Source organism: Paucisalibacillus algeriensis, assembly GCF_000577245.1.
In the GTDB taxonomy this organism is placed as follows: Bacteria; Bacillota; Bacilli; order Bacillales; family Amphibacillaceae; genus Ornithinibacillus.
The window spans coordinates 1-57,671 of record NZ_CBYO010000016.1 but is presented as its reverse complement, the minus strand read 5'-3'; the positions used below and the strand labels follow the sequence as shown (position 1 = coordinate 57,671).

Below are 57,671 nucleotides of genomic sequence, written 5' to 3'. Positions count from 1 at the left end.
AATATTGCACTGCATATGTAATCTTCGCAGTTCTTCTACTGCAAATAATACGGTTTTATGATTAGAAAAGTAAATGATCATATTTAGCACCCCCTATTGTGGAGGGTTTTAAACGTCCTCCAGTAATGTACATTGATTGTGAACCCCTATTATGTACTCCCCCCCTTTCAACAGGTACCTATATTAAATGTACCTAGTAACAAAAGTCTTTTAAATGTCTTTAAGGACTAAAGTGGTGCCTGCGGAACAAAGATGCCTGTCACTACCCGAATTTTGAGTTATTTTGTCGAAAAGAAAATCTATTCCAATAGAAGCATTGAAATGGATTTTAGATTCCCGGTAGCTTTGCTAAGTAAGAGAGAACATATTCCTACTCAATATTACAAATAACATAATATTTCCCCGGAAATATTCGACATAAATGACTATCTAAAACTAAAACATATTAACACTAATTTTCTCCTTTTCTTCTTTTTCACCATAAATCCCCTATACATCCTAGGCTTTTCCACATCATCACCTGGGAAATAAGCTAATATTTCATCCAGCCAACATCTCATTTCCTAACCTATTCATACCGGTAATTACTCCAAGGGATTGCTCTGGTCTTTCTAACACCTTTGCTTTAACTGGATTTAGGTGTCTGTATCTGCTGACTTTTAACATTCCTATACCGGACTCGACTATTTAATCCTAATACCTTCTTATGACCACTAAATTTGTAATTTGTATTATAATAATCCTCGTATCTTTATTCATAAGTGACATCACCATGGAAATTGGTTGATCCTTGAACAGTTATGGTAAGTGAAAGTGATTGCTCATAGGACAATATGAAGCAAGTTTACAAGGGGGTTTCTGGGGATTGTTCGGAGTAAGTATAAAAAGGTTTTATAATCACCCTCATCCATAAAGAGGGCATCTCGTCTATTTCCTCTGCAAACAATGTGATAGAACGCGTTTGGCATCCATATTCTTTTCTTTCTTGGCAATGTAGAACTCCTCCTTTTGATTATTCATTCTTAAAATAGCCTATTTGCGTAAGGGCGTCAAAACTATAAAATTATGAATTAAGTCACCAAATACAGACATTTTCATAAAAAGTGCAATCACAAAATCAAATAATCGTTACGTATTTAGAATTTTAACCATGAAATTATCCCTAAAATTACATTTCGCAAAAGTAAAAAGCTATATGACTCAAATCAGTATGAAGTCCTTCACACGTAATGAATCAAATAGCTTTATTTATTCGACATGAATCGAGTTATATCGAGGAGTGACAGGCACCCTACCCTACATTGCTAACGAAATAAACATTTTTCCAATGTTTAATATTGCTCGTTCATCGATATTAAATTTCGGATGATGGTGTGGGTAAACAGCATTTATTTCTTCGTTTCTGCCCCCTATAGTAAAGTAAACACTAGGGACTTCCTTAGTATAATAAGCAAAATCTTCGCTTCCCATCATCGGGGCATCTGTTATTACATTTTCCTCATTAAATAATCCTATTGCTACTTCCATTACTCTCTTTGTTTCCTCAGGATTATTATAAATGGATGGACAATCTTTAATATATTCCAATTCAACTCCTGCCCCATTCGCAGCACAAGTGGATTGTGTTACACTTTTCAAGGCTTCTTCAATAACAGTACGTGCTTCCTCATCAAATGTACGAACGGTTCCCTTAATTACAGCAGTATCTGGAATAATATTATTGCCTTCACCACTATGAAACGATCCAACCGTTAAAGCAGCTCCTTGTAATGGGTTGACACGGCGACTTATGATTTGCTGCAGATTGACTACTAATTGACTTCCAGTTACAAGTGGGTCAATCGTTAAATGTGGTTGGTTCCCATGACCACCTTTGCCATATATCGTGATGTTAAAATCATCCTGTGCAGCAGAAAAATATCCCTCTTTAATACTAACCGTACCGAAATCTTCCGTTGACATAACATGAGCACCATACATGACTTCCACACCATCTAAGGCTCCATCTTTAATCATCGGTTCTGCACCTCCCGGAGTAACTTCCTCGGCAAATTGGTGAATAAATTTAACCGTACCAGGAACTTCATCTTGAAACTCCGTTAGGACTTTGGCAACCCCTAATAATGATGCAGTGTGCAGGTCATGACCACATGCGTGCATAACCCCAGGAACACGAGATTTAAATGGGACATCTGTCTCCTCTTGAATTGGTAACGCGTCAAAGTCTGCACGAAAGGCAACAGTTTTTCCTGGCTTGCCACCTCGCAGTGTAGCAACAACACCCCTTCCACCTACTTCAGTCCGTACTTCTAATCCAAGCCCTTCCAAGTACGCCGCAATCTTTTTCGGTGTATCTACTTCCGTATTAGAAAGTTCTGGATACATATGAAAATCACGACGAATTTCCACTAACTCAGGATAAATATCTTCTAATCTATTAAACATTTTAGCTAACATACTACATTACCTCCTGGGACAGAGGGTCAGTTTTCCTGTCCCATTACATATTTTACTGGGACACCTTTTCTGACCCCATGTCCCTACCAAATAAACAAGTGTGCTACCATTACAAATATTGCTCCTAATGCATATTGAATTAATATTAATGGAAATATCCATTTCATCCATTTAATCCATGGAATTTTGGCAAGGGCTAGGGAGGCCATTAGTACTCCAGCTGTTGGTGTGAAAGCATTAGAGATTCCATCGCCATATTGAAATGCAAGTACTGCTGTTTGGCGGCTAACGCCCACTAAATCACCAAGTGGTGCCATAATTGGCATACTTATTGCTGCTTGTCCGCTTCCAGATGGAACGATAAAGTTTAATAGACTTTGAACACCGAACATACCGATTGCAGCTAATGCAGTCGGTAGATCAGCAACGGCATTGGAGACATGGTATAGTACAGTGTCAATCGTATTGGAGTCTTGTAAAATCCGTAACACACCATAGGCAAAACCCACAATTAATGCGCCCTGTACCATTTCTTCACAGCCTTTTAAAAATGCACCGGCCATTTCATTCATTTTAAATTTCGCAATAATTCCAACCACTATCCCCATAATTATGAAAAGAGCAGCAATTTCTGTAATATACCAACCTTCTAATATAACACCCAATGCTAACCCAACTAAGGTAAGTCCTAGCACTAGTAATATAGTAATCTGTCTTTTGGTTAAAGTTTGCTGTTCAACACCACCACTTACTTCACGCTTTTGATCAGCAGCATACATGATGCTTCTCGCTGGATCCTTTTTAACTTTTCTAGCATAAAGCATGACATAAGCAATGGTTACCCCAACAAAAATCAACCAAAATACAAATCGAACACCCATTCCAGAGAATGTCGGTAACCCAGCAATTCCTTGTGCAACTCCTACAGTAAAAGGATTCATAAACGCAGCACCAAAGCCGGCATAAACCCCGACAATGATCATCGCTGTACCTGTAATGGAATCAAAACCTAATCTTATTGCTAGCGGCACGGCAATTAGAATAAATGGGATTACTTCCTCTGCCATTCCCCATGTGCCGCCACAAATTGCCAAGAATATCATAATAAAGGGGATAATTAAGATTTCTTTTCCATTCAATTTATTGGTAAGCGTCCCAAAGGCAGCTTCAATTGTTTTTGTAGCTGTTAAGATACCAAAAGCCCCACCAACAATAAATATAAAGAAAATAATACCTGCTGCATCTACCATTCCAAGATGTAACGATTCAAATAATTGCATAAACCCAGTTGGGCTAGCTTCCATTGTTTGATAGGTTCCATCTAAAACGATGGAACGGCCATGGTCATCAACAGTTCGTTCATATTGTCCCGCCGGAATAATATACGTCAGAACAGCGGTAATCACCATTAATCCAAATAAAATAATAAAACTATGTGGAAATTCAAATTTTTTCCGTGATTTTTCTTTTTGTGTACTCATGATGCACATCCCTTTCTGTGTTTAACTTTCTGGGTGTGCATAGAAAACTTGGAGAAGTATGTATGTTGAAGATCTCTTGTTTCTACAGGTGAATCCAATACCCGGGCCCGATGTATTAGAACTCCTAAAAAAACAAAAAAAGACAACGATAGGAAAATAACCTAACATAGTCTCTAGATACAATACGTTATCCTCCATCCTGATCAGTAGTTCTCCATGCACTTGTTAAATTGCATGACAGTATGCTCCTTTTTCAGAAAGCATCCCAGCAGTAAAGAATTTGACCTTCATTACGCTTCGGCAAATAATCCTTTCGGCAATCCTCATCGATGTCATACTCCGATTGCTTACTCATACTACTCGCACCTCTACCTCATCGAATGACAAGGTTCAATATGAAATTGAAATACAATAATAAATATTATCAGAATCTATCAATTTGTCAAGAGATACTGTAAAAATAAAATATGTAACTTGTCTTGCCCAATCCCAAAGCTATATGTATAGTTTACATATACCATACTAGATAATGAGTGATTCCTATGAATTCTTACCATAAAACTATTAAAGTTTCAGAAAACCCAGATTATCGATATCTGAAAATAGTTTACGGAATAGCTATTATAATAACCATCCTATTTGGCTTGGCCAGTAGAAAATATGGCTATCACCTCCCCGAGTTTATCGCGAATCATTCCGGTGATGCACTCTGGGCCATGATGGTCTATTTTGGATTCCGTTTATTTCTTGTTCGTGGAAATATGATAAAGGTTGTTATCCTTAGCTTCCTATTTAGCTACGGAATTGAATTCAGTCAATTATACCAGGAAGAATGGATTAATCAGATTCGTAGTCATTCACTTGGCGCATTAATTCTAGGTAGGGGTTTTCTTTTTATTGACCTCGTACGGTATTCAATAGGGATTCTTATTGCTGTCATCATAGATAAGGTCGTACTGATTTGGTCCAGTAAATTATTTTCTAGTTAGGAAATTAAAACTCCCAATACTAGGTGGCTCAGAGCCAGTTAAGATTGGGAGCTTTAATAAATTGGTATTATTTAACAGATATTCCACGTTACCCATTTGACAAAAAGGAACAAACTTCGGGGTATGACAGGCACCAAAAAAGCCTTGGGACAGTCACTTATAAGGCATCTAATACTTCCCCAGTTTCTCCGTCCTCGATTTTTCCTTCTATCATATTCCCATTCCTTGCATTAATCTTTAATATAGCCTTGTCCGCTTCTTTGTTCTCTAATTGAATGTGCCAGATATCTCCGCCAAATTCTGTTTCATTCATTGGAATGAACTCAATAAATTCAACTTTTGTATATTCATCTGGCGCTAATTCCTTTGCGATTTCAATTGCTTCATCTTTAGATATCGGTTGAGTCGCTAGTAGACCAATAACTAGAATAGCAGTTAAAACAAGAATAATGATCCATGGCGTTTTGCTAGATTTAGTTCCCAAAATGTATCCCTCAATTTTTCTGCATTTTAATCCATTTTAACATAGTATGAAAATGCGTAAAAACAATAAGAAGAAGCCATTTGCAACTGTATTGAATTTTCACATAAAACTTCTTATCACACCCAATATCTTTCGATAATTTCCGAGCATATTCGGAGGAGTGACAGGCACTACTATGCAGATACACCCTACAAACTAGTAATCATGAAACAAGCTACCCACACATAAAATAAATACTACTAATTTTTCAGTGGGTAAGCATTAGTTCATGTAATAGAACAAAAATATAGAGAGAATGAATAAATATACTGTTAAGGGATTTAGCCCACGATCTTTTACGGAGGGGAAAACGATGTGTGTTCAAAGCTTGCAAAGTAGAAAAGCAATTCAAATTTGCCGTTCAGTGTACAGTAGGGAAGAATTACAAGAAATTGAATCCTATGCAGAGCGTGGAGGGGCTAGAATCATCAAAACTTCTACATCAAACAATGGTGGCAGAATGTCAGTTTGGATGGAATTAGATTTTAAGAAAAGACAATTTTGACATCAAATAGGAGGTCAACTATGCATGAGCATGGATGAACTCCTTCATTTTTTTATATTAACCTTAAATTCGGAAAAAGTTTTTGCATAAAACCAACTTTTTCTAGAGCTTCAAACCATGGTACAGCATACGCTTCTGTAATTTTATCCGGTACTTCGGACAGATACAATCTTTAAATAGCATGAAATAATAGGAGTGTAAGAATTTATGGATAAATTTCATAAAAACACTTCCATTCTATGGACAAGGAATCGTACAGAGTTATTTGCACGGTAGCCTTACTAGCATAGCTTTATTAAGCCCCAATATCTTGCATCTCTTCTTTTTAGATGAGTTTGTTTTTTTGTATAATTATTTTGTCTTACTACTTACTATTGTATGGATACAAATTGACCAGACTATATTGTCGTTTGTAAGTCAGGTTTAAATTTGAATATTTATGTATTCTAGTGAACAGGTGGCAGACGCTCGGCAACCTATCAAATTCGCACCACCTGTTCCTATTCTCGCGAGAACATGGCTGTAACTCGCGCGTAAAAAGTAGATTCGCGTGCCACAGAGCTCCCGCCTCGCGACTTTTCGGATTCCGTGCGCGACTCTAACTCTATCACGCGTGATTTTCCCTAGCTCCCGCGTGACTCTGGTTCTATCTCGCGCACATTCTAAAAGTTTCCATAGTGACCAAAACTAGTCCATCAAATATACGACATAATAAAAGGGAGTTGCGCTTCAAGCAACTCCCTTCTCTTCATAACAACCTTATTCTAATGTAATCAGAAGTCTCATGTACTCCTATCTAGGTGTTCTACAACTAGGACATACTTTTTCCGTTGATTCATATTGATTGCCACAGTTACGACAAAACACCACTCCTACTTCAATAGCTGATTGCTGTGGGTACATTTTGGTAGCCTTCGGTGCAGGAACATGTTTTTCTTTCTTTTTTACATTTGATTGATAACTTAACACGACAAGTAAGGTGATGACATTCACGATTAAACTTGCCAAAATTAGAAGATTTGTAAGTGATGTTAATTCTTCAAACAAATGTCTTCCTCCTTACCCTGCCTTTTCTTCCATTTCTACTTCATTCGAAACATTGTTTTTCTTTCTATAAAGGAAGAATGCAGCTAAAGCCACGCCGATGACACCAACACCTCCAAGAGAACCGATAAATAATGGAGTATTATTATACCAACGAACTAACAGGTTGGTTGTGACAAGAAAATCCTTCACTTCGGTTGTTATTTCGTTTCCAGCAGCATCAGTTGCTAGGATAGTTACTTCCTGGGTCGAATTGGAGTTCGGAATGACAAATGTATAATTTTCCCCATCTTCCACAAAGTTGATTTCTTCGTTATTTAGGTTAATCTTTACTTGATCTAAAACAAGATTGTCCTTGATAGAAATCGTTGCTGTTTTACTATCTACTGCATATTGCTCCCCATCTTCAATATCAATCGGAACAACTACTGGATTTGTCTTATCAATTCCAAATGAGATTTCTGCTTTTTTAGTTTCATCAATATTCTCATTGGTATTCCCAGCAGCGTCTTCTGAGTAGAAAGCAATCGTATATCGACCATCACCAGTAAAAAGCTCTTTGTGGATCGTATACGTGTATTGACTCCACTTATCTTCTCCACCTGTCTCACTAATCGTATAATCTTCTCCAACTACTAAGTCAGTAGGTGAACCATTGTGCGTCATTTTTAAGGAAATAGAATCCTTATCTAGACTGTTTACATTGGTTTCAGTTACGATAATATCCTGTTCTTTTTGAACATATTTACCTACAAGGGCATCTAACGAATCATCAAAGGCATAAACAGAACCAAAACGGTTTACGGAAAATCGAATTTCTTCGGTAGTTTCGTTTCCAGCTAGGTCAACCAGTGTTGCCGTTAAGGTGTAAAGATCATCATTCTCCTTTGTTCTTGCGAAATCATCAAAGATAAACACCTGGCCATTGTTTCGGCCTGAATATTCTCCTTCAATTTTAACTTCCCCACGATTGGAGCCGGTTAGCTCAATCTTAACTGAATCTGGGTCAAAGTTGGTATCAGAATATCTAATAATCGGAGCGACTTCACCATTATTAGCTGACATATCCTCAACACCTATAATAGTTAATTCCGGTTCCGTTTGATCAACATGGAATTCCTGTGGTGAAAAATCATCCGCAACATTTCCTGCCATATCCGTATAGTCAATATCAAATCTATACAAGGCGTCATTACTGTATACAATGGATGCTGTATGAACATCTCCATTTCTAGTCCAACCACTTAAGCTTGGAAAATTCACTACTTCTCCGTCATGGAATGCTGTTCCAATAACTTCAATACGACTTGGATCAAAGTTATGCTCTGTTACGGATATAGTTGCGGTTCTTGCTGTATTATAGTAATTTTCGTTCATCGCATCATCCGTATCATAAGACACATTAATCACAGGTTTCGTTTTATCAATCGTAAAGGAATCCTGTGCAACAGGTGCCGCCTTATTCCCTGCATTATCCGTATATTGAATATCGAATGTATAGTCCCCATCTGCACTATACGTAATTGTTGCAGTATGCGTCGTTAAGTCTGGATTATTACTATTTTTACGACTGGACCAACCATTTAGTGTTGGAATGACATTATCTGTGTTTGTAATTACATGTATAACATCTTCCGGTTTAAAGTTTCGTTCTGTTATAGTAATGGTTGCCGTTCGATTTTCTTTATAATAATCTTGGTGCTGTGGATCTGGCGAATTATTATCATACGTAACATCTATCGAAGGAGATGTCTTATCAATACTAAATGTAATTTCCTCTTCAGACGTATGACCCGCTCTATCTGTCATTTTCACTCTAACCTTAATATCATTACTATTGTGATCGACCGCTATTGTTTTCTTCATTTCTGTTACCAGGTTTAATTGAGTTCTAGTCTGTTTCCAGCCTTGTGTATTACTACCATCTGCGTACGTTTTATCATTATTCAGCTTTAGCTTACCACTTTGGTTGTTACCTGTATCGTAAGGGGCAACGACAGTCCATTCAATTTCCTCAATTCCAGAATAAGTATCGGTTACCGTTAATTCGACATTTACATTGTTCGAATAGAGATCTACCCCATTATTATCTTTAAATGGTGCTTTCGCTCGATCAAGTTTGATATGTGTCTCTTTGTTATGCTGAGCATTATTTTCTACAACCATACCGTTCGGTGCGATATAAGGACTTATATTATGGACGTAGTCGGTAGCCTGTGCAAAAATTTGTCCCTTAAATGCTTTCGGTACATTAACGGTTACACTGTTTTTGGTTGGGATAGGAGTAATACTAGTAATCTCTGATTCTTTGATTTCCTTTAGGGAACCATCTTTTAGAGCTGCATAGTATTTTCCATTTTCATGGTCTCTTAAATAAACCGTTATAGTCTTCAGATTACTAGTAAACTGTTTATCTACTTTCGGATCTTTCCCACTGATTTTCACCTGGGTTGGCTCTTTAAAGTAATAACCATACTCTGTTAATTCAAGGGACTTCTTAAATTGATCGGTTTCATCAACTTTAACAAAACCGTTCTTACCTTTTACAGAGAATGCATAGTTCGTGATGATTGGTTTGGTTTTGTCGATATAGATTTTGGTTTCCGCTTCATTCTCATTTCCGGCATTATCCACTACAGATACCGATACCAGATAGGAACCATCTTCATTCCCTACAATATCTTTGTGATTCGTATTGATCCGATAAGCATCTGGCTTTTGCTGCATTTCATCTAAATCCGAGTAGTCATACTCATATTTCTTTCCATTGACATCAATGATGACGGTGTTGATACCAGAATCTACATCCTCTGCAGTAATTTCAAATGTTACGTCACCATTGTATTGGTTCTTATAGGATTTAACTCCTTTATCTGGTTTAACATCGATTGATACCTTAGGTTTTTTCTTTTCAACTACAATGTTAGAGTTTGTATTAGAAACTATATTAGAATTTCCCTCTGTAACAGGATAAGTGCCTACGTTATGTGCTAAGTCTGTAATATCTACTTCAAAAGCAGCATCAAAATTATCTACATCTAGAACGAAAACTGCTTCCCCTGTCAATTCATCTTCACTAATAGAAATATCATCTTGATTAACTGGCTGACCTTCCGTTGTTTTAAGCTCTATTTCTTCAATACCAGATGTTTCATCTTGGGTCTGAACAGTAATATGGACTTCCTTGTTAAAGAAGGTACCAAAGGTTAGGAAGTTTAATACCTTTGCAATGTTACCATCATTTTTCTGTTCAAACGTTACTGCCTCACCATCGATCAATTTAGCGTTCGTTTTATCAATATAAAACTCCTCCGCTTCAAAGTCTTCGGATGTATTCCCAGCCGTATCGCTAACCACAAAATCATAATGATACAGTGCATCTTCTTCAAAGACGATAGTGGCTTGGTGAACATCTCCGTCTGAACTCCATTCACTTAAAGGTGGAAGGGCTTCTATAGACTCACCAATAATCGTAGTAGATCCACTAATCTCTACACGGTTTGGATCAAAATTATGTTCCGTCACGGTAATCGTTGCAATTCTTTTTTCATTATAGTAGTTACCATTTGCAACATCATTATTGTCATAAGTTACACTTACCTCAGGGGCACTTTGGTCAATGGTAAATGTTTGGTCTTCCACCTCTGGAGCAGGATTACTCGCACTGTCTGTATAAGAAATACTAAAGTTATAATCCCCGTCGCCAGTAAATGCAATGGTTGCAATATGTTTTGTTTTATCAGGATGTTCTCCTTCTTCAGGTTCCACTTTTGTCCATTCACTAAATACTGGAATATCTCCACCAGTATTAGTAATTTCGTATTGGACATCTTCCGGGTTAAAGTTACGCTCTGTAATGGTAATGGTAGCAGTTCGGCTTTGATCATAAATGTCCCCATTTTCTTCATCAGGCGTATTATTATCATACTCAATCTCTAATTCTGGAGCTGTCTTATCAATACTTAACTTGAGTTCTTCCTCCGAAGTATTCCCCGCTCTATCTGTCATTTTGACGCGGACCACAATGTCATTACTATTATGGTTTACGTTTATTGTTTTCTTCATTTCGGTTACAAGGTTATGGTCGATTTGGGATTGTACCCATCCGGATGAATTACTTCCATTTCCATAGGATTTATCATTATTAATCGTTAAACTGCCATATTGATTTTTATCTGTGTCATGTGGGGCTTCTACCGACCATTCGATCTTCGCAATCCCTGAATACGTATCTGTTACCGTTAATTCGACAGGTTGATCTTCATTATAGAGATCAACACCTTGGTTATCTTTGTACGTTGTTCCAGCCTTTGAAAAGGCAATATGTTCTTCTTGACTATGTTGTTCAGGACTTTCCACGATGGTACCTTGTGCCGATTCGAAAGCACCTGTATTCCCGACAGGATCGGTAGCCTTTGCTACGATTTCCCCTTTAAATGAAGCAGGTACTTCAAAAGAGACTTCACTTTCAGTTGGTATTGGAGTAATTTGATATATTGCTCCACTATCTCCAAGTAGTTCTATCGAGCCATCTTCTAACACAGCATAATATTTTCCTTCTGCGTCTTTTAGATACACTACCATAGACTCAACACCACTAGTATGCTCACCAGAAACTACTTGATCTTCTGCAACAACGGTAACCACAAGGTCCTTTTTAAAGTAGTAGCCATATTCCGTTTGTTCTACATAATCTTCTAGGATATCTTCCTCATCAATAACTTTCCGTTCGTTACCGTCAGTAGTTTCTAAGTAAATCCCCTTAATAACCGGGCTTGATTTATCCACATAAACGGTCTTTTCTGTTGTTGATGTATTTCCAGCATTATCAATCACATAGACCGATACGGTAAACTTCCCATTATCACTATCCATGGCATCTGTGGAAATTGTATACGTTGCCTGGTTGGTTTGCTCCGAATGATAAGTATGAGAATCAATTTCCTCACCATTCACCGATATAACAACCTCGTTTAACCCCGAATCCGTATCTTCTGCATCTATATTTAATGAAACATCTTGATTAAACTCCTGCCCATCTTCCAACTCAGCCCCCGTAGTTCCTGAAGTCAGATAAATATCAGCTGTAGGATCTACTTTTTCAATCATAATAATTCCGTTATTATCCGCATCAATATTGGAATTATCTTTAGTTATCAGGTATGGTTCGGATGTATTGTTCGTTCGATCAGTTAACACAACAGATAAAGAACCAGTGAATTCCTCCTTATCAATCGTAAATATCTGTGTGGCAGTCGATCCTTTCCTAGTAAACTCGCCTTTTTCAATATCTACTGTCTCTTCACTTCCAGTTGCCTTTAAATCGATGGATTCAATTCCAGCACCCTTATCCTCTGCTCGAACAGTAATTTCAACTTCTTTATTAAAGAATGTTCCGAATGAAAGGAAGTTAATAAATTCTGACATATTATTACTATTCACTTGTTCGAATGTTACGGCTTCCCCATTGATTAATGACGGTACTGTTTTATCAATATTTACATCTACTGGTTGTACGGTTACATTTCCGGCTTCGTCTTCTGCCCAAATACTATAAATTCCGCTGTACTCTTCTTCTGGGATCATAAATTCAAACGTATTGGTTGTTTTATCAAATGTTGCTTCTGTTCCATTATCAGGAGAGTACTCTCCCTTGGCATAATAAACATTTACAATTTCAGGAGAATAAGTAAAATCATTCTCTTCGAAAGTTTGCTCAACATCTTTAGCTTTACCTGTTACCGTTACCCCACCACTGAACCAAACAGTATTATCAATGGTAACTTCATGTGAACCAGCTAGTGAAACTTCACTTATTTCAGGCTGTTGTTCATCGAAATGAATTAGAAAATTAGGATCGAAGGATATCTTTTCCTTTCTCATCCCCTTACCTATTTCTATTTCCTTGATGGTTGTATTCTCATCAATTATTACTTCTTTCTTCCAATTCCAGAAACCCCATTGACCATTGAGCTTTATCATTGCCTTAGAATCCAATGGTTTAATCCTTACCCGGGCATCATTTGAATAAATATATATATTTTTACTAGCATCAAAGTCTATTAGTTTCCCTGTAGAATCGATTACTTCAATCGATACATATTCCTCCCAAGGTTGCTTAGCGGGAGTAATTTCTTCAAATTCAACCACAATATTGTGGTTTTCAACAATACCAACTATTTCATAGAAGTAAGTCCCATCTTCTTGTAGAACAGCATCTACTACAGAAACAGTATTATCTGTTAGAGACTTAATTTGGTAGTCTTCATCCGGTGTAATTTCGATTGTGACTTCACCATTTTCATCATGTTCAACTTCTAAAAGTTCCGGATTTATGGTACCATTTTCACCATTCACACTAGTAGTAATCTGGTATTTATTAATAGCGAATGAGATTTCAACCGAATGGTCTTTATCTATATTAGGAAAACTATGTTCAAAACTACCATCATCCAAAAGTTTATCTAAAAAGTCAAACTCTTCCCCATCAATTATAATCTCATCTATATGAAACCCTGTATTTGGAATGACGGTAAATGATGGATTAGTTCCATGGCTTGCCGTAATTTTGCCTTCAGCTGCATCGATAACATTACCAATTTCATCTTCGACTGTTCCATTTTCATAACTAGAAAAACTTATAGAGTAAATCTTTTTCGCAAAGTTCACGTCAATTAATGTATCTGCAGTAACCTGGATAGTTTCTTCAAAACTTCCCTCATCGGGTATATCTTTTTCTACTCCACCAATTATTATCGATTCAATCTCAGAGTTGTCATGTGGTGTTATATTAACTACGATACTGTCACCATCTTTAATTTTAAGCGGATTCACGTATTCCTCATCACCAATTGTTACAATACCAGAACCTGAACTTGAAGAAGTATCTACAGTTACTTCAAAAGTCGTTTCAGGTTCTGGATTTGGTTCAGGGTCTGAACCAGGATCTGGACCTATTTCCACAATTTCATGCTGCCCTGAAGTCCAATTGTATTTGTAGTACTCCGTGGAACTATCCTTAACAACTATACTAAAGGTCTTCTCTTCCCCATTTTGAGTTACAACAAAATCAAACGTATTATTCCCTTGTAAGTCCGCATTAGTAATTTTCGAAAACTTAACGATACCGTTATCGTCTGTTACACCAGAATCCTTTACTATTCCATCCGTATTGCTGGCCTCAACAGTGGCACCTGCTATAGCAACAGTTTCACCCTCAACCTCACCGTTTTCTACAATCTCCAAAGTAAACACACCAGGTTCCTCAGTATTTTCCGCAGTCCCCTCAGCCGTTGCAACCAACAATCCTATCGGTACATAGTAAGAAAGTAGCATAAAGACTAGAATAATAGACATCACACGATTTAACCTTAGCTTATTCTTCGCTTTCATTTATTTCCCCTCCTCATTCTTACTCTCGTGACAACAAACATAATTTAACCCCATTGTTCTAATCCCTTAATCTCTTACATCATCACTAATTGTTTCGTCTGTATGCGTAATCTTCATATCCTTCACCATAGTAAAACTAATTTCTCTTCTCTTAGGACGATCTTCTGGGTACAACTCATCTGTGTTCCCTAACAACACCGTCTCATCGTCATCTACTAATATTTGTGTACCATCATTTAACAACTGAGTCTCATCCGCTAAAACTTGAGTTTCGTCTACCAACAGCTCTGTTTCATCTAGTAGAAGTTCCGTCTCGTCAATTAGCAACTCGGTTTCGTCCAACTGCTTCTTAGTTACCATATATGTTGATGGAACTGGGGTTGCCCCTACTTTCATACGTTCTAATTTCCTAGATGTGGCGATGTTTCCAGTTTGTCTACTTCCATCTATACCTTCACTCTTCATGGGGCCAGTTTTTCTCATCTTCCCAGTTTTCCATAGTCTTTTAGATTTCGGTATTGGCTCGGTTAATTCTCCGCGATCTAAATTATATGGACTAGGTTCATAGCGTCTATATACTTTTTTACCAGATTGTTCCCTGATTGCCTGGATATGTTTTTTGGCATTTTTCCCACTCAAATCCCCGTAAACCGCTCGAATATTCATTTTGAAAAACATAATAATGACTATAATAAATAGTATTCCTGAAAGGGAATAGCCAACTATAGAAACAATCTGCCATGCTGCTGCATCCATCCATATCCCTCCCACTTAACTTTCAAATGCATTATCAATTGCCTTTTCAGTTGTTAGAATCCGGTTCATAATATCTTCTTTCATCGCTTCTGTCTTATCGGTTGTAACGGAAACTTGTTTTGTTCCTTCTGTTATCGTTTCAAAAACAGAACGAATATCTGCTTCCTCTACCCCATCCGCTTTAAACTTTCTAGCATACGTTTCAATAGAATTCATGGCCATTCGGTAGAGTTCTAGTTTTACAATTTCATTTTCATCTGGGTTATCTGAAATTTTTATGACTAACGCTTTCAATGGCTTCCAGTATTCTTGATATTTTCCTTTATCGGAAGCTTCTTCTATATGGAGATTAATATCCTTGTTGAATTCTCCAATTTCTCGATAAATAGTTGCCATTTGAAGGTCAACATTTTTAATATCATTTGTCCAATATTCTTCTACATCTTCAAACCACCGGATAGAGTTTGTCATTCTAGTAATTTGATTGTCCGTTGTTTCAGATTTACCATAATCGTAATAATACCAGTAGTTTTTCCCTAATTCGAATGCTAGTTCGGCGAAATTGTCTTGTTCTCTGAGAGCAGCTAAATTAGGATTTACTTTCTTCATTAACTTTGCTTCCTCTTCTGTAGTGAAAGATGTATCACTTCTCAAGGTTTTAATTAATTCTATGTAAGCTCTTGTATCTTCTGGTTTAATGTCAATCGCGTTCAGATAATAATCTACTTTACTTAAATCATTTGTCGCTGTGCCGGCCGATTGCATATTAAACTCGTAATCCGAGTTATCCGTACGAACTTTCATTCCCTGGCCAAATATCCCAACAAATAAACATAAAAAAGCTAAGCCTGTAACCACACTAAATTTCCGTAGCTGGGATTTCTGTTTTGCCCTGTAAGCATCATCTATTTCTTCATAATGATTTAGTGCATATAACAGTTCTGCACAGGATTGATACCGATCATCTGGATTTAGCTGCGTACATTTTAAGATAATTTTTTCCAGACCACCAGATAAGTTAGAATTCCACTTTCTAATTGGATAAAGCTCGTATGGTGGTTCACTTGGATTATGTCCTGTAACAAGGTGGTACATCGTAACACCGAGACAGTAGACATCAGTACGAGGATCTGTTTGCCCCTTACCCCCAAATTGTTCTGGTGCAGCATATCCTTTCGTACCGAGACTTACCGTATCATCTAAATTCTGTTCCTTAAATTCTCTTGCAATCCCGAAGTCAATAAGTTTCAGACTTCCATCCGGCCTAAGCATGACATTAGCAGGCTTCATATCACGGTAAATAATCGGTGGGTCACATGTATGTAAGTAATCAAGCACATCACATAATTGCATCGCCCAATCTATCACAACGTCTTGAGGTTGTGCCCCATACTCATCAATTACCTTACTTAGTGGCTCCCCTTCGATATAGTCCATAATGACATAAATTACATCACCATTATCAATAATATCTACAATCCGGGGTAGTGCTGGATGGTCTAGTCTTTTTATTAAGTTTGCTTCCGCAATGGCACTTTGAATAACCACTTCATTATTCGTCTTGTCTCTTGCACTCTTGTCAATCTCTTTAACTGCCCATTGTTTATTAAGACGTTTATCCATGGCAAGATATACTTTGGACATACCGCCCTTACCAATCATCTTTAATATTTCATATTTACCATCTATTACTGAACCGATATCTGCCAAAACAAATTCCCCATCCTTACAGTATTTTGACAATTACAACAGAAATATTATCTGTTTCTTGTCGTTCTTTGTTTAACTCAACCAGCCTTTTTGCTTTTTTCTCCATCTCTATTTCATCCTGTAGGGTTTCTGGTAAGAAGGCGGTATACATTTCTTCTTCTGTAATCATATGACGAAAACCATCGGAACAAAGCACATATACCTCACCAGCCTTTACCCTACCTTGAATAAAGTCAGGTTCTACAAGCCTTGAAGCCCCAATACATTGTAAGAGGACATTTCTTCGTGAATCTCTCTTTGCTTCTTCTGGCGTTAATCGACCATGTCTGATTTCTCTAGCAACTAATGTCTGGTCCTCTGTTAATTGATGGATTCCTGAATCCAAGCGATATAATCTTGTATCGCCTACATGAGCGATGAGCATAAACTTCGAATCAACTACTAACATTGCCGTTAATGTTGTTCCTAGATTACTCCTTATCTTTCTACCATAAGTGCCAATTCGTTGGTTCTGCTCCTTAATGATTCGGTCCCAGCGGTACTGTATATCACTCCAATTTTCTCGGGAAAGCTGTTCAGGTAATTCTTGTTCAAACCAATCCGAGAAAGCATTAATAACAATGCTGCTCGCAACCTCTCCCTTGGAAAGACCACCCATACCATCACATATGACAGCTAATACAACCTTTCCAATCGATGTATCGGCAACCTTTAAACATATGCTATCTTCATTGTTTTTTTTCCTTAAGCCTGTATCGGTATGTACGGCCGTTAAAATATCCATACAAAAACCCCCTTGCTATATGTAAAATACGAAATCTTCATTTGCTAGTCTTATTTTTGTCCCTGAGAATATCTCTATCTCTTTGAGTACCGGGATAACCCGCTGATCCACGAATGTCTTATTCGTAGAATTATTATCGATAATATAGTAGCGTTCATCACGTGTAATAATATCAGCATGGCTACGACTAATCGTTTGATTATTAGAAATAAAATAGTCACAATACCTTTTTTCCTTACCAATTCGAAAAGAGGGCTTATCAATCGAGATTTTTTCTTGATTACTTTCTCTAATTAAATAAGGAAAAGATGGCTCTTCATATACATCAACATCTAGAACGGTTGTGCCATCTAAGTTTTCTGCACCTAATACGGTCGTTTCAAGGAAGCTTCCTGGGGTAACATGATTACCCATTGTAATTTCTTTCTCTTTTTTCCCCATTAATTCTAAAATGACTTTCTCAAAGTTATGAATGGAAAAAGGGGCATGATCATTAAAATACTGTAAATATGTAGAGACATAATTATGATCCTCGTGCTTATTAAATACGAGTCGAAATGGAATATCCTTAAAAAACTCAGAAATAAAAATCGGGTTATGGTTGTTTACAATCGGCCAAAATATACATTTTACTGCCTTCGTCCTATGGTCTAGAAAGATACAATCTACATCTAGCATCAAGTTGTTCATATTCATCAGGTTCGTTTCACATTGTTTGGCAATCCCCACAAGTTGATAGATTACTTCTAAAAACATTTTCCTATGGACAATACCACTAAAATATATATTCAGAGGCACCATGCCTTCTATTGAGCTCTTTAACAGAACACTATTCTTCTCCTTTTCCACATAAATCGGAAGAAGACTTGGAAACAACCCATTTGCAATGGAATGCAATTCGCGTTCATTAATTGCCTCATTCTGGACTAACCTATTTACCACGACATATTGATTTTTGTTAAGATCAACTTCTCCATTTCCCATGAGTCTCTCCTATATATATAATTGGAATCTTCCAAACTATTTGGCTTGAATTCCTATGAATGAGAAAAGATATGTACGAAAACATTCATTCGCTTGATTGCTCGTCACCCGAAATATGGTCTTCATATTAAGTTAGTGTGATTGGAATGTTGTGTATGTTCTTAGGGGATTCACTTAGTATATATAAATCTTCTGTAGATTATCATTATAATGGAGAACCTTTTATCAGAATAATTAACGTTTGTACATTTACACCTACGCTTTTGGTCATACTTCTCGTCAATATCGGCCATAGAATCGGAAGGCATCGCCATATTACAAAGCCCTATTCATAGCAAAAATAAGAGTCGCTATCCCCGACGACATGGAGTGGCAAATTACTAACATTAAAGGGGCTTCTTCATCAATTGCATCTGGTGGTTTTTAATCGTTCTTAAAGGTTGCTTCCTCAATGTCTCTTTTAAACCGAAGTGAACGATAAAAATAGTCAATTTTAGGGGGTTCATACGCTTCATCATCAGGTACTACTTCCACTTTTTGACTTACAAATGGCCTTAATACCTTTTCTTACTTTAGATACATTTCCATGACCTTACCTGTCTTATTTCTCCCCAGTATATATAGCTTAGTTATTTAAAGAGAACCCGGTAGGTAGTTGGTACTAAATTAGTTATATATGTAAATGTAGTCCTTTTTATACACCAAAAGGAGCAGTATATATATTATATTTCAATTTAGTTCCTTAGGAGCGTGCCATATTAAATTAACATAACGGCAATTTTCAAATGAATTACATAGTAAAATTCTACCATGCTAGTTCAAAATTTGTCACTGAGGCTAAAGGCCCCATTAAACATGACGTTTTCTATGAAATTGTCACTACAAGACTTCATATATTTCCCCAAAACTAGACTAAAGTCTTAGGTTTTTTTGTCGAACACCATAGAAAGGGACAGTCTCTCACTACACTAACGCGTTAGAGTGGTGAGGGACTGTCCCTTCTTAATTTATTTTGCTTCAAAATTGACTTCATTCAATCCACTAATTGAAATTTGCTGCCCTTCTTCCAAGGTTACCGTAACCTTCGTAACACCCATGTCACCAGTAGCATCGAGAATTTCATTCGTGCTCGGCAATCCCATATCATTGTAGACGACAAAATTACCCATTCCACTTGGAGTACTAGCATCATATCTACCTGGCTCAATATCTAATCCAACTTCCCATGAACCAGCAGAAAGCTTGTTGGAAATTTTGGTTTCAGCAGGTGTAAATTTCACAGCATCCAAGCCAGAAATCTCAATTTCCTGTCCATCTTCTAAATCAGTTGTAACACTAGATACTCCCATTTCAGTACTAGAATCCAGTATTTCATTAACTACTGGTAGTCCATCCTCATCATACACAAACAGATTTCCCATTCCATCCCCGGTAATAACGTAACGTCCTACTGGGATATCCGTTCCAACTTCGAATTTACCAGCATTAAGGGTCGTCTCCTCTGCTGAAGCGTTGTCACGGGTATTAGATTCTTCTGCAGGTTCCTCTTCTTCTGCACCTTCATCACCAGTGTCCGTCTCATTTTCCCCTGCCTCATCTTCATTATTTTGGGCATCTTCTGTCCCTGTATCCGTATCTTGTGGTTGGTCTTCCTCATCTCCACCACCGAAGAGTGCAAACAATAATATGATGATAACAATTAACCAAAACCACCATTTTTTATAAAAGGGTTTTTTATCATTTTCAGACATACTAAATCCCTCCTTATTTTGTGGTTTTAGTATGGACAATATTAATTGGAGATATTCGGATTTGTTAGGGATGAGGGAGCCGTGAGACTAACTCGTGAAATTTTGTTTAGTTTTCGTCTTGATTAAACCACAGCGGATCTTTATCATCCACATTACCATTATAATTAATTAGAATCTCATCACCCGCTTTTATATCGGTGAATGCATAAAAATCAAAGGTATGATTATCAAAATTAATTTTATAATTAGCATTAGGTTCATAAGAATGATTAAACAACATGCCATATCCAAGGAGGATAGCGGAGTGATTGATTCCATACTCAAATGTATAATCAGCAAGGATGGTTTTCTCTATGTGTTCATGTTGATCATTCGGATAGGAAATAACAGGTGCTTCATGAAAAAGCTCACCTTTTTTGATATCCCGTGTAGCAAATACGCCCCTATTAAATTCCCCTTCACTAATTAACGATGCTTTTATTTCTATCAACAAGTTCACCTACCCAATTTAAAATGTCTTATAACTGTAACACGAATCGTAAGAATGGGCTAACAATTGAAAGTTGAGAAAAAAGTCTACAAAGAAATGAGGTTCATAAATTATTTATGTGCCAAATGCATTTCTTTATGTGTTCCTTTTTAAACGATTAGGCTAGACAAGAACTCACTAGTCATGTAAGAGTGCCTTATGAAGTTATGCTACACTAATATTATATGTGTGTTATGAGAGGAGTCCAACCGTGGATTTAAAGAGGGAAGTAACAAAGCTTTCGAAAAAGGAATTAGTTGAATTAATCATGGAGCTAGTGGAAAGTGATCAAAATGTGGCTAAGAAGATCGAGTTTAAACTAGTCACCCCAAATGATGAAGTGAAAGCTAGTAAACAATTGATAAGAAAGTATATCAATGAAAACAAAAGACAAGGATTTATTTCGTGGCGAAATGTTCATACTGCGCTTCAAGGTGCGGAGATGGTGCTTGATAAAGGTAGGAGTAAACTAAACAATGGCGAAGAGGAAACTGCGGTTAAGTTAGGAATTGCGGTACTTTCTATTGTCATTGACATGTTACAATACACGGATGATTCTGGTGGGGAAATTGGATATGTGATAAATGAAAGTATTACCCTTCTCAAAGATGCATCTTCACTAGTATTACTTTCTACCATTCATCGTGTACAAGAAAATACCTTTGATTTGATTCTTAAGGAAGCAATGAACAAGCGTTATGATGGTTGGAATGACACGCGTTATGCGTTATTAGATGTTTGTTCTATTTATTCTGCGCTTTCTTCAGCTCGAAGAAAACTGGAGGAAATCTTAGAAAACCTGCTAAGCAAAGTTTCAACTGTTTCTTCATGGTCATCTGATTATGACAAACAAGCGATTTTACAGCTTCAGTTGAAGATTTTAGAACGAAATGGCGAAATGGATTTAGCTGCTCAGTTCGTAAATAGGCACCTGAATTATGATGAGTTTCGAAAAATGGCTATCGAAAAAGAAATAGGAAATGAAAATTATAAAACTGCCTTAAGGCTTTGTGAAGAAGGAGAACAGAATGATTGTTTATATCCTGGTCTTGTGAAGAAATGGAAGGAATATCGACTTCAAGTATATGAGGCTACCGAGGATATCCAAAAACAAAAAGAAATCCTCCAGGAGTTTGTGCTGGATAATGGATATGAAGCCTATGGGAAACTGAAGGAATTATACTCATCAGAAGAATGGAAAGATGCTATAGAAAAGATATTTAATTTATTTGAAGAGCGAACAGGATATCTTCCACATGTATATGAATATATTGCTAAAGCAGAAAATAGAAGTGATAAAATACTTAAATATGTGGAACAATCGCCTTCAACTATAGTAGAGCTTTATTCCTATTTGTTAAAAGAATATAAAGGCAGAGTTAAGGAAATATTTCACATGTATATTCTATCTGAAGCGAAACAGGCCATCAATCGTAAAGAGTACCGTAATATTTGCAAAAAATTAAAGGTCTATAAAGAAGCATTGGGAGAAGCTAAGTTTGAAGAAATGGTAAGTACATTGAAAAATATGTATGAGCGAAAACCTGCATTTGTGAATGAATTGGAGAAGATTGAAAAGTGATTAAGAGGGGGGACAGTCCCCCTCCAGCCACATTAACGGGAAATAAATTCGATAAAATTAGCACCTCTCAAACTACCGCGATCTAGGATCACTTATGTCCCGTATCGCATTACTCAACATATAAAACCCTAACACCATCAGTGTAATCACTACACCTGGTGCATAGGTATACCAAGGTGCGCTTACCAAATAACCTTGCGAATCCTTCAACATCCGCCCCCAGCTTGGATCTGGTGGTTGGACACCCAACCCTAGGTAGCTTAAGCCAGCTTCCGCTAACAAGGCCACCGCAAAGGCAATTGATGCAGCAACTATCAGCGGAGACATGACATTAGGCAAAATATGCTTCGTCATAATTCTTACTTGTGTCTGTCCCATTAACCTGGCAGCCTGTACATACTCCGCGTCTTTACTTTGCAAAAAACCACTTCTTGCAATCCTTGCAATCCCCGGAATTGCCATTAGTCCTAGCGCAATGGATGTATTCACCATCCCAGAACCAAAAACCGCAACAAGCATCAATGCCAAAATGATTCCCGGAAATGCCATGAGTGCATCAATAACTCGCATAATGATTTCATCAACCCAACCACCTAGGTATCCAGAAATACCACCGATTAACACCCCAAGAACCATACCAATCCCCACAGAGACCGTGCCAACAAAAAACGCTGTTTGCGTTCCAACCATAATCCTACTGAATATATCACGACCAAACTCATCCGTTCCAAACCAATGTTCACCACTAGGTGGCAGCAATTTGTTCGCAATATCCATCGTATTGACATCATATGGGGTGTATAAAAAACTCACAACCATCATGATTAAAAACATAAGTAAGATGGATCCGCCGATCACAAGGTTGATATTTTTCCCATACTTTCGAATTCGTTTCATTCGCCTTACTCCCCTAACCGAATGCGAGGATCCAAGACAGCATAAAGCATATCGATAACAAAGTTAATAATTACCACAACAATTGTAATATACATGACAATCCCTTGTATCAAAGGAAAATCACGATAACTAATACTTGTAATCAATAAACTGCCAAACCCCGGAAGTCCAAAAACCTGTTCCACAATAATCGTTCCTGCAACCACTTCTGCAAAAATCAATCCGAACACGGTAAGAATTGGAATCATTGCATTGCGTAACACATGCCTATATATCACTGCCCTTTCCGTTATCCCTTTACTTCGAATTGTCCGTACATAATCCAATTGCAATTGCTCCAAAATGGTATTACGGATATATCGAAATGAAATAGCAATCTGCGGAATGGCAATCGTAATCGCTGGCAAAAGTAATGATCCTATTGCACCGGTAATACTTTCTGACCATGGAACATATCCACTGATGGAAAAAAACTGAAACGACATGCCCAAACCAAGCATTAAAATCATCCCTAACCAGAAAGAAGGAATGGCCATCCCAACCTGTGTGACAGACGAAAAAACGAAATCACGTAAGGTATTCGGTCTTTTTGCAATGTAAATCCCTAAAGGAATCGCCACCATTATCACAATCGCTATTGAAAGGAATGCCAGAGAAAGTGTAACCGGTAAACGGTCTGCAATTAACTCCGAAACCGGCCGAGAAAATCGAATGGAATCCCCTAAATCGCCTGTAAAAACACCACTCATCCAGTTTACATACTGGATTGGAAGGGCTTGGTCCAATCCAAGTTGTTTTTCCAAGGTTTCCACCCGCGCTTCATCCGCTTCCGGTCCGAGCATAATCCGGATTGGATCACCGGGTATAATTTGAAAAACTGCAAAGGTAATCAGTGATACAAGAAACACCGTTACCAAAAGCAATAATATCCTTCGAAAGAAATAGGCCATAGTTGAAATCCCCTTCTATTCGGTGTACTTCACTTCGGAAAGATCATGATAGAAATAAGGGTACAACTTATATCCTTCCAATTTCGGGTTCAATGCCCAAATAATTTGATAATCAGCTAAATACACCGCAGCTGCTTCTTCACTTAAAATTTCCTGTAAGCGATGATAGATTTCCTTTTGACGATCCAGGTTAGATTCCACTAAAACCTCGCTCATTAATTGGTCATATTCAGGATTATGGAAGTTAAAGAAGTTATTATCAGCATCCGTCACATAGCGATTAATCGTTTCATACGGCGATAAAACCCCAGTAAAATCAATAATTGTCATTTCATAGTCTCTACCTTGGTAGACTCTGTCTAACCAGACGCCCCACTCCACCACTTCAATTTCTGCATCAATACCCACTTCTTTTAAATTCTCCACCACAACTTGAGCAACATTGGTATATAATGCCGCATGAGAAGAAATAGAAATGGTTGTGCTAAACCCATCCTCATATCCTGCTTCTGCAAGTAAAGCTTTTGCTTTTTCCACATCACGCTTATATACATCTTCCAAGCCTTCCATATAAACATCTCCCATAGCAGGACTCATATTGGATCCAAGCTTCGTTGCATAACCGGAAAAAGCAGCCTCAATTACGTCGTCCTTATTGACTGCATAACTAATTGCCTGGCGTACACGTATATCTTGAAAAGGTTCTCTCTCTTGGTTATAACCAACAAGTAATACCGAGTTGCTATCTTGATATTCCAGATTAAATTGATCTTCCACTTCAGGTACACGGTGTGAACCAACTGCTACAATATCCATTTCTCCCGCTTGTAGAGAAAGTAGCGCTGTTTGATCATCAGGCTGGAATGTAAATGTCACTTTATCTAAGTAAGGTAAGCCTTCTTTCCAGTAGCTCTCATTTTTTTCTAACACAAGATTGTTTTCAGGGCTATAGCTATTAAATGTAAATGCTCCAGTCCCAATTGGATGTTCATTATGTTTACCATCATTGCTTTTCGGCAAGATGGCCGAATTTAGTGCGGTTAAATAAGAAAGAAAAGCTGAATTCGGTTCTTTTAACGTGATAACAAAAGTCTTGTCATCTGGTGTATCTAATGAAGCAACATTTTCAAAATCGGATGATAAAGGCTCACCTGTTTCCGTACCCATTAAACGGTCAAAACTATACTGGATGTCCTCTACCGTTAATGGATCACCATTGTGAAACGTCACACCATCACGGATAGTAAATGTATATGTTAGTCCATCATCAGAAACAAGATAATCTTCAGCAAGTGCAGGTTTCAAAGAACCATCCGTATCTCCAACTAACAACCCATCATAAATATTAAGAAGCATTTGGAACGTGATCGATGCTTCTGCCATATGTGGGTCCAGAAAGTCTGGATCATTATTAATGCGGATATTAACATCATTGGTATCCTTAGCCGCATTACCAGCCTCTTTTCCAGAACAAGCACTAACCAACATAACAATCAAAAACAAAATACCTATCAAACATAAATTCTTATAAAACGTTCGCATAAAAAATCCCCTTTTTAAGCAAAGTTCAAATCCATTAATCTATAAAAATAGCAAACGACATGACACCGTTTACAAAAAAACATATAACAACTAAACATAATTATAACCTTGTTTATGGGTGCCTGTCACTCCCCGGTTTTTGTATTATATTGTCGAAAGTCCTCCATGAGAACTATTCTTTTCCAGTAGACAGGATACGACATAACTAGGGGAGTGACAGGCACCAAAATCCCAAGTATAATCTTCCTAAGGGATTTCTATTCCCCCTATATTATGGTAGAAAGATAGGGAACATGATGGAAGAAAAATTATTATTTCGTTTGGAAGAATTTATTTATGCACCGATTGATGTTGTGTTTGATTATTTAGATGATGACGAAAAGATCAGAATTTGGAATGACTTTTTTGTGGAGAATATCTATGAAAATGGGAAGCAAGAGAATATTCCAGGAACCAAATTTACGTCCGTTCAACGAATTGAAAAGAAAACTATTAGAACAGAAATTGTATTAACCGAGTACGATCCTCCTAATAAAATTATGATGGAAGGTTACTCAAAGGAAGGAAAAGCTTTTACTAGATATTATCTTTATAGAGATTACGATGGAACAAGGATTGTATTGGAATCGAGTATAATCCCAAGCAACCTATACTATCGCATCATAACGAAGCTTTTTGGAGGACTGGGAAAATTTATATATAAGGAACAAATTCAAAAGCTAAAAAACTACTTGGAAATGAGAGATTTTAATTAAAGAGGGACAGTCCCTCAACGCTTTAAAGTGATAAAGCGTTGAGGTTTCTTCTTTTTTTAGAACAAATTTGATGTAATCCTCACTTGTTTGGAAGTGCTTAAGCGTTTTTTCTGTTGTTACAATAGGCACTTCCACTCCTAAGTACGCGCGATAGCTACTCCATTTATAGTCTCCCACATTTTTTACGATATTAGCCTCTGTAGGATTTAAATGGATGTATTTGCTGGCTTGAAGAAAATATTGATCATCCAGTACTAGTTTTGCATTGTACCTTCCTTGAAACAAATGTCCTGTGAAATTATATTTTTTATTAAAGGCGATAGCGTAATTCATGTGGATGTACTTTATAATTTTACCTGGGGGTGTATCCTTAGTCTCCATAAGAAGATGAATGTGGTTAGGCATGAGGCAGTATGCATGAAGTTCAAGCTGGTCCCTATCTTTACATACATACAATAGCTCTAAATAAGTTTCATAGTCCTCCGTATCATAAAAAATCGTATCTTTACGGTTTCCCCGAGCAGTAATATGATATGTAGCACCGGGAAACCATACACGATGCTTCCTTGGCATTTTACAAAACTCCTTTCATTGTTTAGGAGAAAGTATAATGCCGATAAAAAAATATTACAAATGAAGAAAAACTCTTTATGGGAGGGGTGTAAGTTTCAATACTTACACTTTCAATAGAAAATACACAGTTTTAGCACAAAAAACATAAAACAAAATAATAAAATAGTGATAGCAGGGACAGTCCCTCAACACTTTAGCACTTTAAAGTGGCGAGGGACTGTCCCTCTAATTAGATTATGTCGATAAAAAACCCGATTTGCTGATACACGGCTTAACTGTTTACAGCCGTACATTAGCAAATCGGGCGAAAATAAAATTATGAATCAAACCATATTCCTTCGACAAACTTCGAGCTTATTCGAGGAGTGACAGGCACCTTAAAACTAAGGAACCCCAAATACCGTCTAAGCAGTTACTCCATCCTCTACCACATCTTCAACTGGGGGATTATATTGTCCTTCCCATTTAGCGATGACTAGGGCTGCTAGGGAATTTCCTACTACGTTTACGGCTGTGCGTCCCATATCTAATATACGGTCGATACCGGCGATAAACGCTAATCCAGCAGCTGGAAGACCAATCGTACTAAATGTCGCTAATAGAACGACAAAGGATACACCTGGAACTCCGGCCATTCCTTTTGATGTGATCATCAAGACTAACATCAGTGTAATTTGTTGCCAAATACTAAGTTCAATTCCAAACATTTGGGCAATAAATAAGGATGCAATCGCTTGGTATAAAACAGAACCATCTAGATTAAACGAGTATCCAGTTGGAATAACAAATGATGCAATGTGCTTTGGACTTCCTGCTTTCTCCATCTTTTCCATAATTCTTGGAAGCACTGTCTCCGAACTAGAAGTTGAGAATGCTAATAATAATTCTTCCTTAATCAACTTCAATAATTTAAAGATATTTAATCCAATAATCTTGGCCATTAACCCTAAAATCACAATTACAAAGAAAATCATCGTTCCATAAACCGTAATAGCCAATTTACCCAATGGAATCAGTGAAGTAAATCCATATTTCGAAATGGTTACACCAATCAAAGCAAAGACGCCGATTGGCGCATATTTCATAAATAGGTTGGTCACATAGAACATAGCATGTGCCACACCTTCGAAGAATCTTAGTACCGGCTTACCTCGCTCACCAATGGCAGCAACTCCTAGACCAAATACTACAGAAAAGAAGATAATTGCTAGCATATCACCTTCCACCATTGCTTCAATAGGATTGGTTGGAACAATATGAAGTAGCGTATCTGCAATTGATTTTCCTTCTTGTTCTTCCGATGTGGATACATAACTTGAGATGTCCGTTTGCTCAAGCTTGTCCATATTTAGACCAGCACCAGGCTGAAATATATTGGCCGAGATAAGACCGATAGCAATTGCTACCAACGTCATACCAATAAAGTAAGTTAATGATTTCGCCCCAAGTTTCCCAACGGATTTAATATCACCAACACCTGCAACCGCAACAATAATACTTGATAACACAATTGGAACTACAATCATTTTAATTAAACGGATAAATAGGTCACCAAATGGTTGTAAAATACTTTGTGCTGTTTCACTTCCGTAAAATAACCCACCAACGATAATCCCTAAAATTAGACCGATAAAAATTTGGCTAGCTAAACTTAATTTGAATTTTTTCATAAAAAATCGCCCTACCTTCTTGATGTATTTGAATAAACTGTGCTTTGGCAAGGTAAAAAATCTATTACACTATTTTATCCGAAGTAATAGAAAACTTGACGTTCGCCTATAGGGTAGGCAACATCCAAAGTCATCGCTATAAATTCCTTGCAAAATAAAAAGACACACCCGTTGTGTCGATTCATATTTCGCCACATATATCGTTTTTATAAACGTTGACATAATCGGGCCCGTGGGGGAAAAATAAGCCCTAAAGAAGAGTATATTCCATTATGCAGAACTACCAATTTAAACATGAAGTTACACAGATATAGGAAATTAATTTCGATAATACGTATTTATTTTACCCCAAAATCACCATTTTTGTAAATAGTGAACTATTTCACATAATTTTCAGAGTAGGATATGAACTAGCTCATGCGACATCACTACGAAGTCACAAGAGCATGCATTATTCTCAAGAGAAGCAGCACTCTAACTCGCACACCTTAGCAATGTTTCCACGCCAAATCATCTCCGTTGCGCGTTATTCATCATACCTCAAGTGTTTCCGACTAAATCCCAGCAATTTCCTAAAGTTCCCGCGTGACTCCCTCTCACAACACTTACACCAAGAAATTAAAAGACGACCCACTCGTTTCATATAACGAGTAAACCGCCTTGGTATCATAATTTTAATTCATGGTATGACATACGCTTTTTAAGTACTAACTTGTATTCCGAATTAATACAATCCTTATTAATAGTAGAATAGTAGGAATACACAAATCTATGTACCCATCGCATAAAAGATACCTCCATTATGGTTAATGAATCGTACGGAGGAACATGTATTCGGTAGCTGGCTGGCATGGTTATTTAACGTTAGCCTATATAGTTTTGCGTCTTCACCTTTCAGTGAATTTGCCCTTTCATACGATAATTATTATGTACTATTATTCTATGATATTCGAGTAATGTCAAGGTAGATTAGAATATATACTCAGTAACCATCCTAGAAATTCCATTAAGTGCACTCCACAAAGCTTGTCTAATCTTCTTCCAAACATCATATACATGTAGTAGGAGGTATGCGTGATGAAACATTGGATAGCCATAATACTTGTAGCGGCAACTTATATCGGTACCGTTATTGGGGCTGGTTTTGCAACGGGAAAGGAAATTGTAACATTCTTTAGTAACTTTGGAGCGCTTGGGACAATAGGTATTATCATTAGCTGTTATCTCCTAACCTATTTTGGAACGAAGATCATGTTAATCTCTGCACAGATTGAAGCTTATTCTTATAAGGAGTTTAATGAATATTTGTTTGGTATTAAATGGGGAAAACTGATAAATATCATGATTTTTATCATTGTGATGTCCGTTACCTCGGTGATGTTATCAGGTGCAGGAGCTGTTTTTCATGAACAGTTAGGTGTTCCATACTTTGTCGGGATAATATCTACGATTCTACTCGCTTATCTAGTAGTAATGAAAGGATTAAAAGGATTATTTGCGATTAATTCTTACATTGTTCCATTAATCATTCTGTTTGGTTTCTTTATATTTGTTTCTATATTTGACCACGATCCAGCACAATTACTCACTCCCTTTTTATCCATCAAAATCCCGGAACATCCGTTTTGGGCAATATCACCTTTTACTTATGCGTCCTTTAATGTAATTACTGCAATGGTTGTCCTCGTCCCTTTAGGGAAAGAAATGAAAGATGAAAAAATATTACGATGGGGCGGTTTCTTAGGAGGACTTGGATTACTTATTCTATTACTATTAAGCCATTTTTCCTTATTGGTGAATCCGGCAACATTCGCCTTCGAAATTCCAATGGCAGAAATTGTAAAGCAATTCGGTGGACTCATACATATGTTGTTCTTACTAATTATCTTTAGTGAAATATTTAATACGGTAACAGCCAATGTATATGGGATAAGTCGCCAAGTGAAGATGAGTTTCGGGGTAAAAAATAATCATGCAGTATTGGGTATTTTATTGATTATCTTTATAATTAGTCAGCAGTATGGATATGGCCAGTTACTCTCTGTCCTTTATCCGTTATTTGGGTATATTGGATTGTTTTATTTTGTGATATTAGTTATGAAGAGAATCCCAAGTAATTAATATCTGAGATAAATGACATGGCTATTTTTACCTGTTTTTCCACATAAATCTACTATCTTCGACAAAACTATAGTATACTATCTTCATAGAATAATAGTTTATGGGGAGGTATAGTATTGGGTAATAAGAAAATATTTATGTCGGTGACTGCGACTGCTTTCATTGCATCTGCATTATTTGGTGTGGAAGAAGCAGAGGCAGCAAGCACGTACAAAGTTCAGAGCGGCGATTCACTCTGGGTGATTGCACAAAAACATAATGTAAGTGTTACACAATTGAAATCGTTCAATAATTTAACAAGTGATATCATTTTCCCGAATCAAGTCCTTGTAACAGAAAGAACTTCATCTAACAATAATACAAGTAATAAAACCGAAACTACCAAACCAAAAGAATCACAAAAACCAAGTACGGCAAAAGCTACTACATATACGGTTAAATCTGGTGATACACTAAGTGGGATTGCCTCCAAACACAAGGTTTGACTTCAAAATTTAATGAAATGGAATAACCTAAATTCGACACTGATTTATCCAGGAAATGTTTTTGTAGTAAACAAACCGGAACCAGCTAAAACGGAGAAGCCGAACAACAAAGCAGATCAGAAAGTGGAAAAACCAACAAACAACTCTAAAGATCAAAAGGTTCCATCTACTTCTGTTTACACGGTTAAGTCAGGTGACACCTTGTCACGAATCGCAATAGAACATAAAGTTACCGTAGCAAACTTAAAGAAATGGAATAACTTAAAATCCGATATGATTTATATTGGACAAAAGCTAACTATTGGGGATGGCGCAAAAGTAGAAACTCCTAAGGCTGAAACACCTCCCAAGGAGATTAGCTATAATGTCGACCAATTAATTAAAACAGCCAAAAACCAATTAGGAGTTGGCTATGTATGGGGTGGAGCAACGCCTAATGGATTTGACTGTAGTGGATTTATTTACTATGCCTATAAAGAAGCCGGATTGAACACTAACCGTTATTCAAGTGAAGGCTACCATATGCGTTCCTATTATGTAAATACACCCAAGGTTGGCGATCTAGTATTCTTTGAAGGAACCTACAAATCTGGTATTTCCCATGTTGGGATATATATTGGAAACAATGAATTCATCCATGCTTCAAGTGATGGCGTGGTCATTACTAGTTTAGATAATGCTTATTGGAAAAAGCACTTTGAAGGGTTTAAAAGGTTTTATTAAAAAAAACAATAACGAAATGTGAAACAAATAAAAAGGCATAACTAGCAAAAGTAATCCCGCTAGTTGTGCCTTTACTCATTTAACCAATATAAACTCTTGCCTCATAAGGTCTCAACTGAATAGTACTTTCAACCGTCCTATCGACATCCAGATAATTGCCAATCAATAACTCACCATCCGAAAACTCAGCAGGAACCTTATAGTCCAATTCCTCTGCACTAAAGTTTGTTACAACAAGAAGTCTTTGATTGTTATAGCTTCTCAAATAGGAATAAACCTTCTCATTCTCCTCATCCAATAATGTATAGTCGCCATAAACAATAATTGGATTTTCCTTACGTAATTGAATCAGTTTACGGTAATAATGATAAATGGAATTGTTATCCTTAACCGCTTGTTCTGCATTAATTTCCCTATAATTTGGATTCACTTCGATCCATGGTGTACCAGTTGTAAATCCAGCATTTTCACTCTCATCCCATTGCATTGGGGTTCTTGCATTGTCACGACCTTTAACATATATGGATTCCATTACTTTGTCGTGAGGCTCATTACCTTCCACCACTTTTTCCTTATACATATTCAGTATTTCAATATCCCGGTAATCATCAATAGAGTCAAAGCGAATATTCGTCATCCCAATTTCTTCCCCTTGATAAACGTAAGGCGTTCCTTGTAGCATGTGCAAGAATGTTCCAAGCATTTTAGCAGATTCTATACGGTACGTCTTATCATCCCCAAAACGAGACACCATTCTTGGTTGGTCATGGTTGTTCAAGTATAAGCTATTCCAACCAATACTATGTAAGCCCTTCTGCCATTTCGTAATATTTTCCTTCAAATCACGTAAACGAAGGTGCTTAAAATTCCATTTACCTCCAGGACCAGAGTCTAAATCCATATGTTCGAATGTAAATACCATGTTTAATTCCTCACGATTCGGATCCGTATAAAGTTTTGCATCCTCCACACTTGCTCCAGGCATTTCTCCAACTGTTAAAATATCGCGTTTAGACAAAACTTCTTGATGCATTTCCTGTAAATAATCATGAATTTTGGGGCCGTTAATATAGTACTGTCCCCCGCCAACGTACTTATTCCCTTCTGGATTTGGTGCGTCTGGAAGGCCTTCCTCCTTAGAAATAAAGTTGATGACATCCATACGGAAACCGTCAATTCCTTTATCCAACCACCAATTCATCATGTCATATACCTCTCGGCGAAGCTTTTCATTTTCCCAGTTTAAATCTGGTTGTTTTTTACTGAAAACATGCAAGAAATACTCATCGGTTGCTTCATCATATTGCCAAGCAGAACCACTAAATGTCGATTCCCAGTTATTTGGCTCACGCCCATCCTTACCGGGGCGCCAAATATAGTAATCACGATAAGGGTTATCTTTAGATTTACGAGACTCTGCAAACCAAGCGTGCTCATCTGAAGAATGGTTTACAACTAAATCCATAATCAGTTTCATATCACGATTGTGAATCTCTGCAAGAAGTTCTTCCCAATCTGCCATCGATCCGAACTCATCCATAATATCCTTGTAATTACTAATGTCATAGCCATTATCATCATTCGGTGATTTGTAAACTGGAGATAGCCAAATAACATCGATTCCTAGATTTTTTAAGTAATCTAGCTTTTCTGTGATTCCTTTAATATCGCCTATTCCATCACCATTACTATCATTAAAGCTACGTGGGTATACCTGGTAAACCACACTTTCCTTCCACCACTGTTTTTTCATAAAGACAACTCCTCTTAAGACATACATTTATTATATTTAAATATTAAATTGCATTAGTAAAGCGGTTACATAGCTATCACTTAGAAGGATAACTACCGTAATTTCAATATAACTATTGAGATTACGGTAATGCTAATCTATCTTGAAAGCTAGTACCTTAGAAACGTATCATAGATTAGAGTAGATTGACAAGTGGGAGAAGTGTTTAACTACTTATAGTTAGCTTGTCATAGGAATGTACCGGTTTGCTAATAGGAGAAAAGGTACGGAGTTATTGTATAATAAATTTTTAATAGGCTGTTCTTGCAAAGTACTGTACATACACGTTTTTTAACTAATAACCAGCAGGAAATCTTCTATAGTTCTAGAATGATTTCATACTGGTTGTGTTATCTATTATTATGCTCGCGAAATATCTTGAAACTCACGTGAGATATAAACAAAGTCGCTTGTAAAAATGCTAATACAACGCGAGAATTCATGAATGTCACCCGACAGCAACAAACTAGCGCGAGTACTCGATTCAACCACGCGACTCACAACCTAGCTCTCGCGAGAATAAGGCAAGCTGGTGTAACTTTAAATAGGTACCCCTCAGCCACACCATAGGGACATCCACACCCCTCACAGAAAACTCACCCTAAACAACCGCCCCCTCAATAATTAGATCCTTCTCCTGAAAACGTTCAAACCGCAAAGGTGTTAAATCCAATGTGTCATACTTCCCGGTCCGTATCAGCTCCGATAATCCTTTTCCAACGGCAGGTGCCTGCTGCATGCCGTGGCCACTGAAACCACAGGCAAGGTAATAGCCATTTACCTGTGGATGTTCTCCAACAATGGCATTTTGATCCACCGTGTTATGACTATAAATCCCAGCCCAACCACGCACAATTTTAGCTCGTTCAAAATTTGGAATCCGTTCCGCTAACACTGGCCATAGCTGCTCTAGGAAGAAATCTCTGCTCCAGTTAAAATTAATCCCAGGCTTCACCTTTTCACTATAACCAGTGATAAAGGAGCTTCCCTCGTGTCGAAAATATACCCCTGTTGGGTCAATGGTCAAAGGTAGAGGCTTTTGAAGTGGCTGTTCAATGTCATATTGAATGATTTGTCTTTTCAATGGTACAACCGGGATGGGATGGCCCATCAGCTCACTTAACTGAGCTGCCCATGGACCACCACAATTAATCACAATAGGAGCTTCATACGTGTCCCCATTGACTAGTTGAACCCCTGTAACCTTACCTCCCACTTCCAAAATCCTATCTACTTCCTCGTAAATATACTCCACCCCAAATTGGCGTGCTTTTCGGGCATAGCCCTGCATCACAGAGTATGGATCTAAATAACCATCTTCACTACAGTAGAGTCCTCCCTGAAGATCCTCCGTATTTAATTCCGGTATAATGGCCGCTAATTCTTCATTAGAAAGGAATTCCGATGGTACTCCTAATTTATTTTGCAACGCTAATTGCTGCTTCAGGCCCTCTACGTTCTTATTAGTAGCTAAAAATAGATACCCACGTTGTCTGAAATCAATTTCCGCCTTTTCATCATTAATGGCCATATCTTCAGCGAATGTTTGATATTTCTTTAACCGAAAGCGACTAATCTCAATATTCACTTTCGTCGTGAATAATTGCCTGATCCCTCCAGCACTTCTTCCAGTAGATGAATACTCGTATATATTATCTTTTTCAAATACGGTAATTTGACCACTATATCCATCATTCATTAGATTGTACGCAATACTCGAACCAATTACACCACCACCAACAATAATAATGTCTGTCCTTTGTTTCATCCCTACCACCTCAACAATCCTTTAAATATTTACTTATTTATAACACGCCAACAAAATGCATTTCTATAGTCAATCCACACAAAAATACCGTGAATTTTTATAATTTTAAGTTAACAAGTTCAACAATAATGCTATAATAAAATTAAATAGTTACGATTAAAGGCGAGGTTATCGGCATGAAGGATATTGTGCAATTCGTACAAAGAATAGTGAAAGCGGTTTCAAAAATATCGCCATTTCCAATTAGCATTAGTGATGAAAAAGGCTATATTATTGGCGATAGTAATCCAGAACGAATTGGTACCCTCCACTCCCCATCTGTGGAAGTGCTCAACAAGAATTGCTTATTGTCCTTTGATGAAGAAACAACGAAAAACATGGAAAATGTCTTACCAGGAGTGGCAATTCCCCTTTATTTCGATAAGGAAATAAAGGGGGTTTTGGGTATTATTGGGAAACCAGAGGAAGTGTTACCATATGCTAAGCTAATCAAACAACATGTAGAAATGATGTGGGAGGATACCATTCGTCAGCAAATCAGCGAACTAGAGACATCGCTATTGGATGCTTTTATTCAGTATATTTTAATCGACAAAGGAGGAAATCAAGAAAAGCTTAGAGAGTATTGCAGTATGCTTCAAATCAATCCATACTTACGAGGGTACTGCATTTTAATCGATATAGGAGATGCTATCATAAGCAGAATTCACCAAAATTACGAGCTATCGAAGACCGCAAAATTTAAAGAAGAACTACTGGGCATGGTTAATTCTGCATTTCAGAAGAAGAAAAATGATCTTGTGGCATTTTTAAACACAGAAAAGATTCTTTTGATCAAAACAGTACCAACAGAAGACCAATATGTTGAACAAATTCAACGGTTCTATCAGCAAAGTAACACCTTATTAGAAAGACTATCATCCCATGAAACTATCCGTATTGCAGCAGGGAGCTTATCCTATTTGGAATCTATGCATACCTCATATCGTGAGGCTGAAACCCTTCTTCATTACGGAAAAGAGTTAAAAATACAACCGCCGATTTTTTCCTATCATCAATGGAATGTACTCACATCACTGTTACCTTACAAACTAGATGATGATTTGTGCAGTAATGTTCAGATTCGAATGAAAGCCCTCATCGAAGAAAAGCAATTTACAGAAATATCCAAGAGCTTCCTTCATTATTGCCAAAACAACATGAATATCACCAAAACAGCAGAAAAACTGTATATCCACCGTAATACACTGATTTATCGACTGAAAAAAATAGAGAAACTAACAAATCTTGATTTAAACTCGTTTGAACATTGTACATTGCTTTATTTGACGTTAAAACGATATTATTTGGAAACATAGTTTTCAGAAATGTAATAACTCCCCATTTGTAAAAGACTTAACTAATAAACGAAAACCCCCACCCTTTTGACCGACTAAATCAAGTAAGGGTGGGGTACTTTCTACATTATCCAGGTGGAAACCCACCTGAACAACTGATATCAAAATAACCGGGAAGAGATAGCACCTCAACCTACTTCAATTCCGTTTGAACCCGTTCCATAGCAAGTTGCGAAAATCCATTAGCAAACGATCCAGCCGTTCTTACTGCACTTCCAAAATGATATTGCTTTGCACCAACTACCTGATGAATACCTGCAATATTATCAGGGGATAAACCGGAACCAGGCATAATACTTGGTCCAGGATGCTCCTCAGAAAGTTTTACCAATCTGGCTAACTGTTCCTTGCCTTTTTCACAAGTTGATTCACCACCAGATGTTAAAATCCTTCTTACATTCTTGTGTTGGCTTAATGTGTGATACGCCTCTTCCTGAGATTGGACTTCATCGAATGCACGGTGAAAAGTAATATCAATGCTAGGGAAAAGTCGTATAATTTCACTTAGCATCTCTTCGTTTACAGTACCATCCTCATGAAGTGCTCCAAAAACAATTCGATCGCCACCAAGTTCCGTAATCATCCGAATATCATCGCAAATCACTTGAAAGTCAGCCTCGGTATAATAAAAATCATACCCATGCGGCCGGACCATAATTTGTACTGGGATTTGCACACTCCCCAATACTTGCTTGATCGTTCCATAACTTGGTGTAAGTCCTCCCTCTTTCATGGCGGATACTAATTCTAACCTGCCTGCACCCAATTGTTCTGCTTGAATAGCTTCTTCCTTATCTTGTACAATCAGTTCCACAATCATTATGTAATCAACCTCTTTACAAACTAATTCTTTTATTATATCCTAACTTTTTCCTGAACCAAAGGAATAGTTCTCATAATAGATTTATCATTTAACTTACCCAAGTTGCATTACTTCATCCATCTAAATAAGTAATTCAGGGTATACTCTCGTCGGAAACTTAAAAGTGGTAAGAGTCTAAAAGAATGTTGCGCTAGGTACAGCAATATCACAAGGGGGCTTATCGTCACAACTACTTCGTGGCGGGGGTTTTCTATGAAAACGCATGACTTGGTGATTTGTTCTCGCGAGAAATAGGTTTTAAGTCGCGACTATAGATTGAAATCGCGCGCCCAATATTTACTCCCACCACCAATCCTCAAACAAAAACTCACCACTATCCGTCATAATCCTATTCGTATCCAACTCTACCAATCTACCCGGCAAAGCACGAACAAATTCCAAATCACCGCTGCCTACCTGAAATATATCGATAAGGGTTTCACCCTCACTATGTTCATATAGCAGTTCTAGCCAACCATCTCCATTGATATCATATAACCTCAGAATTGACTCGTCCCCTGAGGAGGCATTTACATACCACTCCTCATCACCAAGCCGAACGGAGATATACACCTCACTGTTTACATACGGATCATCCAAAACCGGTCCGCCATTTAATGTGACTACCTCATAAGTACCATCAAAGTTAATATCAACTTCCTTGGATACAGAGAAATCAAATACAGATGGAGCTACTAATTCGTGGTAATACTCATCTTCCATATCGTCCCAACTGGCATCTTCGGCTTCCTCACTTACAGTGCCACTCTCATTTACTTCTACAACATCTTCAGGTTCATCGTATTCTTCTACTGTTGTATAAAAACTTTTCGGTTCAGGTTCAGAAATCGGAGGAATATAAAAAACGGCGAACGTTATAACTCCATAAACCGTATATGCTAAAACACCAAGCCAAAACCCACCCCAGCTTGGGCCACTGCTAATCTTTAATATAGCGCCTGCTTTTTCTCCATACTTTCGCTTTAGCTTTTTCAACTTGCGTTTCGCATGATTTTCATACATATTATTTCCATTCATTCCTAGAAATAAAGACAAAGCCACCCCTATTCCCACATCAATAGCAGTACTTTCAATTGCCAAGAGTTGCACAGTTAAATCTATTAAAATATAAAATGTAAAAAGTCCAATAATAAAGCCGTACATTCTCCTGTAACCGACCCAGAATACTGTCAGGAAAAACGCAGCCCAATTCCAAGTAATTCCTCCCTTCAACCATTTTCCCAAATAGTAATCCCTTTTGTACTTTCCGACATACTGAACTAATAACTCATCATCAGTCATTGGAACCTCAACTGTACTGTGTACTGCTTTGTCCCTCACATTATTTTTATGCAATTCTTCCTCAAGCTCATTTCTTTCATATGTACTACTGATAAATATCTCTTTTCCACAGGAGAAACAATACCTCGCACCCTCACTTTGTTTCTCCCCACAATGAATACAATACAAAATTACACCCCCATGTGAATTTTCCTGCTGCTAAACTAGTACTTTGTCATTATAGCATGGTGTTTCATAAAATAGGATACAAGCATTATAGTAAAGACAAGGGTTATTATGAGGACAATAAAAACGAAGCTCGGGCACCTTACCCAGAGCTTCATTTCTATTACCTACTATTTACTATTTTGAGCATCCATCTCATTAAGCATTTCAACTCGACGTCTAAATTCCTCTTCTGTACTAAATTCTGCTGCTAAAAATGTTTTCACTAAATCAAGAGCAAGCTTATCTCCGACAATTTGCGCCCCAATTGCCATCACATTTACATTGTCATGTTCTACACATTGGTGTGCACTATAGATGTCATGACAAACAGATGCCCTTATACCTGGCACTTTATTAGCTGCAATACTAGCACCAACACCAGTACCACATACCATAATTCCTCTTTCTGCTTCCTCGTCAAGAATCGATTGACAAACCTTTTTCGTAATTACTGGAAAATCAACTGGTTCTGGATCATAAGAACCGTAATCCGTCACCTCATGTCCTTGAGACTTTAAAAAATCAACAATCGGCTTTTTTAATGGAAAACCGGCGTGATCTGAACCGATAGAAATACGCATAATAATTCTCTCCTTTTTAGCTCTTTTATTATCTAAGTATTTCAGGTAACCATAACGTCAATTTAGGAATTAGAATGACTAGTAATAACACCACTACATTCGCAATGAAAAACGGCATAGTTTCTTTAATAACAGCACCTATTTTTTCCTTGCTTATCGAAGTGACAATAAATAAAACTACTCCAATAGGTGGTGTCAACAGACCAAGTGTCAGGTTAATAACTACAATCATCGTCATCTGTATAGGGTCAATACCTAACATTCCCCCTAAAGTTAAGACCGTTGGTAATACAATTACAATTGCAGCAATTGTTTCCATTACTGCTCCTACAACAAACAGCACTAGATTTACTAATAAAAGTGCAATAATAGGAACAACAGTGATTAATAGAATAGACTCAGAAACCAACTGCGGAATTCTTTCGTTTGCTATAATCCATCCGTAAGTTGCAGCAAATCCCACAACAACTAACACTGTTCCAGTAAAAGTAGCTGTTTCAATACAAGACTTATAAAAGGCTTTAAACGTTACATCACGTCTGATAATAAATCCTAAAATTAACGCAGCAAATACACCCATTGCACCTGCTTCTGTTGGTGTGAATAAACCACTCAGAATTCCAAATAGAACAAATACAATAACTAATAGTTCCCAAATACAATTCTTAAATGCTACCCAAACCTTTTGCAACTCAAATCTACTAGATTTAGGAAATTTACGACGAACCGCTATAATATATGCCGTAACCATCATCGCAATCCCCATTAATATTCCCGGAATTACTCCCGCTAGGAAAAGTTCATAAACGGATAAACCTGCCGTTACACCTGCAATAATAATATTAATACTTGGAGGAATAATTGGACCTACAACAGAAGAAGCCCCAGTCACAGCGGCTGAATACGGCCCAGGATAACCCTCTTTTTTCATAGCTGGAATTAACGTCTTACCTAATCCAGCAGTATCTGCTACAGCTGTCCCTGAAATACCAGCAAATAGCATACTAATCCCAACGTTGGCTATGCCAAGTCCACCGCGAATGAACCCGACAATGGAAACAACAAAAGTAATTAGACGTTGGGTTGCACTACCTGAATTCAAGATTGCGGCTAGCAACAAATAAAATGGGATAGCTAACAGCGAAAAAGATGTTAACTGGGTTGTAATTCGTTGAGCAACCAATACTGAAGGGATATCGTTTAAAAGAATATACAGTAAGGAAGACAAGCCTATTACAATAAAAATCGGAAACCTTAAGATTAGAAGGACTATAAAACTAATGATCATGACAGCTAACGCCATTTGAATTCCCCTCCTTTTTTAATAGATTATGTAGTCTTTTTCGTACTCTTAATTTCCAGGAAGGATCGAACAAATAGTTTTATATAATAGTAGAACATAATGCTCATCCCGACAAAGATACTACTTTGATACCAAAACATTGAAATATCCAATCTAGCAGAAAAAGCAAATCGACCGCTCCATGCTAGTTCAATACTTACATACGCAATAAAAATTAAAAATACACAAATGATGCCATAAACAAAGACTTGAATATAGGAACGAAATTTCTCTGGTAATTTTTCAAAAAAGTAATCCATACTTAAATGCGTATTATTACCCGCAGCAATAGCAGCACCAACATTGGTTAACCAAATTAACAGTAGCGTTGCAACTTCTTCACCACTCCATACTGGAATTCGATCTAAAAATTGTCTTGAAAAAACTTGAACAAACATGATGCCTACTAAAGCAATTACGATGATAAAAGCAAGAACCTCTAGGAACTTCATGAGGTTAATTTTTTCTTTCATCTTAGTTCCTCCTTACTAAGTGAAGGGGGCAATCCCCCCTCGCACTATTTTATACTGTTTACCTTCTCAATCCATTCTTGCATTAGATCATCATAACCCTTGTATGCTTCAGCAGCCTTTTCAGCAAATTCCACCGTATCAACTTCTGTAATTTCAACACCTGCATCTTCTAATCCTTGAATAGCTTCATCTAATTCCTTCTTATGAAGCTCACTTTCAAAAGCTTGTGTTTCTTTTGCAGCTTCTTCGATTGCTTCTTTTTGTTCGTCCGTTAGCTTACTATAGATGTCCTCACTCACTAGTAGATATGCAGCTTGGAACTGGTGATTAGAAAGTGTGATATAGTCTTGTACTTCATAGAATTTATCAGAATAGATTTGTGTTAATGGATTCTCTTGTGCATCAATAACCTTTTGTTGTAATGCAGAATAGACTTCTGAAATCGGTAACGTCACAACTCTTGCCCCCATCGCTTCGAAAGCCGGAGGTGCAGTTGGAGACTCTGGCACACGAATATTCATTCCTTCTAAATCCTCTACTGATTCAATTTTCTCATTACTAGAAATCTGTCTTGGAGCTCGCATGAAATAAGTAAGTGGTCGGAAACCTTCTTCAATCATAAGTTGATCAAGCTCTTCCCCATGGTCACTTGCTAAGAACTCACTTAAATGATCTTGGTTTTCAAATAGATAAGGAATTCCAAAAATACCAATCTCTTCAACCCAAGCAGATACTGGTTCTAAACTTACAGTCCCGCCCATTGTACCGTTTTTCATACCTTCTAATGCTTCTCTTTGCGTTCCTAATGAAGCTGAATCATGTACCTCAACAACAACACTACCGTCCGTCTTTTCTTCAACTAACTCAGCAAATTTATTTGTTGCTTCTACCCAAATATGACTAGCAGGCTGGTCTAAAGAGTACTTAATTTCAACCACGTCATCACCTGAAGATTCTGATCCACAGGCTGCAAGTAAACCTATTAAAGTAATAAAACTAACTAGTAATAACAACTTTTTTTTCATTGTAATTTCCCCTTTTCTTTATTAGAAATGAATATGTCTACCTCTTTACATGTAGGCATTCCGGTCTGTGCTCCTAATTTCGTTACTGATAAAGCCGCTGCTGAATTAGCATAATCAATCGCATCCGCAATTGATTTACCAGTTGCAATCGATACAGCAAAAGCAGCATTAAAGGTATCACCAGCTCCGGTCGTATCAATTGTTTCAACTAGACAAGCTTTTACATGTTGTAGATTATTAGTTGGATTACCATAAAACACGCCACGTTCCCCGCATGTCATAATGACATAATTAGATCCATGGTTATACATATTCGCAAACAGTGATTCAATACTAGCTTCCTCCGATTCAGATGTTAGAAAAGCAATCTCTGATTCATTTGGTGTAATGTAAGTAATCTTATTTAGTAGGTCTTCTGATAATTTTGCTGCTGGAGCAGGATTTAATATAACTGGTATTTTTTTCTGATAAGCAATGTTTACTGCTGCTTCCACTGTTTCAATAGGAATCTCCAATTGCAAAACCACAACATCCGATGTATGTATTATTTCCTCTAAAGACTTTATGTGTTCTGGTGCTAGCATTGAGTTTGCACCTGGAACAACGATGATTGCATTGTCATCCTCAGCGACAGTAATATTGGCAATACCAGTTTCGACACTTGAATTAACAATTACATGGTTTACATTAACACTTTCATTGGTTAGGTTATCGATGACTTGTTTTCCATAATCATCTTGACCCACACACCCAATAAACGTTACTTCTGCACCTAACCTAGATGCAGCTACTGCTTGATTTGCACCTTTTCCACCAGGAAACTGATGAAATTTATTACCTAATAATGTCTCACCAAGTTTTGGATATCGGTTGGTTTCTGTAACTAAATCAATATTCGCACTACCGATTACCGTTATCTTTGAACGTTGCACCATCTTCTAGTCCTGGTCTCCTTTTTCTATTTGTTGATTCTCGTTGAATCAATGTCACATCAAATTCTATATCTCTACTCTCTTTATGATTGCCTTCAATTTCTTTAATAATTTGATTGGTTGCTTCTTTACCCATTTCATATATTGGTTGTTTTATGGTACTTAGCTCTGGAATAATCATATTGGTTAATGAAATTCCATCAAAACCAATGACAGCAATATCTTCTGGAACACTTAATCCAAAGGAATGAATAGCCTTGATACAACCAATTGCCATTAAGTCGTTTCCAGCAAAGATACCATCTATGCCTTTGTTTTTATTCAGTAACTCCTTTGTAGCTGTTATTGCATCATCCAACTGATAATTTGCATAAGCTACTAGTTTCTCATCAAACCATTTCATACTTTCTACGACAGATCTGTAACCTTCCAAACGCTGTTGGCCAGTAAACACATGCTTTGGCCCTGCAAGATGCGCAATTTTTATACATCCTTGCTCAAGTAAATGCTCTGTAGCGAGTACCCCACCATAGAAATTATTAACTCGTATACTTGAATTCTTAGGATTTGCACCCCGATCCAGTAATACCATAGGAAGATTTACATCCTTATAATCCTTTTCTACAAATGAATCTGAAGCTAAAATGATCCCATCTACATACTTACTTTGTAACAATTCAATCTGATCAATCTCATTTTTCACTGTGCCGGAAGAATTACATAAAATCATCGTGTAGCCATAATTATTCGCAACTTCCTCCACCGCTTTTGCTAGCTCTGGGAAAAAAGGATTTGTAATATCTGGCAAGATAAGACCTATTGTTTTCGTCTTCTTATTATTTAAACTAACTGCTATAGCACTAGGTCTATAGTTTAACTCTTTTATTGCTTCCTGCACTTTTTCAAAAGTGCTATCTTTTACATATCCATTCTGATTTATTACGCGAGAGACAGTTGCCACTGAAACCCCTGCCTTCTTCGCCACTTCTCTAATCGTTGTCATATGATTTCCCCTTAACATGTAACCGGTACCACATTTCCATTAAAAAAAACTCCCCTTTCTGTAACCGGTTTCACAATCCTGTTTACAATTCTATTTGGTATTATTAAATTTGTCAATATAAAATTTTCAAAAAAGTTTTAATCATGCAAGGGGTCTGGAATTCACGTCGGATTTAGTCATTATGCCGATGCGAGCTCTGCATTGGTGACGCTTGGATATAATGGTGCAACGGAAGCTATCGTCTCGGATAGCATTACTCTACCTTCGCTTGCCCGAATTGATTGTTTTAAATCTTGTCCATTCATCTGTTGAAAATCAGATGCCGTACAATCTAATATACGTTTCATGAATAAATTCTCCTTCATCAAATGAAAAGAAGCATGGGAAATTACAGTCCCCATGCTCCCCACTTATTTTCTTAACTTAGCCATCTCATCGGCTACGAATTGTACATTCGTACCAACAACTACTTGAATATTATTCTTATCAATGACATTGATACCTGGTACACCAGTAGCTTTAATCTTCGCTTGATTTACTTTGTCCGTATCGCGAACTTCTAAACGAAGACGAGTCGTACAGTTATCAAGAGAAGTTACGTTTTCATCTCCACCAAGACCTTCGTAAATCTCAGCAGCCATATTAGCAAATCTCTTCTGTTTGTTGCTTTCTTCTTCCGTACCTTCTTCTTCAATCAGTTCATCATCTTCACGACCAGGCGTTTTTAAGTTGAACTTCGTAATCAAGAAGCGGAATAAGAAGTAATAAATTACTGCAAATACTAAACCTTGCACTAAAAGCATGTAAGGCTCATTTGCAAGTGGTAAACGAGAACTTAGGAAGAAGTCAACAAAACCTGCACTGAAACCAAATCCTGCCGTCCATTGGAATGTTGCAGCAATAAATAGTGAAATACCAGTCAATGCTGCGTGTACTACATAAAGTGCTGGAGCTAGGAACATGAATGAGAATTCGAGTGGTTCTGTAACCCCTGTAAAGAAAGCGGCAACCCCAGCTGCTAATAATAATGATGCAGCCTGCTTTTTACGTTTTGTTTTTGCCGTATGGTACATGGCAAGTGCTGCAGCAGGTAATCCAAACATCATAATTGGGAAGAAACCAGCTTGATACATACCAGTTACACCTTTCTCCCCATTACCTGACCAGAAATTACCGATATCATTAATGCCTGCAACATCAAACCAGAATACAGAGTTTAATGCATGGTGTAGTCCAGTAGGTATTAGTAAACGGTTAAAGAATCCATATAAACCGGCTCCACCAGCACCCAGGCCGACAATTGCCTCTGCAAAGGAAACTAACCAACCATATACAACAGGCCATACAAAGAATAAAATTGCGGATGCAACAAGCATCGCTGCAGATGTCATAATTGGCACTAAGCGCTTTCCACTAAAGAAAGCTAGTGCATCTGGTAGTTGAACTTCACTAAAGCGGTTGAACATGTGAGCAGCAACTAAACCAGATATAATACCTACAAATGCATTTTCAATATTACTAAATGCTGCATCTACTGCACTTTCCTCAATTCCTTGTAGCATGGCAACAGAATCCGGTGCCAGTAACGTTATTGTCACTAAATAACCTACTAGTCCACTTAATGCTGCTGCTCCATCTTTTGTCTTTGACATTCCCAAAGCTACACCAACCGCAAAAAGGATCGGTATATTAGCGATGATCGAGTCACCTGCTTTAATTAAAAATGCTGCAATTGGATTCCCAGCTCCCCAACCATCTGGGTCAATCCAGTACCCTATACCCATTAATATCGCAGCAGCAGGCAACACTGCAACCGGTAACATTAATGAGCGACCTAGTCTTTGTAAATATTTCATCATATTGCTTTTCCTCCTAGCGTATTAATGCATTTTTTTGATGCGTTCAATATGAAGTGCGATATATCCTAGTTCTTCCTCAGGTAATTGAATATCATGCACATCCGCCAACTCTTTACTCACTTTCACAGCACATTGGTAGGAATCATGAAATTTCTTTTTTATCATTAAAAACATTTCCTCATCCAAAGTACCCGTGTTCTCTTGCTCTGCCCTTGTTAAAGCAAAACGAAGGTGGGTAATCAATCGTTCATAAGACAAATGGTCTTCATTAATGGTAATATTTAAATAGTCCTGAATCGTTTCGACCATATCTTTTAAAATAGATGTTTGCCGGACTGTTGTGCGCAAATCACCTCCTTGAATTTTCATTGTATGAATATGAAGTGCGATAAACGCTGCTTCATCAATTGGCAATGTTACTGCAATTTTTTCCTTAATATAATGGACAGCCCATAACCCTATGGAGAATTCGGGAGGATAGAGAACTTTAATTTCCTGGAGTAGTTTATTTTTTACTTCAATCCCTTCTTGCAAACGTTGAATGGCATAGGAGATATGATCACTCAAAGCAAGATAAATATGATCATTTAGCTGTGTACCAAGCTGTTTCTCCGCATAAGCAATAACTTCTTCCGCCAAAATAAAATGCTCCTCCGGGATTCTTTCCAACAGATGCTGAAGTTTATCATTTTCCGTAAGCGTAAATAGTTTCTCCACTTTATTCACGTTCACATGATCATTTTTTCCCTTTTGAAAGGCAACTCCTGCACCAATTGCAATCTTTTCTTGACCTTGATCAGTAACAATCACTGCATTATTATTTAGCACCTTTTTAATCTTCATGTTCCACCCCCCTATCTTTTTCATTTTAGGGTAACCAAAGAATTTTATTCCACGTTAAAAATAACCGTTTCCCCTGCTTTACAATCCGCTACTTGTCCCTTATGGTAATTTTTTCCTGAATTACTACTATCGGTAAACACAATCGGGGAGATGATATCTTTCGCGTTCTCTTTAATAAAGTTCAGGTCCACATCCATCAAATGATCGCCAACCTTGACGTTATCCCCTTGGCTAACATGGACCGTGAATCCTTCTCCTTTTAATGCAACGGTTTCTAAACCAATATGAAGTAAAATTTCAGAACCGTCTTCAGCCTTAATACCAATGGCATGCTTCGTTGGCGCTACTTGAATAACCTCACCATTTACTGGCGCAACAATCTTCCCATCTGTAGGAATAATCGCAGCCCCTTCTCCCATCATTTTCTGACTAAAAACAGGATCTGGTACCTCCTCAATAGATACCAACTTGCCGGTAATAGGGGCATATACTTGAACTTCATTTGATTCCTTTGATTTATTAAAAAGCTTTTTAAACATATCTAATTCCTCCTTATGTAATCTAACAAAGTTGTTTTTATTATTTAGTTAGTAGTCTTTCCCAGTTTCCTGCACTTTACTTTTAAAACAATAAAATCAAAAAAAGCATGAGGAACTAAGAATAGTCAAAACTATTCTTCTGTTACCTCATGCCTGATCGTATCAGTCACATGTGATCAATATTTATTGTTGCTATTATAATATCATAGTATTTTAGGGAATTCAATAGGGTTTTGTAAGCGATGTCAGTCGGTGCTTGGTAACACGAGTCGCACCGCAAAATATGCCACAGAACCCTAATCTGTAGCATATTTTAAATAATAAACTAATACAGACACACTCTAAACAAGTACTCACACTACTTCATTTGCAAGGAAACAGCACCATACAACCCTGCTTTATTTCCCAAGCTTGATTTCAAAATTTTAACATCCGAAAAGCTGTCCATTATATAATCCTGAACTTTTTCAGAGACCTTAATCACAGATAAATTCTGCTCCATTATCCCTCCCCCAACAATAACCGCTGCTGGGTTGAAGATATGGATAAGATTAGAGATTCCTATCGCTACTTCTTCTGTCCAATTATCAAATACTCGCTGTAATTCTATGTCATGAGCCATCTTTTCAAATAGTATTCTTCCATTTTTATATTCTGAATTAACTTTAATTGCTTCCTTAACTAAGGCTGTGGTTGACGCATATCGTTCGTAACAACCTGCATGCCCACAATTACAAGACCGACCTCCAGGGTGCGTTACCATATGGCCAAATTCACCTGCCACCCCATTTAAACCTTTATACAAACCTGAGTTGATAACAATACCACCACCAATGCCGGTACCGTATGTTAGAAAGATTAAGTTAGAATATTTCTTACCAGCTCCAAAATAATGTTCCCCTAGAGTAGCGGCATTAACATCATTCTCAACCATGACAGGAACTTGGAATCTTTCCTCTAGTTTTTGTTTAATCTTAGTACCTGTGTAATTAGGGATATTATCATTTGCATAAATAATATATCCTTCTTCTGAATCCACCTGGCCAGCAGTACTAATACATATTACATCAATATTTGGGTATTCTGAGATAATAGTTTCTAGTTTCTTTAGTATAAAGGGACCACCTTTGTCACTTTCCGAATCTGTTTCGTGAAACTCTTCAAAATTGCCCATCTCATCTGAAATACCAAATTTAATATTTGTACCTCCGATATCAGCCGCAAATACTTTCATAAGACACCCCAAAACTTTAGCAAGTTTTACTCATCTAGAGCACTTACTAAGTGATTATAAAATTCTTCACTTGTGGTAGATTCAAAAAGGTTTCTCATTACTTCATCATCGCCTAAAATACCTGCTAATTCGGATATTAAGGATAGATGGGAATTCGAATCAGTTGCGGAAAATGTGATAATCAACTTAATAGGGTCAAAATTTTCCGACCCAAATTCTACAGGAGGATTAAGAGTAGTAAAACTTAACCCTATTTCATTTGCACCATATTCTGGTCTGGTGTGTGCCAAAGCAATATGGTTTCCTAATACAATATAAGGGCCGTTTTCCTTTAAAACATTAACCATCGAGTCTATGTATTCTTGCTCAATGGCGCCTTTTTCTAATAATCTTCTGGAAGATTTTCTAATAGCATCTTCCCAATCAGTTGCTTGAAGCCCAATTTCTATATCTTTTGCAGTTATCATTTCTTTTAGCATGGTATACACTCCTTGATCAATTAATTAAATTCAGAAATGAGGTTGGAGATTTGAACTTCTCTTAAGGATACTACCTTCTTATAATAACTTTCAAAATTACTATATTTTGTCTCTTCATTTGGGACTATAATCGTTTTTACTCCAGCACGATTTGCTGCAATTAAACCATTTTGTGAATCCTCTATAACGACCGCTTCTTCCTTATCTACTTTTAAATTATCAATGGCCTTAAGGTAAAGGTCTGGAAAAGGCTTGATTCTTTCTACATCGTCAGCTGTTACTAAATAGTCAAAGTAATCAATTAATCCTAATCTAGTTAAGTGTTTCACCGGTTTTGCTCTAACAGAAGACGTAGCTAATGATAAACCTAAACCTTTTTCTTTAACAGATTTTATAAAATCAACAACGCCTTCTTTGGCTGGTAAGTTATCGCTTTTTTCGATAAATAATTCCATGGTGTCTTCTAAAAATTTTTCTCTATCTATTGAAATGTCCATCTTCTCTTCTAATTTACTAAATAAACTTTCATAGTTGGACCCAACACATAAAAGGAATTCTTCTACTGTTAAATTATAGTTATGATTCGTTTTAAACCACTCTACATATAGGTCATGCCAAATTGCTTCTGAATCAATTACAACACCATCAAAGTCCATTATTACTGCCTTTAGCATTTCATTTCTCCTTTCAGACCATAACTAAAAGATACGGCGAAGTTCAGAGCAATGCTCCATTTACACTTCGCCATTTTTATCATTATTAATAAATGGTTACACTTATAACGTTTTTGATTCTTGTTGTGAATCTTTTAGTTTATTAACCAATTCATCATACTGTGGTGCATTCAAATAGTCCACAATATCAATATGGTAAACATTCGGTTGTAATTCTTTTACACGGTCCATTAGTGATTGGTGAGTGACAACTACATCACACTCTGTAGGTAAATCACTTACAGATAGGTGGAACACATTAATATCTTCTAATCCAGCTTTAATAATCTTCTTTTGTAAGATAGACGCACCCATGGCACTTGACCCTAATCCTGCATCACAAGCATAAGCAATCTTCTTTACAGACGCAAAGTCAAATTCTTTAGCAGTATTTTCTTCTGAATCGAATACAGAAGAAATACGGCTCTTTTTACCTTTTAATTGTTCCATTTGAGTTGCAGCACTCTTTAGTTGTTCTTCATTATCATCCGTTTTTCTAACAAACGGAATAGAGGTAACAAATGTAACAATACATGCTGCTATAATACCGGCATATATACCTACATGATCACCCATCGAAGCCATGATGGAAATAGCAATAATACTTCCTGGTGAGGCAACACCTACTAAACCAACATCAAATAGGGTAAATACAAATGAACCAGTCATTCCGCCTAAGATTAAAGGGAAGATTAATACCGGTTTCATTAATACGAATGGGAAGTAAATCTCGTGAATTCCACCAAAGAAATGGATAACACTTGCCCCATACGCAGTACCTTTTGTATTCCCTCTTCCAAAGAACATATAAGCTAGTAAAATACCTAATCCTGGTCCAGGGTTAGACTCTAGTAGAAATAGAATTGATTTACCAAAATCAGATACTTGTGTAATACCTAGAGGAGTTAACACACCTTGACCAATTGCATTATTAAGGAATAAAATCTTTGCAGGCTCAATGAATATTGCGGTTAATGGTAATAAGCTATATTCCATTAAGAAATCAACACCTGCGGCTAAAACCTTAGTTAACGAAACAATAATAGGTGCCACAGCTACATTACTTATAATTGCTAACCCCGCCCCAATAATACCCGAAGACAAGTTGTTAATGAGTAGTTCAAAGCCTGTTGGAATTCTATTTTCAATTAATGAATCAAATTTTTTCAAAATCCACGCAGACAATGGACCCATAACCATTGCACCTATAAACATAGTAATCTCACTGCCAATAATTAATCCCATCGTCGCAACTGCTGCGATTACAGAACCTCTGTACCCATAAACCATCTTACCACCAGCAACAGCAATAAGTAATGTTAAAAGATAGTTTAGCATTGGTCCAATAAAGCTCTGTAATAATTCATTACCTAAAGCGATACCAAGAGCTGTAAGAATTCCCCATGCCATAAAAGCCCCTAAGTTTGGTAAGACCATATTACTTAATTTACTACCGAATGTTTGAGCCTTCGATCGAAACGACATATTTCTTCCCCCTCGTTTTTATCTTTCAAATTTACAATTCGACTTCTTTATCTTCTGCAAGTGAGCGTTCAATTGCATCTACAACTCGTAAAGAATCAAGAGATTCCTTCGGAGTGATGATTGACTTTGTATTATGGATGATGTTATTTACAAACGCCATTAACTCTTCTGCTAAGTCCCCAGCTACTTGTCCATTTGTATAATACCAATGTCTTGAATCAGGGTATTGGATTCGTTTATCTGTTACAAAACGAACACCATTATCACTTGAATCCACATAAGCGACGCCTTTTGTACCAACTAGTTCTAACTTATCATCAATGCTTGTTGGTGAATTTTCTGGTAGAACCCAACATGCTTCTAAACACGCGATTGCACCATTTTCATACGTTACGATTGCATAAATAACATCTTGCATTCCGTGCTCTTTTAATAGTACACTTCTACCTTTTGCAAATACTTTCACAGGTTCGCACCCCATGTACCAATTGATATAATCAATATCATGAATCATAACGTGCATACTTAAGTCCGAACTACCGATATATCTTTTCGGTCCTGTAATAGGGCTATTTCTTCTACAGTATAGATGGATGATTTCACCTAATTCGCCTTCATCAAGTGCTTGTTTAACCATATTAAACCTTGGATCAAATCTTAGTAAGAATCCAGTTGTAAACACTTTGTCATAGTCCTTCGTAATTTCATATAAAGCCTGTCCATCTTCTAAGGTTTTAGCTAATGGTTTTTCTAGTAAAATATGTTTGTTATATGCAACAGCAACTTCAACCGCTTCTCTATGGATATTATCAGGTAGTACAATACTTACTGCATCAATTTCAGGATTAGCTAGCATTTCTTTATAATCTTTATAAGCCTTAACACCAAACTGTTGCTCTACTTCTTTTCTTCTTTCATCATTAAATTCACAAACTGCTACTAATTCTACTAATGGTAACTTTTGATAGATTTCTGCATGATAAGTACCCATTTGCCCCATTCCGATAACGCCAACTCTTATACTCACGAATATCATCCTTTACTTGTTAATTTTTTGTGTTAATAAGTGTCATCGTATTACTTAAATGAATGTTAATTTGCTTCCTTTATATAATCTGTAAACCTCTTTGTAATTAGTTGCGGCCTTGTAATAGCACTTCCAACTACAACAGCATATGCACCTAATTCTAAACATCTTTTCGCTTTTTCTGGAGTATCGACATTACCTTCAGCTATTACCGGTACATCTAAAGCATCTAACATTTCTCTTAATAACAAGAAATCATCCTGAGCAATGTTCATACCTTTTGATTCTTCGGTATAACCAATTAATGTTGTTGATACGCAATCAAACCCTAGTGATTGAGCTTGTCTTGCTTCTTCCAGAGTTGCCACATCAGCCATTAAATATATATTTGGAACCATCTTTTTAATCTGTTTAACAAATTCCTCTAGTGACTCATGATGAGGACGCTTTCTTTTGGTTGCATCTAAAGCAATCATGCTACAATCAGAAGTTGCCAACTCTTCAATCTCACGCATCGTTGGTGTAATATAAATTGGTGAATCTTTATAATCTCTTTTAACAATTCCTATTACAGGCAAATTCGTATTCTTCTTAATTTCTGAAATATCTGCTGCACTATTTGCCCGAATTCCTACTGCTCCACCTTCAGTTGCCGCTTTTGCCATTCTCCCCATTATAAGCGGGCTATGTAATGGCTCATCTTCTAAAGCTTGACAAGATACGATTATGCCACCCTTCACTTGATCCAATATCATCTATTCGCCTCCCTTGCCATTTGCAATCGTTTACAATTAGTATTTTAGATAATCCTCCTTTTTTTGAATAAATACACCATAAATTTCTTTATTTTTTGGAGTTTTATTCCATAAACATATTATAGCACCCTTTTTCAATAATTCAATAAAAAGTGGAAACTATTTTCATAGTCTAAAAGAATCAGAAAACTACTCCATAATCTTATTTAAGATAGACTTAGCGATTTCTTGTTTGAATGCATTGGATTGTTCCTTATTTTTCAAGGCATATCCAGTAGTTAATATATCGATAACAAGTAATTGTGATATCTTTGCAGAAAGAGATCCACCATCAATCAGTGATTCCTTCATTGCAGTACTTAGTACCAGGTCAGAAAGTTGCGCAATAGGAGATAAGATAAAATTAGTAATAGCAATTACGATTGCATTATTATTTTTTGCTATTGAAATAGATTCATAGACATCCCTTGTTCTTCCCGACAGGCTAAGTACAATTACAACGTCATTATCTGTTAGAGTTGCAGCCTCCATAGATTGAAAACGGGCATCGATGACAGCTTTTACCGTTCTTCCAATTCTAAGAAAACTCGCTTGTGCTTCCTGTGCAGCTAACCCACTTGCCCCTACACCAAAAATAAAAATTCTTTCTGCTTTCTCTAAGACTTCAATTGCCCTATTTAATACTTTTTCATCAATCAAAGAAATCGTATTATTTATTGCTTGATTGAAATTACTTTGAATTCTATCAATGTAGGAGTCAAATGAAGGATTTTGTTCCGTTAAATCTTCCATTGCAATTTGCAGTTTCAGATCCTGAAAACCATCAAATCCAATTTTCTTACAAAAACGTATGACCGTTGCATCACCAACCTTTACAGTTTGAGTTACCTCCTGAATAGATTGATAAATGATTTCTTTTCCTACTTCTTTAATATAGTCAGCTATCTTCTTTTCTGACTTGGTTAAATCGGAATAGCATGAATTGATAAGGTTTAAATATTTCATAAAAATTTCTCCAATCTCTTAGAATGTTGAATATTCATCTAAAGCTCTTTTTGTATTTGTGTGCTTATGGTATCACAATTTCTGAAAAACTGTAATACTTTTGGAGTTATACTCCATTTTTCAAGAAACTAGTTTGGAAGATTTACCTGGAACGCGAAATACTATTTAGAGAAACCAAAAAGACTGTTAAAAAGATGGCTAAAAAGCACAATCGTTTCAACAGTCTTACAAACTTATTATGTTTTTAAAAGTTATTTCGAATCCATCCAGAATAGTTAATCTTTGAATTTGTATAGGATAAAATTGCATTGCCAAAGAATTACCACACCTCTTCCTCCCCCAATCAACAGGCATATCCCAAATAATTGGCGAACAGAGACCACTCAGTTTCCATTCAGGGCTTCCTTCACATCACATCGAATTTCCACCTTTTCATTAATCCAGACATATTGCATATCGGTATATATTATATCTACTAATCCTGCTTCATTTAATAAAGTTCGTATAAGAGGTTAATAGGTTCTCTTGTAGATTTATGTCTTCTTCTTTCTTTAAATGCCTCAAAACGAAGCATGATTGAGTATTAATTTAACAGTATTGCATTGTAAGATATTGTGGGGATATACTTCAAAATATAAATTAATTGAAAAACGCCCTCTATAACAGACTGGCTGGTTACATGGATCTGCTATAGGGGAATTTAGCATCCAGCAGGAAAATCTATACAAATAAAAAAAGATTAAAATTAGGTGTTACCTAACTTTAATCTTTATTGATGGGACAGTAAGGAAAGTCCAATTTATAAAAAGTAGACAGACTCTCTCCTAACTAGGCGAAGTTCCCAGTATTTATAGTACTACTAAATAAGTCAACGCGCCCTAGAGGATTCGAACCTCTGACCCACAGCTTAGAAGGCTGTTGCTCTATCCTGCTGAGCTAAGGGCGCAAAAAAATATATCAACATACAATTGTATGGAATTTGTATGATGTAAGTAATCTATCTAAAGTAATGGGCCTGAGTGGACTCGAACCACCGACCTCACGCTTATCAGGCGTGCGCTCTAACCAGCTGAGCTACAGGCCCAAATGAATAATTTGGAGCGGGTGAAGGGAATCGAACCCTCGACATCAGCTTGGAAGGCTGGAGTTTTACCATTAAACTACACCCGCATTTAATATAGATTTGTTATTAAATTCTTGTTCACGCAAGATCATGCCCTTGCGTCTTCTAGTTTATTCGAGGAGGTGTATTCCTCAGGGCAACTCGTAGTTAATTCGGTAGAAGAGTCGCTCGTGGCTGGAGTTTTACCATTAAACTACACCCGTATTAGAACAGTATAAATGGTGGCTCGGGACGGAATCGAACCGCCGACACACGGATTTTCAGTCCGTTGCTCTACCGACTGAGCTACCGAGCCGCATAAGTATATGTATATTCAATATCAACAATATGGTTAACCTTGTTATCTGCATCTCTTCCTAATATATCTAAGGATATATGTTTGAATTTCGGGGAGAAGCATTTTATTGTAAATTTAAGCGAACAGTTAGTTGAGTTTATATGGAGGAGGTAGAGGGATTCGAACCCCCGCGCGGTTTGACCCGCCTGTCGGTTTTCAAGACCGATCCCTTCAGCCAGACTTGGGTATACCTCCGAATTAATTATCCTCTTTTTCTCATGTAGGAGCTTAACTAGTAATCTATCATAATAATTTCCTTGCACTAGCCTATGAGATAAGAGTCAATTAAATAATATGGAGCCTAGCGGGATCGAACCGCTGACCTCCTGCGTGCAAGGCAGGCGCTCTCCCAGCTGAGCTAAGGCCCCGTTTTTTATGATGGTCGGGAAGACAGGATTCGAACCTGCGACCCCATGGTCCCAAACCATGTGCTCTACCAAGCTGAGCTACTTCCCGTTAATATGGCGCGCCCGAGAGGAGTCGAACCCCTAACCTCTTGATCCGTAGTCAAACGCTCTATCCAATTGAGCTACGGGCGCATGTGGTGCCGAGGACCGGAATCGAACCGGTACGGTAGTCACCTACCGCAGGATTTTAAGTCCTGTGCGTCTGCCAGTTCCGCCACCCCGGCAAAAAAATAGAGCGGAAGACGAGATTCGAACCCGCCCACCGCATAATGATGAGCCATGAAGGATTCGAACCTTCGACCCTCTGATTAAAAGTCAGATGCTCTACCGACTGAGCTAATGGCTCATTAAATAAATGATGCCGGCCAGAGGACTTGAACCCCCAACCTACTGATTACAAGTCAGTTGCTCTACCAATTGAGCTAGGCCGGCATAGTAAAACTCACTTATTAAGTTTATGATTATTGCCGTGTGGACCCCTGCATCTACAAGCATATTCAAGGAAGTATATCCTTCGGGGTTACTCGAAGCTTACTCGGTAGAAGTGAATGCTCGTTGCTCTACCAATTGAGCTAGGCCGGCATAGTATATTTTACATTTTGATTTAATGGTGGAGGATGCAGGGCTCGAACCTGCGACCCCCTGCTTGTAAGGCAGGTGCTCTCCCAGCTGAGCTAATCCTCCACATGGTGACCCGTACGGGATTCGAACCCGTGTTACCGCCGTGAAAGGGCGGTGTCTTAACCGCTTGACCAACGGGCCAGGTAAATTAGACTAATAAAACACAATAAAATAATTTCACAGGTAGATTCAAGAGAAAAACTTCGAATCTACGAATAACGAACAGCCGTTATTTACCCTTAAGGTACTGTGAAATACTATATTGCCTGGCAACGTCCTACTCTCACAGGGGCAATGCCCCAACTACCATCGGCGCTGAGAAGCTTAACTGCTGTGTTCGGTATGGGAACAGGTGTG

Annotated in this window: 43 protein-coding genes, 13 tRNA genes, 1 rRNA gene, 2 pseudogenes and 2 riboswitches (1 of these 61 running past the window's edge); of the genes and pseudogenes, 7 read left to right on the top strand and 52 right to left on the bottom strand. The window is 37.3% G+C overall.

The genetic code is table 11. The annotated features are described in order from the left end of the window. The 3 genes from TY11_RS12520 to TY11_RS12505 form a co-directional block, all read right to left on the bottom strand. Positions 1–81, bottom strand: the 5' end (the start) of a protein-coding gene (locus TY11_RS12520; RefSeq protein WP_042146649.1) for an alpha-glucuronidase family glycosyl hydrolase. 1,560 nt of this gene lie to the left of the window's left edge; only the first 81 of its 1,641 coding nucleotides appear in the window; it begins with the start codon at positions 79–81; the stop codon falls past the left edge of the window. A 1,215-nt stretch (positions 82–1,296) separates the two neighbouring features. After that, positions 1,297–2,457 carry a M20 metallopeptidase family protein gene (locus TY11_RS12510; RefSeq protein ID WP_042146647.1) on the bottom strand — a complete coding sequence of 387 codons (1,161 nt, stop codon included), beginning with the start codon at positions 2,455–2,457 and terminating at the stop codon, positions 1,297–1,299. Between the two features lie 83 nt (positions 2,458–2,540). Then, positions 2,541–3,938, bottom strand: coding sequence for a YfcC family protein (locus tag TY11_RS12505; RefSeq protein ID WP_042146645.1), 1,398 nt, complete (start codon positions 3,936–3,938; stop codon positions 2,541–2,543). 199 nt (positions 3,939–4,137) lie between these two features. After that, positions 4,138–4,317, bottom strand: a riboswitch (Lysine riboswitch). 163 nt (positions 4,318–4,480) lie between these two features. Here TY11_RS12505 and TY11_RS12500 point away from each other — a divergent pair. Next, on the top strand, positions 4,481–4,927 hold the full coding sequence (locus tag TY11_RS12500) for a ribosomal maturation YjgA family protein (RefSeq protein WP_042146643.1): 447 nt from the start codon (positions 4,481–4,483) through the stop codon (positions 4,925–4,927). Positions 4,928–5,084: 157 nt separating this feature from the next. Here the strand turns inward: TY11_RS12500 and TY11_RS12495 are convergent, their stop codons facing one another. Further along, positions 5,085–5,411: a PepSY domain-containing protein gene (locus TY11_RS12495; RefSeq protein WP_042146641.1), complete on the bottom strand. Its 327-nt coding sequence runs from the start codon at positions 5,409–5,411 to the stop codon at positions 5,085–5,087. Between the two features lie 352 nt (positions 5,412–5,763). On the opposite strand from TY11_RS12495, the gene TY11_RS12490 reads away from it, so the two are divergent. Beyond that, positions 5,764–5,955, top strand: coding sequence for a hypothetical protein (locus TY11_RS12490; RefSeq protein WP_042146640.1), 192 nt, complete (start codon positions 5,764–5,766; stop codon positions 5,953–5,955). Positions 5,956–6,747: 792 nt separating this feature from the next. On the opposite strand, the gene TY11_RS12485 is transcribed toward TY11_RS12490, so the two are convergent. The 8 genes from TY11_RS12485 to TY11_RS12450 form a co-directional block, all read right to left on the bottom strand. Next, positions 6,748–7,002 carry a zinc ribbon domain-containing protein gene (locus TY11_RS12485; RefSeq protein ID WP_042146638.1) on the bottom strand — a complete coding sequence of 85 codons (255 nt, stop codon included), beginning with the start codon at positions 7,000–7,002 and terminating at the stop codon, positions 6,748–6,750. A gap of 12 nt (positions 7,003–7,014) precedes the next feature. Continuing rightward, a complete protein-coding gene (locus TY11_RS12480; RefSeq protein ID WP_042146636.1) occupies positions 7,015–14,391 on the bottom strand; it encodes an Ig-like domain repeat protein in 7,377 nt (2,458 codons plus the stop codon). Positions 14,392–14,457: 66 nt separating this feature from the next. Further along, complete coding sequence (locus tag TY11_RS12475; protein WP_042146634.1) at positions 14,458–15,147, bottom strand: hypothetical protein; 690 nt, start codon at positions 15,145–15,147, stop codon at positions 14,458–14,460. A 15-nt stretch (positions 15,148–15,162) separates the two neighbouring features. Beyond that, entirely contained in the window at positions 15,163–16,857 is a 1,695-nt protein-coding gene (locus tag TY11_RS12470) for a serine/threonine protein kinase (RefSeq protein ID WP_042146633.1), read from the bottom strand. A 16-nt stretch (positions 16,858–16,873) separates the two neighbouring features. Further along, complete coding sequence (locus tag TY11_RS12465; protein WP_042146630.1) at positions 16,874–17,641, bottom strand: PP2C family protein-serine/threonine phosphatase; 768 nt, start codon at positions 17,639–17,641, stop codon at positions 16,874–16,876. A 15-nt stretch (positions 17,642–17,656) separates the two neighbouring features. Next, positions 17,657–18,625 carry an FHA domain-containing protein gene (locus TY11_RS19870; protein WP_052345823.1) on the bottom strand — a complete coding sequence of 323 codons (969 nt, stop codon included), beginning with the start codon at positions 18,623–18,625 and terminating at the stop codon, positions 17,657–17,659. 1,007 nt (positions 18,626–19,632) lie between these two features. Continuing rightward, complete coding sequence (locus TY11_RS19865; protein ID WP_052345822.1) at positions 19,633–20,376, bottom strand: hypothetical protein; 744 nt, start codon at positions 20,374–20,376, stop codon at positions 19,633–19,635. A gap of 106 nt (positions 20,377–20,482) precedes the next feature. Next, complete coding sequence (locus TY11_RS12450) at positions 20,483–20,866, bottom strand: SET domain-containing protein (RefSeq protein WP_042146629.1); 384 nt, start codon at positions 20,864–20,866, stop codon at positions 20,483–20,485. Positions 20,867–21,116: 250 nt separating this feature from the next. Between TY11_RS12450 and TY11_RS12445 the strand changes: the two genes are divergently transcribed. Continuing rightward, entirely contained in the window at positions 21,117–22,487 is a 1,371-nt protein-coding gene (locus TY11_RS12445) for a hypothetical protein (RefSeq protein WP_042146627.1), read from the top strand. A gap of 72 nt (positions 22,488–22,559) precedes the next feature. On the opposite strand, the gene TY11_RS12440 is transcribed toward TY11_RS12445, so the two are convergent. The 3 genes from TY11_RS12440 to TY11_RS12430 are packed head-to-tail and all read right to left on the bottom strand — an operon-like array spanning position 22,560 to position 25,876. After that, complete coding sequence (locus TY11_RS12440; RefSeq protein WP_042146624.1) at positions 22,560–23,384, bottom strand: ABC transporter permease; 825 nt, start codon at positions 23,382–23,384, stop codon at positions 22,560–22,562. A 5-nt stretch (positions 23,385–23,389) separates the two neighbouring features. Further along, the gene (locus TY11_RS12435) at positions 23,390–24,334 is read right to left on the bottom strand and encodes an ABC transporter permease (protein WP_042146622.1); all 945 of its coding nucleotides are present in this window, start codon (positions 24,332–24,334) and stop codon (positions 23,390–23,392) included. 15 nt (positions 24,335–24,349) lie between these two features. Beyond that, positions 24,350–25,876 carry an ABC transporter substrate-binding protein gene (locus tag TY11_RS12430; RefSeq protein ID WP_042146620.1) on the bottom strand — a complete coding sequence of 509 codons (1,527 nt, stop codon included), beginning with the start codon at positions 25,874–25,876 and terminating at the stop codon, positions 24,350–24,352. 293 nt (positions 25,877–26,169) lie between these two features. Here TY11_RS12430 and TY11_RS12425 point away from each other — a divergent pair, with 293 nt between their 5' ends. After that, positions 26,170–26,631 (top strand): SRPBCC family protein, encoded by a 462-nt coding sequence (locus TY11_RS12425; protein ID WP_231495816.1) that lies wholly within the window; start codon positions 26,170–26,172, stop codon positions 26,629–26,631. Here the strand turns inward: TY11_RS12425 and TY11_RS12420 are convergent. Continuing rightward, positions 26,596–27,204: an REP-associated tyrosine transposase gene (locus TY11_RS12420; RefSeq protein WP_231495815.1), complete on the bottom strand. Its 609-nt coding sequence runs from the start codon at positions 27,202–27,204 to the stop codon at positions 26,596–26,598. The genes TY11_RS12425 and TY11_RS12420 overlap by 36 nt on opposite strands. A 404-nt stretch (positions 27,205–27,608) precedes the next feature. Next, positions 27,609–28,874: a cation:dicarboxylate symporter family transporter gene (locus TY11_RS12415; protein WP_042146617.1), complete on the bottom strand. Its 1,266-nt coding sequence runs from the start codon at positions 28,872–28,874 to the stop codon at positions 27,609–27,611. A gap of 833 nt (positions 28,875–29,707) precedes the next feature. Next, positions 29,708–29,792: riboswitch (cyclic di-GMP riboswitch) on the bottom strand. 159 nt (positions 29,793–29,951) lie between these two features. Here TY11_RS12415 and TY11_RS12410 point away from each other — a divergent pair. Next, positions 29,952–30,995, top strand: coding sequence for a YkvI family membrane protein (locus TY11_RS12410; protein WP_042146615.1), 1,044 nt, complete (start codon positions 29,952–29,954; stop codon positions 30,993–30,995). 116 nt (positions 30,996–31,111) lie between these two features. Next, positions 31,112–32,203 (top strand): annotated as a pseudogene (locus tag TY11_RS12405) (C40 family peptidase). Between the two features lie 79 nt (positions 32,204–32,282). On the opposite strand, the gene TY11_RS12400 reads toward TY11_RS12405, so the two are convergent. Both TY11_RS12400 and TY11_RS12395 read right to left on the bottom strand, forming a co-directional pair. Beyond that, positions 32,283–33,956 (bottom strand): glycoside hydrolase family 13 protein, encoded by a 1,674-nt coding sequence (locus tag TY11_RS12400; protein WP_042146613.1) that lies wholly within the window; start codon positions 33,954–33,956, stop codon positions 32,283–32,285. Between the two features lie 640 nt (positions 33,957–34,596). Then, positions 34,597–35,763, bottom strand: a complete 1,167-nt coding sequence (locus TY11_RS12395) for an NAD(P)/FAD-dependent oxidoreductase (protein WP_042146611.1) — start codon at positions 35,761–35,763, stop codon at positions 34,597–34,599. 176 nt (positions 35,764–35,939) lie between these two features. On the opposite strand from TY11_RS12395, the gene TY11_RS12390 reads away from it, so the two are divergent. Beyond that, positions 35,940–37,121: a CdaR family transcriptional regulator gene (locus TY11_RS12390; RefSeq protein WP_042146609.1), complete on the top strand. Its 1,182-nt coding sequence runs from the start codon at positions 35,940–35,942 to the stop codon at positions 37,119–37,121. 172 nt (positions 37,122–37,293) lie between these two features. On the opposite strand, the gene TY11_RS12385 is transcribed toward TY11_RS12390, so the two are convergent. The 33 genes and pseudogenes from TY11_RS12385 to rrf all read right to left on the bottom strand — a co-directional run. Next, entirely contained in the window at positions 37,294–37,980 is a 687-nt protein-coding gene (locus TY11_RS12385) for a copper homeostasis protein CutC (RefSeq protein WP_052345821.1), read from the bottom strand. Positions 37,981–38,319: 339 nt separating this feature from the next. After that, positions 38,320–39,492 (bottom strand): DUF2628 domain-containing protein, encoded by a 1,173-nt coding sequence (locus TY11_RS19860; RefSeq protein WP_052345820.1) that lies wholly within the window; start codon positions 39,490–39,492, stop codon positions 38,320–38,322. Positions 39,493–39,659: 167 nt separating this feature from the next. Then, the gene (gene rpiB, locus TY11_RS12375) at positions 39,660–40,112 is read right to left on the bottom strand and encodes a ribose 5-phosphate isomerase B (protein WP_042146608.1); all 453 of its coding nucleotides are present in this window, start codon (positions 40,110–40,112) and stop codon (positions 39,660–39,662) included. A gap of 28 nt (positions 40,113–40,140) precedes the next feature. Continuing rightward, on the bottom strand, positions 40,141–41,415 hold the full coding sequence (locus TY11_RS12370) for a TRAP transporter large permease (RefSeq protein WP_042146607.1): 1,275 nt from the start codon (positions 41,413–41,415) through the stop codon (positions 40,141–40,143). Positions 41,416–41,441: 26 nt separating this feature from the next. Continuing rightward, positions 41,442–41,927, bottom strand: a complete 486-nt coding sequence (locus tag TY11_RS12365; RefSeq protein WP_052345819.1) for a TRAP transporter small permease — start codon at positions 41,925–41,927, stop codon at positions 41,442–41,444. Between the two features lie 44 nt (positions 41,928–41,971). Continuing rightward, complete coding sequence (locus TY11_RS12360; RefSeq protein ID WP_042146606.1) at positions 41,972–42,952, bottom strand: TRAP transporter substrate-binding protein; 981 nt, start codon at positions 42,950–42,952, stop codon at positions 41,972–41,974. Beyond that, the gene (gene rbsK, locus TY11_RS12355) at positions 42,949–43,887 is read right to left on the bottom strand and encodes a ribokinase (protein ID WP_042146605.1); all 939 of its coding nucleotides are present in this window, start codon (positions 43,885–43,887) and stop codon (positions 42,949–42,951) included. Before rbsK ends, TY11_RS12360 begins: the two co-directional genes overlap by 4 nt. Then, complete coding sequence (locus TY11_RS12350; protein WP_042146603.1) at positions 43,853–44,887, bottom strand: LacI family DNA-binding transcriptional regulator; 1,035 nt, start codon at positions 44,885–44,887, stop codon at positions 43,853–43,855. Before TY11_RS12350 ends, rbsK begins: the two co-directional genes overlap by 35 nt. 182 nt (positions 44,888–45,069) lie before the next feature. After that, positions 45,070–45,234, bottom strand: a pseudogene (locus TY11_RS20145) (DUF7916 family protein); the annotation flags it as partial. Positions 45,235–45,297: 63 nt separating this feature from the next. Further along, on the bottom strand, positions 45,298–46,746 hold the full coding sequence (gene nagE, locus TY11_RS12345) for an N-acetylglucosamine-specific PTS transporter subunit IIBC (RefSeq protein ID WP_042146601.1): 1,449 nt from the start codon (positions 46,744–46,746) through the stop codon (positions 45,298–45,300). A 21-nt stretch (positions 46,747–46,767) separates the two neighbouring features. Further along, entirely contained in the window at positions 46,768–47,589 is an 822-nt protein-coding gene (locus TY11_RS12340) for a PRD domain-containing protein (RefSeq protein WP_042146600.1), read from the bottom strand. A 44-nt stretch (positions 47,590–47,633) separates the two neighbouring features. Beyond that, complete coding sequence (locus tag TY11_RS12335; protein ID WP_042146598.1) at positions 47,634–48,128, bottom strand: PTS sugar transporter subunit IIA; 495 nt, start codon at positions 48,126–48,128, stop codon at positions 47,634–47,636. Between the two features lie 358 nt (positions 48,129–48,486). Further along, the gene (locus TY11_RS12330) at positions 48,487–49,362 is read right to left on the bottom strand and encodes an ROK family protein (RefSeq protein ID WP_042146596.1); all 876 of its coding nucleotides are present in this window, start codon (positions 49,360–49,362) and stop codon (positions 48,487–48,489) included. Between the two features lie 26 nt (positions 49,363–49,388). After that, positions 49,389–49,841 carry a PTS sugar transporter subunit IIA gene (locus tag TY11_RS12325; RefSeq protein ID WP_042146595.1) on the bottom strand — a complete coding sequence of 151 codons (453 nt, stop codon included), beginning with the start codon at positions 49,839–49,841 and terminating at the stop codon, positions 49,389–49,391. Between the two features lie 20 nt (positions 49,842–49,861). After that, entirely contained in the window at positions 49,862–50,515 is a 654-nt protein-coding gene (locus TY11_RS12320; RefSeq protein WP_042146593.1) for an HAD family hydrolase, read from the bottom strand. Positions 50,516–50,617: 102 nt separating this feature from the next. Continuing rightward, positions 50,618–52,039, bottom strand: coding sequence for a PTS mannitol transporter subunit IIBC (locus tag TY11_RS12315; protein WP_042146592.1), 1,422 nt, complete (start codon positions 52,037–52,039; stop codon positions 50,618–50,620). 31 nt (positions 52,040–52,070) lie between these two features. Then, the gene (locus TY11_RS12310; RefSeq protein ID WP_369797410.1) at positions 52,071–53,066 is read right to left on the bottom strand and encodes a Gfo/Idh/MocA family protein; all 996 of its coding nucleotides are present in this window, start codon (positions 53,064–53,066) and stop codon (positions 52,071–52,073) included. A gap of 65 nt (positions 53,067–53,131) precedes the next feature. Beyond that, entirely contained in the window at positions 53,132–53,818 is a 687-nt protein-coding gene (locus TY11_RS12305; protein WP_197025095.1) for an N-acetylmannosamine-6-phosphate 2-epimerase, read from the bottom strand. Between the two features lie 192 nt (positions 53,819–54,010). Continuing rightward, positions 54,011–54,826: a MurR/RpiR family transcriptional regulator gene (locus TY11_RS12300; protein ID WP_042146586.1), complete on the bottom strand. Its 816-nt coding sequence runs from the start codon at positions 54,824–54,826 to the stop codon at positions 54,011–54,013. Positions 54,827–55,698: 872 nt separating this feature from the next. Beyond that, positions 55,699–55,772 (bottom strand) — tRNA-Arg (locus TY11_RS12295). A 64-nt stretch (positions 55,773–55,836) separates the two neighbouring features. Then, a tRNA-Ile gene (locus TY11_RS12290) sits at positions 55,837–55,910 on the bottom strand. Positions 55,911–55,922: 12 nt separating this feature from the next. Next, positions 55,923–55,996, bottom strand: a tRNA-Gly gene (locus TY11_RS12285). A 172-nt stretch (positions 55,997–56,168) separates the two neighbouring features. Continuing rightward, positions 56,169–56,244, bottom strand: a tRNA-Phe gene (locus TY11_RS12280). A gap of 144 nt (positions 56,245–56,388) precedes the next feature. After that, positions 56,389–56,481 (bottom strand) — tRNA-Ser (locus TY11_RS12275). Between the two features lie 100 nt (positions 56,482–56,581). Continuing rightward, positions 56,582–56,654, bottom strand: a tRNA-Ala gene (locus TY11_RS12270). Between the two features lie 11 nt (positions 56,655–56,665). After that, positions 56,666–56,742, bottom strand: a tRNA-Pro gene (locus TY11_RS12265). Between the two features lie 6 nt (positions 56,743–56,748). Then, positions 56,749–56,825, bottom strand: a tRNA-Arg gene (locus tag TY11_RS12260). A 3-nt stretch (positions 56,826–56,828) separates the two neighbouring features. Continuing rightward, positions 56,829–56,917 (bottom strand) — tRNA-Leu (locus tag TY11_RS12255). A 49-nt stretch (positions 56,918–56,966) separates the two neighbouring features. Beyond that, a tRNA-Lys gene (locus TY11_RS12250) sits at positions 56,967–57,039 on the bottom strand. Positions 57,040–57,052: 13 nt separating this feature from the next. Beyond that, positions 57,053–57,125: transfer RNA gene (locus TY11_RS12245), tRNA-Thr, on the bottom strand. A gap of 176 nt (positions 57,126–57,301) precedes the next feature. After that, positions 57,302–57,377: transfer RNA gene (locus tag TY11_RS12240), tRNA-Val, on the bottom strand. Between the two features lie 3 nt (positions 57,378–57,380). After that, a tRNA-Glu gene (locus TY11_RS12235) sits at positions 57,381–57,455 on the bottom strand. Between the two features lie 123 nt (positions 57,456–57,578). Beyond that, positions 57,579–57,671 (bottom strand): 5S ribosomal RNA (rrf, locus tag TY11_RS19855); the annotation flags it as partial.

Excerpts from the sequence above, each read along its gene's own strand:
- TY11_RS12510 (WP_042146647.1), bottom strand. The coding sequence starts at position 2,457 with ATGTTAGCTAAAATGTTTAATAGATTAGAAGATATTTATCCTGAGTTA.
- TY11_RS12505 (WP_042146645.1), bottom strand. The coding sequence starts at position 3,938 with ATGAGTACACAAAAAGAAAAATCACGGAAAAAATTTGAATTTCCACAT.
- TY11_RS12500 (WP_042146643.1), top strand. The coding sequence starts at position 4,481 with ATGAATTCTTACCATAAAACTATTAAAGTTTCAGAAAACCCAGATTAT.
- TY11_RS12490 (WP_042146640.1), top strand. The coding sequence starts at position 5,764 with ATGTGTGTTCAAAGCTTGCAAAGTAGAAAAGCAATTCAAATTTGCCGT.
- TY11_RS12480 (WP_042146636.1), bottom strand. The coding sequence starts at position 14,391 with ATGAAAGCGAAGAATAAGCTAAGGTTAAATCGTGTGATGTCTATTATT.
- TY11_RS12475 (WP_042146634.1), bottom strand. The coding sequence starts at position 15,147 with ATGGATGCAGCAGCATGGCAGATTGTTTCTATAGTTGGCTATTCCCTT.
- TY11_RS12465 (WP_042146630.1), bottom strand. The coding sequence starts at position 17,641 with ATGGATATTTTAACGGCCGTACATACCGATACAGGCTTAAGGAAAAAA.
- TY11_RS19870 (WP_052345823.1), bottom strand. The coding sequence starts at position 18,625 with ATGGGAAATGGAGAAGTTGATCTTAACAAAAATCAATATGTCGTGGTA.
- TY11_RS19865 (WP_052345822.1), bottom strand. The coding sequence starts at position 20,376 with ATGTCTGAAAATGATAAAAAACCCTTTTATAAAAAATGGTGGTTTTGG.
- TY11_RS12440 (WP_042146624.1), bottom strand. The coding sequence starts at position 23,384 with ATGAAACGAATTCGAAAGTATGGGAAAAATATCAACCTTGTGATCGGC.
- TY11_RS12435 (WP_042146622.1), bottom strand. The coding sequence starts at position 24,334 with ATGGCCTATTTCTTTCGAAGGATATTATTGCTTTTGGTAACGGTGTTT.
- TY11_RS12430 (WP_042146620.1), bottom strand. The coding sequence starts at position 25,876 with ATGCGAACGTTTTATAAGAATTTATGTTTGATAGGTATTTTGTTTTTG.
- TY11_RS12425 (WP_231495816.1), top strand. The coding sequence starts at position 26,170 with ATGATGGAAGAAAAATTATTATTTCGTTTGGAAGAATTTATTTATGCA.
- TY11_RS12420 (WP_231495815.1), bottom strand. The coding sequence starts at position 27,204 with ATGCCAAGGAAGCATCGTGTATGGTTTCCCGGTGCTACATATCATATT.
- TY11_RS12415 (WP_042146617.1), bottom strand. The coding sequence starts at position 28,874 with ATGAAAAAATTCAAATTAAGTTTAGCTAGCCAAATTTTTATCGGTCTA.
- TY11_RS12410 (WP_042146615.1), top strand. The coding sequence starts at position 29,952 with ATGAAACATTGGATAGCCATAATACTTGTAGCGGCAACTTATATCGGT.
- TY11_RS12400 (WP_042146613.1), bottom strand. The coding sequence starts at position 33,956 with ATGAAAAAACAGTGGTGGAAGGAAAGTGTGGTTTACCAGGTATACCCA.
- TY11_RS12395 (WP_042146611.1), bottom strand. The coding sequence starts at position 35,763 with ATGAAACAAAGGACAGACATTATTATTGTTGGTGGTGGTGTAATTGGT.
- TY11_RS12390 (WP_042146609.1), top strand. The coding sequence starts at position 35,940 with ATGAAGGATATTGTGCAATTCGTACAAAGAATAGTGAAAGCGGTTTCA.
- TY11_RS12385 (WP_052345821.1), bottom strand. The coding sequence starts at position 37,980 with ATGATTGTGGAACTGATTGTACAAGATAAGGAAGAAGCTATTCAAGCA.
- rpiB (WP_042146608.1), bottom strand. The coding sequence starts at position 40,112 with ATGCGTATTTCTATCGGTTCAGATCACGCCGGTTTTCCATTAAAAAAG.
- TY11_RS12370 (WP_042146607.1), bottom strand. The coding sequence starts at position 41,415 with ATGGCGTTAGCTGTCATGATCATTAGTTTTATAGTCCTTCTAATCTTA.
- TY11_RS12365 (WP_052345819.1), bottom strand. The coding sequence starts at position 41,927 with ATGAAAGAAAAAATTAACCTCATGAAGTTCCTAGAGGTTCTTGCTTTT.
- TY11_RS12360 (WP_042146606.1), bottom strand. The coding sequence starts at position 42,952 with ATGAAAAAAAAGTTGTTATTACTAGTTAGTTTTATTACTTTAATAGGT.
- rbsK (WP_042146605.1), bottom strand. The coding sequence starts at position 43,887 with ATGGTGCAACGTTCAAAGATAACGGTAATCGGTAGTGCGAATATTGAT.
- TY11_RS12350 (WP_042146603.1), bottom strand. The coding sequence starts at position 44,887 with ATGACAACGATTAGAGAAGTGGCGAAGAAGGCAGGGGTTTCAGTGGCA.
- nagE (WP_042146601.1), bottom strand. The coding sequence starts at position 46,746 with ATGATGAAATATTTACAAAGACTAGGTCGCTCATTAATGTTACCGGTT.
- TY11_RS12340 (WP_042146600.1), bottom strand. The coding sequence starts at position 47,589 with ATGAAGATTAAAAAGGTGCTAAATAATAATGCAGTGATTGTTACTGAT.
- TY11_RS12335 (WP_042146598.1), bottom strand. The coding sequence starts at position 48,128 with ATGTTTAAAAAGCTTTTTAATAAATCAAAGGAATCAAATGAAGTTCAA.
- TY11_RS12330 (WP_042146596.1), bottom strand. The coding sequence starts at position 49,362 with ATGAAAGTATTTGCGGCTGATATCGGAGGTACAAATATTAAATTTGGT.
- TY11_RS12325 (WP_042146595.1), bottom strand. The coding sequence starts at position 49,841 with ATGCTAAAAGAAATGATAACTGCAAAAGATATAGAAATTGGGCTTCAA.
- TY11_RS12320 (WP_042146593.1), bottom strand. The coding sequence starts at position 50,515 with ATGCTAAAGGCAGTAATAATGGACTTTGATGGTGTTGTAATTGATTCA.
- TY11_RS12315 (WP_042146592.1), bottom strand. The coding sequence starts at position 52,039 with ATGTCGTTTCGATCGAAGGCTCAAACATTCGGTAGTAAATTAAGTAAT.
- TY11_RS12300 (WP_042146586.1), bottom strand. The coding sequence starts at position 54,826 with ATGAAATATTTAAACCTTATCAATTCATGCTATTCCGATTTAACCAAG.